At 72.1% G+C, this 55223-nt stretch carries 57 protein-coding genes and 1 riboswitch (2 of these 58 only partly in view); of the genes, 29 read left to right on the top strand and 28 right to left on the bottom strand.

The genetic code is table 11. From position 1 onward, the window contains the following. From ABZ951_RS08670 to ABZ951_RS08655, 4 genes are all read right to left on the bottom strand, one after another. On the bottom strand, positions 1-567 hold the 5' portion of the coding sequence (locus ABZ951_RS08670) for an ABC transporter substrate-binding protein (RefSeq protein ID WP_344086563.1). It extends 462 nt beyond the left edge of the window; the window shows 567 of its 1029 coding nt (coding positions 1-567); its start codon is at positions 565-567; its stop codon lies beyond the left edge, outside the window. Positions 568-576: 9 nt separating this feature from the next. After that, the gene (locus tag ABZ951_RS08665) at positions 577-1350 is read right to left on the bottom strand and encodes an ABC transporter ATP-binding protein (protein ID WP_344086566.1); all 774 of its coding nucleotides are present in this window, start codon (positions 1348-1350) and stop codon (positions 577-579) included. Between the two features lie 2 nt (positions 1351-1352). After that, complete coding sequence (locus tag ABZ951_RS08660; protein ID WP_344086569.1) at positions 1353-2444, bottom strand: iron ABC transporter permease; 1092 nt, start codon at positions 2442-2444, stop codon at positions 1353-1355. A 119-nt stretch (positions 2445-2563) separates the two neighbouring features. Continuing rightward, positions 2564-2700, bottom strand: a riboswitch (cobalamin riboswitch). Continuing rightward, on the bottom strand, positions 2689-3276 hold the full coding sequence (locus tag ABZ951_RS08655) for an FABP family protein (protein WP_344086572.1): 588 nt from the start codon (positions 3274-3276) through the stop codon (positions 2689-2691). It overlaps the preceding riboswitch by 12 nt. A gap of 285 nt (positions 3277-3561) precedes the next feature. Here ABZ951_RS08655 and ABZ951_RS08650 point away from each other — a divergent pair, with 285 nt between their 5' ends. Further along, positions 3562-3930 carry a DsrE family protein gene (locus ABZ951_RS08650; protein WP_344086575.1) on the top strand — a complete coding sequence of 123 codons (369 nt, stop codon included), beginning with the start codon at positions 3562-3564 and terminating at the stop codon, positions 3928-3930. Positions 3931-4033: 103 nt separating this feature from the next. Here the strand turns inward: ABZ951_RS08650 and ABZ951_RS08645 are convergent, their stop codons facing one another. The 7 genes from ABZ951_RS08645 to ABZ951_RS08615 form a co-directional block, all read right to left on the bottom strand. Further along, positions 4034-4291, bottom strand: coding sequence for a DUF3099 domain-containing protein (locus ABZ951_RS08645; RefSeq protein ID WP_344086578.1), 258 nt, complete (start codon positions 4289-4291; stop codon positions 4034-4036). A gap of 144 nt (positions 4292-4435) precedes the next feature. Further along, the gene (locus tag ABZ951_RS08640) at positions 4436-4726 is read right to left on the bottom strand and encodes a DUF1416 domain-containing protein (RefSeq protein WP_344086581.1); all 291 of its coding nucleotides are present in this window, start codon (positions 4724-4726) and stop codon (positions 4436-4438) included. A 32-nt stretch (positions 4727-4758) separates the two neighbouring features. Next, on the bottom strand, positions 4759-5595 hold the full coding sequence (locus ABZ951_RS08635; protein WP_344086584.1) for a sulfurtransferase: 837 nt from the start codon (positions 5593-5595) through the stop codon (positions 4759-4761). A gap of 142 nt (positions 5596-5737) precedes the next feature. Then, positions 5738-5818: a putative leader peptide gene (locus tag ABZ951_RS08630; protein WP_359364022.1), complete on the bottom strand. Its 81-nt coding sequence runs from the start codon at positions 5816-5818 to the stop codon at positions 5738-5740. A gap of 182 nt (positions 5819-6000) precedes the next feature. After that, entirely contained in the window at positions 6001-6711 is a 711-nt protein-coding gene (locus ABZ951_RS08625) for a DUF2993 domain-containing protein (protein ID WP_344086587.1), read from the bottom strand. Positions 6712-6925: 214 nt separating this feature from the next. Next, the gene (locus tag ABZ951_RS08620; protein ID WP_344086590.1) at positions 6926-8239 is read right to left on the bottom strand and encodes a hypothetical protein; all 1314 of its coding nucleotides are present in this window, start codon (positions 8237-8239) and stop codon (positions 6926-6928) included. 10 nt (positions 8240-8249) lie between these two features. Then, the gene (locus ABZ951_RS08615) at positions 8250-8504 is read right to left on the bottom strand and encodes a MoaD/ThiS family protein (RefSeq protein ID WP_361279484.1); all 255 of its coding nucleotides are present in this window, start codon (positions 8502-8504) and stop codon (positions 8250-8252) included. A gap of 221 nt (positions 8505-8725) precedes the next feature. Between ABZ951_RS08615 and ABZ951_RS08610 the strand changes: the two genes are divergently transcribed. From ABZ951_RS08610 to ABZ951_RS08575, 8 genes are all read left to right on the top strand, one after another. Beyond that, positions 8726-10459: an ABC transporter ATP-binding protein gene (locus tag ABZ951_RS08610; RefSeq protein ID WP_344086593.1), complete on the top strand. Its 1734-nt coding sequence runs from the start codon at positions 8726-8728 to the stop codon at positions 10457-10459. A 101-nt stretch (positions 10460-10560) separates the two neighbouring features. Next, positions 10561-12456 carry an ABC transporter ATP-binding protein gene (locus ABZ951_RS08605; RefSeq protein ID WP_344086773.1) on the top strand — a complete coding sequence of 632 codons (1896 nt, stop codon included), beginning with the start codon at positions 10561-10563 and terminating at the stop codon, positions 12454-12456. A 579-nt stretch (positions 12457-13035) separates the two neighbouring features. After that, complete coding sequence (locus ABZ951_RS08600; RefSeq protein WP_344086596.1) at positions 13036-13824, top strand: response regulator transcription factor; 789 nt, start codon at positions 13036-13038, stop codon at positions 13822-13824. A 24-nt stretch (positions 13825-13848) separates the two neighbouring features. Next, positions 13849-14874 (top strand): LacI family DNA-binding transcriptional regulator, encoded by a 1026-nt coding sequence (locus tag ABZ951_RS08595; RefSeq protein WP_344086599.1) that lies wholly within the window; start codon positions 13849-13851, stop codon positions 14872-14874. 100 nt (positions 14875-14974) lie between these two features. Continuing rightward, the gene (locus ABZ951_RS08590; RefSeq protein ID WP_344086602.1) at positions 14975-15511 is read left to right on the top strand and encodes a hypothetical protein; all 537 of its coding nucleotides are present in this window, start codon (positions 14975-14977) and stop codon (positions 15509-15511) included. Between the two features lie 41 nt (positions 15512-15552). Then, positions 15553-16149 carry an HD domain-containing protein gene (locus ABZ951_RS08585; protein ID WP_344086605.1) on the top strand — a complete coding sequence of 199 codons (597 nt, stop codon included), beginning with the start codon at positions 15553-15555 and terminating at the stop codon, positions 16147-16149. Positions 16150-16294: 145 nt separating this feature from the next. Then, a complete protein-coding gene (locus tag ABZ951_RS08580) occupies positions 16295-16729 on the top strand; it encodes a GNAT family N-acetyltransferase (protein ID WP_344086608.1) in 435 nt (144 codons plus the stop codon). A 188-nt stretch (positions 16730-16917) separates the two neighbouring features. Continuing rightward, the gene (locus ABZ951_RS08575) at positions 16918-18216 is read left to right on the top strand and encodes a DUF2993 domain-containing protein (RefSeq protein WP_344086611.1); all 1299 of its coding nucleotides are present in this window, start codon (positions 16918-16920) and stop codon (positions 18214-18216) included. Between the two features lie 64 nt (positions 18217-18280). On the opposite strand, the gene ABZ951_RS08570 is transcribed toward ABZ951_RS08575, so the two are convergent. The 3 genes from ABZ951_RS08570 to ABZ951_RS08560 all read right to left on the bottom strand — a co-directional run bounded on the left by ABZ951_RS08570 (position 18281) and on the right by ABZ951_RS08560 (position 21571). Beyond that, positions 18281-19663, bottom strand: a complete 1383-nt coding sequence (locus tag ABZ951_RS08570; protein WP_344086614.1) for a HAMP domain-containing sensor histidine kinase — start codon at positions 19661-19663, stop codon at positions 18281-18283. Beyond that, positions 19660-20388 carry a response regulator transcription factor gene (locus ABZ951_RS08565; RefSeq protein WP_344086616.1) on the bottom strand — a complete coding sequence of 243 codons (729 nt, stop codon included), beginning with the start codon at positions 20386-20388 and terminating at the stop codon, positions 19660-19662. Before ABZ951_RS08565 ends, ABZ951_RS08570 begins: the two co-directional genes overlap by 4 nt. A gap of 61 nt (positions 20389-20449) precedes the next feature. Next, the gene (locus ABZ951_RS08560; RefSeq protein WP_344086618.1) at positions 20450-21571 is read right to left on the bottom strand and encodes a trypsin-like peptidase domain-containing protein; all 1122 of its coding nucleotides are present in this window, start codon (positions 21569-21571) and stop codon (positions 20450-20452) included. A gap of 125 nt (positions 21572-21696) precedes the next feature. Here ABZ951_RS08560 and ABZ951_RS08555 point away from each other — a divergent pair, with 125 nt between their 5' ends. Beyond that, positions 21697-21945 (top strand): dsRBD fold-containing protein, encoded by a 249-nt coding sequence (locus ABZ951_RS08555; RefSeq protein ID WP_344086621.1) that lies wholly within the window; start codon positions 21697-21699, stop codon positions 21943-21945. Between the two features lie 30 nt (positions 21946-21975). Here ABZ951_RS08555 and ABZ951_RS08550 read toward each other — a convergent pair whose 3' ends face one another. The 3 genes from ABZ951_RS08550 to ABZ951_RS08540 form a co-directional block, all read right to left on the bottom strand. Further along, positions 21976-22296, bottom strand: coding sequence for an RNA-binding protein (locus ABZ951_RS08550; RefSeq protein ID WP_344086624.1), 321 nt, complete (start codon positions 22294-22296; stop codon positions 21976-21978). 148 nt (positions 22297-22444) lie between these two features. Beyond that, complete coding sequence (locus ABZ951_RS08545; protein ID WP_344086627.1) at positions 22445-22654, bottom strand: hypothetical protein; 210 nt, start codon at positions 22652-22654, stop codon at positions 22445-22447. Between the two features lie 172 nt (positions 22655-22826). Then, positions 22827-24641 (bottom strand): bifunctional metallophosphatase/5'-nucleotidase, encoded by a 1815-nt coding sequence (locus tag ABZ951_RS08540; RefSeq protein WP_344086630.1) that lies wholly within the window; start codon positions 24639-24641, stop codon positions 22827-22829. A 172-nt stretch (positions 24642-24813) separates the two neighbouring features. Here ABZ951_RS08540 and mshD point away from each other — a divergent pair, with 172 nt between their 5' ends. The 4 genes from mshD (at position 24814) to ABZ951_RS08520 (ending at position 29943) form a co-directional block, all read left to right on the top strand. Next, positions 24814-25737: a mycothiol synthase gene (gene mshD / locus ABZ951_RS08535; RefSeq protein ID WP_344086633.1), complete on the top strand. Its 924-nt coding sequence runs from the start codon at positions 24814-24816 to the stop codon at positions 25735-25737. 97 nt (positions 25738-25834) lie between these two features. After that, a complete protein-coding gene (locus ABZ951_RS08530; RefSeq protein ID WP_344086635.1) occupies positions 25835-26236 on the top strand; it encodes a GntR family transcriptional regulator in 402 nt (133 codons plus the stop codon). A 337-nt stretch (positions 26237-26573) separates the two neighbouring features. Then, on the top strand, positions 26574-28847 hold the full coding sequence (locus ABZ951_RS08525; RefSeq protein WP_344086638.1) for an RNA degradosome polyphosphate kinase: 2274 nt from the start codon (positions 26574-26576) through the stop codon (positions 28845-28847). Positions 28848-28896: 49 nt separating this feature from the next. Then, entirely contained in the window at positions 28897-29943 is a 1047-nt protein-coding gene (locus tag ABZ951_RS08520) for a CHAD domain-containing protein (RefSeq protein ID WP_344086776.1), read from the top strand. 139 nt (positions 29944-30082) lie between these two features. Here the strand turns inward: ABZ951_RS08520 and ABZ951_RS08515 are convergent, their stop codons facing one another. The 4 genes from ABZ951_RS08515 to ABZ951_RS08500 form a co-directional block, all read right to left on the bottom strand. After that, the gene (locus ABZ951_RS08515) at positions 30083-30811 is read right to left on the bottom strand and encodes a GAF and ANTAR domain-containing protein (RefSeq protein WP_344086641.1); all 729 of its coding nucleotides are present in this window, start codon (positions 30809-30811) and stop codon (positions 30083-30085) included. A gap of 5 nt (positions 30812-30816) precedes the next feature. Continuing rightward, on the bottom strand, positions 30817-31548 hold the full coding sequence (locus tag ABZ951_RS08510) for a GAF and ANTAR domain-containing protein (protein WP_344086644.1): 732 nt from the start codon (positions 31546-31548) through the stop codon (positions 30817-30819). 68 nt (positions 31549-31616) lie between these two features. Next, positions 31617-32000 (bottom strand): STAS domain-containing protein, encoded by a 384-nt coding sequence (locus ABZ951_RS08505; protein ID WP_344086647.1) that lies wholly within the window; start codon positions 31998-32000, stop codon positions 31617-31619. A 467-nt stretch (positions 32001-32467) separates the two neighbouring features. Then, positions 32468-32908: an NUDIX hydrolase gene (locus ABZ951_RS08500; protein WP_344086779.1), complete on the bottom strand. Its 441-nt coding sequence runs from the start codon at positions 32906-32908 to the stop codon at positions 32468-32470. Positions 32909-33067: 159 nt separating this feature from the next. Here ABZ951_RS08500 and ABZ951_RS08495 point away from each other — a divergent pair, with 159 nt between their 5' ends. Further along, the gene (locus ABZ951_RS08495; protein WP_344086650.1) at positions 33068-33490 is read left to right on the top strand and encodes an Hsp20/alpha crystallin family protein; all 423 of its coding nucleotides are present in this window, start codon (positions 33068-33070) and stop codon (positions 33488-33490) included. Between the two features lie 4 nt (positions 33491-33494). Here the strand turns inward: ABZ951_RS08495 and ABZ951_RS08490 are convergent, their stop codons facing one another. Next, positions 33495-34304 carry a class I SAM-dependent methyltransferase gene (locus ABZ951_RS08490; protein WP_344086653.1) on the bottom strand — a complete coding sequence of 270 codons (810 nt, stop codon included), beginning with the start codon at positions 34302-34304 and terminating at the stop codon, positions 33495-33497. Positions 34305-34540: 236 nt separating this feature from the next. Between ABZ951_RS08490 and mshA the strand changes: the two genes are divergently transcribed. Both mshA and ABZ951_RS08480 read left to right on the top strand, forming a co-directional pair. Then, positions 34541-35902 carry a D-inositol-3-phosphate glycosyltransferase gene (gene mshA, locus ABZ951_RS08485; protein WP_344086656.1) on the top strand — a complete coding sequence of 454 codons (1362 nt, stop codon included), beginning with the start codon at positions 34541-34543 and terminating at the stop codon, positions 35900-35902. Then, entirely contained in the window at positions 35895-36386 is a 492-nt protein-coding gene (locus ABZ951_RS08480; RefSeq protein ID WP_344086659.1) for a YbjN domain-containing protein, read from the top strand. The genes mshA and ABZ951_RS08480 overlap by 8 nt, the downstream gene beginning before the upstream one ends. Here ABZ951_RS08480 and ABZ951_RS08475 read toward each other — a convergent pair. Then, positions 36355-37644 carry an MFS transporter gene (locus ABZ951_RS08475; protein WP_344086662.1) on the bottom strand — a complete coding sequence of 430 codons (1290 nt, stop codon included), beginning with the start codon at positions 37642-37644 and terminating at the stop codon, positions 36355-36357. The genes ABZ951_RS08480 and ABZ951_RS08475 overlap by 32 nt on opposite strands. Before the next feature lie 152 nt (positions 37645-37796). Between ABZ951_RS08475 and ABZ951_RS08470 the strand changes: the two genes are divergently transcribed. From ABZ951_RS08470 to ABZ951_RS08460, 3 genes are all read left to right on the top strand, one after another. Further along, a complete protein-coding gene (locus ABZ951_RS08470; RefSeq protein WP_344086665.1) occupies positions 37797-38558 on the top strand; it encodes a phosphoglyceromutase in 762 nt (253 codons plus the stop codon). A 170-nt stretch (positions 38559-38728) separates the two neighbouring features. Then, on the top strand, positions 38729-39532 hold the full coding sequence (locus ABZ951_RS08465) for a hypothetical protein (protein ID WP_344086668.1): 804 nt from the start codon (positions 38729-38731) through the stop codon (positions 39530-39532). A gap of 19 nt (positions 39533-39551) precedes the next feature. After that, a complete protein-coding gene (locus tag ABZ951_RS08460) occupies positions 39552-40361 on the top strand; it encodes a class F sortase (protein ID WP_344086671.1) in 810 nt (269 codons plus the stop codon). A 315-nt stretch (positions 40362-40676) separates the two neighbouring features. Here ABZ951_RS08460 and phoU read toward each other — a convergent pair whose 3' ends face one another. Next, positions 40677-41366 carry a phosphate signaling complex protein PhoU gene (phoU, locus tag ABZ951_RS08455; protein ID WP_344086674.1) on the bottom strand — a complete coding sequence of 230 codons (690 nt, stop codon included), beginning with the start codon at positions 41364-41366 and terminating at the stop codon, positions 40677-40679. A gap of 212 nt (positions 41367-41578) precedes the next feature. On the opposite strand from phoU, the gene ABZ951_RS08450 reads away from it, so the two are divergent. Both ABZ951_RS08450 and ABZ951_RS08445 read left to right on the top strand, forming a co-directional pair. After that, positions 41579-42901: an ATP-binding protein gene (locus tag ABZ951_RS08450; protein ID WP_344086677.1), complete on the top strand. Its 1323-nt coding sequence runs from the start codon at positions 41579-41581 to the stop codon at positions 42899-42901. Positions 42902-42959: 58 nt separating this feature from the next. Continuing rightward, a complete protein-coding gene (locus ABZ951_RS08445) occupies positions 42960-43640 on the top strand; it encodes a response regulator transcription factor (protein WP_030009598.1) in 681 nt (226 codons plus the stop codon). 67 nt (positions 43641-43707) lie between these two features. Here the strand turns inward: ABZ951_RS08445 and ABZ951_RS08440 are convergent, their stop codons facing one another. Then, positions 43708-44421, bottom strand: a complete 714-nt coding sequence (locus ABZ951_RS08440) for a DUF461 domain-containing protein (protein WP_344086682.1) — start codon at positions 44419-44421, stop codon at positions 43708-43710. A 544-nt stretch (positions 44422-44965) separates the two neighbouring features. Here ABZ951_RS08440 and ABZ951_RS08435 point away from each other — a divergent pair. From ABZ951_RS08435 to ABZ951_RS08420, 4 genes are all read left to right on the top strand, one after another. Then, positions 44966-45448 (top strand): CarD family transcriptional regulator, encoded by a 483-nt coding sequence (locus ABZ951_RS08435; protein ID WP_003953493.1) that lies wholly within the window; start codon positions 44966-44968, stop codon positions 45446-45448. A 264-nt stretch (positions 45449-45712) separates the two neighbouring features. Then, entirely contained in the window at positions 45713-46486 is a 774-nt protein-coding gene (gene ispD, locus ABZ951_RS08430; RefSeq protein ID WP_344086684.1) for a 2-C-methyl-D-erythritol 4-phosphate cytidylyltransferase, read from the top strand. Further along, entirely contained in the window at positions 46476-46976 is a 501-nt protein-coding gene (gene ispF / locus ABZ951_RS08425; protein ID WP_344086687.1) for a 2-C-methyl-D-erythritol 2,4-cyclodiphosphate synthase, read from the top strand. Before ispD ends, ispF begins: the two co-directional genes overlap by 11 nt. A 210-nt stretch (positions 46977-47186) precedes the next feature. Next, positions 47187-47591: a PPOX class F420-dependent oxidoreductase gene (locus ABZ951_RS08420; protein ID WP_344086690.1), complete on the top strand. Its 405-nt coding sequence runs from the start codon at positions 47187-47189 to the stop codon at positions 47589-47591. A 15-nt stretch (positions 47592-47606) separates the two neighbouring features. Here the strand turns inward: ABZ951_RS08420 and ABZ951_RS08415 are convergent, their stop codons facing one another. Further along, complete coding sequence (locus tag ABZ951_RS08415; protein ID WP_344086693.1) at positions 47607-48848, bottom strand: acyltransferase; 1242 nt, start codon at positions 48846-48848, stop codon at positions 47607-47609. 249 nt (positions 48849-49097) lie between these two features. Next, a complete protein-coding gene (locus tag ABZ951_RS08410; RefSeq protein WP_344086696.1) occupies positions 49098-50246 on the bottom strand; it encodes an acyltransferase in 1149 nt (382 codons plus the stop codon). Between the two features lie 182 nt (positions 50247-50428). Here ABZ951_RS08410 and cysS point away from each other — a divergent pair, with 182 nt between their 5' ends. The 3 genes from cysS to ABZ951_RS08395 all read left to right on the top strand — a co-directional run bounded on the left by cysS (position 50429) and on the right by ABZ951_RS08395 (position 54637). Further along, positions 50429-51826 (top strand): cysteine--tRNA ligase, encoded by a 1398-nt coding sequence (gene cysS, locus ABZ951_RS08405; protein ID WP_344086699.1) that lies wholly within the window; start codon positions 50429-50431, stop codon positions 51824-51826. A 127-nt stretch (positions 51827-51953) separates the two neighbouring features. Next, positions 51954-52904, top strand: a complete 951-nt coding sequence (gene rlmB / locus ABZ951_RS08400) for a 23S rRNA (guanosine(2251)-2'-O)-methyltransferase RlmB (protein WP_344086702.1) — start codon at positions 51954-51956, stop codon at positions 52902-52904. A gap of 134 nt (positions 52905-53038) precedes the next feature. Next, positions 53039-54637, top strand: coding sequence for a DoxX family membrane protein (locus ABZ951_RS08395; RefSeq protein WP_361279471.1), 1599 nt, complete (start codon positions 53039-53041; stop codon positions 54635-54637). 172 nt (positions 54638-54809) lie between these two features. Here the strand turns inward: ABZ951_RS08395 and ABZ951_RS08390 are convergent, their stop codons facing one another. Continuing rightward, on the bottom strand, positions 54810-55223 hold the 3' portion of the coding sequence (locus ABZ951_RS08390; RefSeq protein ID WP_344086708.1) for a nucleotidyltransferase family protein. It continues 318 nt past the right edge of the window; only the last 414 of its 732 coding nucleotides appear in the window; its start codon lies off the right edge, out of view — the gene reads right to left on this strand; its stop codon occupies positions 54810-54812.

Here is a 55223-nt window from a genome sequence, read left to right as displayed (position 1 = left end):
GAAGACCTTCCCGAGCGTCGCCAGGTCGGTGTAGAGCGCCTCCAGCGGCGGCATCACCCCGCGGGACTTGGCGCTGCCGTTGTTGCGGCACGACTCGGTCAGGAGGTACGAGCCGATGCCGAGCTTCTTGAGGCTGTCGGGGGTGAAGTTGTTGCCCTCGCCGAAGCCGTAGTTCCAGCCCGCGAAGACGAGGTCGGCCTTCGCGTCGAGGACGATCTCCTTGGTGATCTCCTTCTTGGACAGCCACTTCACCTTCTGGTAGCCGTCCTTCCACGGCACCGACTCGCGGTCGCCCTTGTAATCCGGCGCCACGTATCCGGCCATGTGGTCTTCCAGGCCCAGCGCGAACATGATCTCGGCGATGCCGACGTCGTTGGTCACCACCCGCTGCGGGGCCTTGTCGAACGTCGTCTTCACCCCGCAGTTCTCGACGGTCACGGGGTAGTGGCCCGTCGCCTTGGCGTCGGTCTTGTCGGTCTGGTCGGTCTCCGCGACCTTCGCCCCGCAGCCGGCGAGGGCCAGGGCGGTCAGGCAGGCGAGGGCGGTACGGACGGCACGGGCGGCCATGGCGGGTCCTTAGGAAGCGGGGAGGCGGTCGAAGAGCAGGTGCGGGGTGCCGGATTCCGGGTGCGGCACCCGGAAGGCCCGTACGCCGAAGACGTCGGCGAGCAGCCCGGCGGTCAGGACGGTGTCCGGCGGGCCGGACGCCACGATGCGGCCGCCCGAGATGACGTAGAGGACGTCGCAGTGGGTGGCGGCGAGGTTCAGGTCGTGCAGCGCGGCCAGCACCGTGAGGCCCGCGCCGCGCACCAGGGACAGGACCTCCAGCTGCTGGGCGATGTCCAGGTGGTTCGTCGGCTCGTCCAGGACCAGCACCTTCGGCTGCTGCGCCAGGGCGCGGGCGATCAGCACGCGCTGCTTCTCGCCGCCCGACAGGGTCGGGAAGCTCCGGTCGGCGAGGTGGTCCGCGCCCACCTGGGAGAGGGCCCTCGCGCAGACCTCGGTGTCCAGGGCGGTGACCCGGCCGGCCGCGCTCTGGTGCGGCAGCCGCCCCATCGCGACGACCTCGGCCGCCGTGAAGTCGAACTCGCTCGTCGACTCCTGCGGCAGCGCGGCCAGCCTGCGGGCCCCCTCGCGGGCGCCGAGCGCGTGCAGGTCGTCGCCGTCCACCCGCACGGTGCCGGTGGCCGGCCGCAGGGCCCGGTAGACGCAGCGCAGCAAGGTGGACTTGCCGCTGCCGTTGGGTCCGACCAGGCCGACGAAGCGCCCGCTGTCGGCCCGCAGGGCGATGTTCTCCACGAGCCGGGTGCCGGCGACGTCGACCGCCAGGTCCTCGATGTCGACCCGCATGGTCACGCCCCTCCGAAGACATAGCCCCGGCGGCGCATGAGCACCACGAAGCACGGCACGCCGATCAGCGCGGTGATGACGCCGACGGGCAGTTCGACGGGGGCCAGCAGCAGCCGGGAGACGATGTCGACCCAGACCAGCAGCACGGCGCCCAGCAGCGGTGCCACGGCCAGCACCCGGCGGTGGTCGGCGCCGACGAGCATGCGGGTGACGTGCGGGACCATCAGGCCCACGAAGCCGATGGCGCCGCTGACGGCGACGACGGCGCCGGTGACCGCGGCCGCGACGACGAACAGCTTGCGGCGCAGCCGGTCGGCGTCCACCCCCAGGGCCGCGGCCGTCTCGTCGCCCATGGCCAGCGCGTTGAGGCTGCGCGCCGACCACAGCAGGTAACCGAGCCCGGCCGCCACGGCGCCCGCGGCGATGGGCACGGAGGACCAGGTGGCGCCGCCCAGGCTGCCGAGGAGCCACATCATGGCCGAGCGGGCGGACTCGCCCCGGTCGGCGCTGAAGACCATCAGCGTGGTGATCGCCGAGAAGCCGTAGTACATGGCCGAGCCCGTCAGCACGAGCCGCAGCGGCGTCAGGCCGTGCGGGGTGCGGGCGGCCGCGTAGACGAGCAGCATCGCGGCGAGCGCCGAGACGAACGCGGCCCCCGACAGCGCCCAGATGCCCAGCGAGCCGAGCGCGCCGAAGAGCAGCACGGCGTTGGCGCCGACGGCGGCGCCGGAGGAGATCCCGAGGACGAAGGGGTCGGCGAGGGCGTTGCGGACCATGGCCTGCACGGCCACGCCGATCGCGGAGAGGCCCGCGCCGACGACGGCGGCCAGCAGGGCCCGCGGGAAGCGCAGCTCCCAGACGATGGTGTACGCGGCGACCTCGTCGGGCGCCAGCGTCGCCCCGGTCAGGCCCGCCCGCAGGTAGCGCACGGTCGCGCCCCAGCCCACCCCCGCGGCGCCGAGGCCGACCCCGCAGATCACGGAGATCACCAGGGCCGCGGCGAGGGTGATGACGAGGGGCGGCACCGGCAGCCGCCGGGGTGGCGGGGGCCCGCCGGTTCGCCGGGAAACGCCTGCCTGGGAGGTGATCGCCACGGACGGGTACGCCTTCGCCTCGGGCCGTGGCCCGTACGCGTACGTCGTACGTCATACGTCCAAGGAGCGGCCCGCGGAGCGCTTGCGTCCGGGAGTCCCCTCGCAGTCCACGGCGAGTTGTGCGGGGTCTGCGTCACCGTGGGTGATCGGGCTCGCGGAAGAGGTACTTCCGCCTACCGTTGCGGGTCAGCGCCGGATTTCGACCGGACTTCCCCCACGGGACGCTGCGGGTGTGACGGGAGCGTCAGCCGGTGTAGGGCGTGCCGTCCTGGTTGAAGAACGCGACGCCGTCCGGCATGTCGTCGGGCAGGTTGGCGGCCCACTCCTGGAGATCGGCGATCTTCTTCAGGTGTGCCGACATGTACGGGCGCAGCGGCACCTCGGGGGTGGCCTTCTCGCCGACCCACATCAGATCGCCCTTGACGTACCCGTACAGGCGCTTGCCGCCCGAGTAGGGGTCGGCGGCCTCGGTGCGCGCGACGGCGTCCGTGGCCAGGTCGATCTGCGGCTTCTTGTCGGCCAGCTCGCCGTACCAGACCTCGGCGACACCCTGGTCGCGGACCATGACGACGTGGACCTTGCGGTCCTTGTCGATCCGCCAGTAGCCCGTCTCGCTCTCCAGGGGGCGGCCCATCTTGCCCTCGGCGTCGAGCACCCAGCTGTGCGAGGTGTACTCCAGGAAGTCACGGCCGTCGTGGGTGAAGGTGACTTCCTGCCCGAAGTTGCACTTCTCGGCGCCGGGGAAGTCGGCGACGCCCGCGCCCTCCCACTTGCCGAGGAGGAAGACGAGGGGCACGAGGTCCGGGTGGAGGTCGGACGGAATCTCGATCATGAGGGGGCTCAGGCGATCTGTGGGAGGCGGGGGGTTGCGGACGGCGACCGGGTCAGCGCTGGCCCTGGTACAGCTTCTTCCAGGTCAGTGCGGAGAAGGCGAGAACGCCGACGACGACCAGGACCAACAGGGTGGTGAAGACTGCCTCAAGCACGAGCGCGCTCCTCGGTCGGAGTGAGGGTGTTACGGACCGGTCCCGAGTCTAGTCGGAGGTGTCCGGGGCGGCGCTGTGAGGTCGATCGTGCTGCCCGGCCGCGATCCGGGGCCGGGCCCTACAGTGATCGCATGGCGTACAAGAAGCTCGTGATCAAGGTGACGGCGGGGGCGGACGCGCCCGAGCGGTGCTCCCAGGCGTTCACGGTGGCGGCCGTGGCCGTCGCCAGCGGCGTCGAGGTGTCGCTGTGGCTGACGGGGGAGTCGTCGTGGTTCGCGCTGCCGGGCCGGGCGGCGGAGTTCGAGCTGCCGCACGCGGCGCCGCTGCCCGACCTCATCGAGGGCATCCGGCTGGGCGGCGGGATGATCACGGTGTGCACGCAGTGCGCCGCGCGCCGGGAGATCGAGGAGAAGGACCTCATCGAGGGTGCGCGCATCGCCGGGGCACAGGTCTTCGTCAGCGAGATCATGGGCGAGGGCGTGCAGGCGCTGGTGTACTGAGGGCCTTTCCGGTGAGTCCTGGGGGTGCCCCCGGAAACCAGCCCGTCCGGCGCTTGAGGACACCGCCGCGCAGCGGTGGTGCACCCCACCACCCGCCGGAAGGCTAACGGCGCCGCTTGCCGTCCAGTTCGTCCCACCACTCGTCCGACTTCGGGTCCCCGGACGGGTCGTCCCACCAGCGGTCGTCCGGGCCCCGGCGGTTGGCGACGATCGCCGCGACGGGCGGGATCACCATCGCCACCAGGCACATCCCCACCGCGGCCGGGACCGACCACAGGCGCACGACGGCCCACGCCAGGACGAACATGCCGATGCAGACGCCCATCATGGCGAAGTACCGGTGGCGGCGCCGTGTGTACACGCTTCCACGGTACGACGGCGCCGGGCGGGCGGTCACGGCCCGTGCGGCGCGGCCGGGCAGCACGGAAGACCGCACCCCCCAGCAAGGCGTCCAACCCCTGGGTGCGGCCTTCCGGCGTTCGGGTCCGCCCGCCGGGCGGCGGCGTCAGACGGCGATGGCGACCTCGGCCAGGCCGCCCTCCCGGGCGACGACCTTGCGGTCGGCGGTCTTCCCGCCGGGGACGAGCGCCCGCAGCGTCCACTCGCCCTTGGCGGCGTAGAAGCGGAACTGGCCCGTGGCCGAGGTGGGCACCTCGGCGGTGAACTCGCCGGTGCTGTCCAGCAGGCGGACGTAGCCGGCCACGGGGTGGCCGTCCAGGGTCACCGAACCCTGGATGGTGGTCTCACCCGGCTTGGCGGTTGAGGCGTCGGGGCCGCCGGCCTTTGCTCCACACATAAGTGATCCTTGAGGCGTAGGGGAGAGGGAGATCAGTTGGCGCCGAGCGCGATCGGCACGCCGACCAGCGAGCCGTACTCGGTCCACGAGCCGTCGTAGTTGCGGACGTTGGCCTGGCCGAGCAGCTCGTGCAGCACGAACCAGCTGTGCGCGGAGCGCTCGCCGATGCGGCAGTAGGCGATGGTGTCCTTGGCCAGGTCGATCCCGGCGTCCTCGTAGATCGCCTTGAGCTCGTCGTCCGACTTGAAGGTGCCGTCGTCGTTGGCCGCCTTCGACCAGGGGATGTTGCGCGCGGTCGGCACGTGGCCGGGGCGCTGCGACTGCTCCTGCGGCAGGTGCGCCGGGGCGAGCAGCTTGCCGCTGAACTCGTCGGGGGAGCGCACGTCGACGAGGTTGAGCTCGCCGATCGCCGCCACCACGTCGTCGCGGAAGGCGCGGATCGCCGTGTTCTGCGGCTGGGCCTTGTAGTCGGTCCGCGGGCGCTGCGGGACCTCCGTCACCAGGTCGCGGGAGTCCAGCTCCCACTTCTTGCGGCCGCCGTCCAGGAGCTTGACGTCCCTGTGGCCGTAGAGCTTGAAGTACCAATAGGCGTACGAGGCGAACCAGTTGTTGTTGCCGCCGTAGAGGACGACCGTGTCGTCGTTGGCGATGCCCTTCTCCGACAGCAGCTTCTCGAAGCCCGCCTGGTCGACGAAGTCGCGGCGCACCGGGTCCTGGAGGTCGGTCTTCCAGTCGATGCGGACGGCGTTCTTGATGTGGTTCTTGTCGTACGCGGAGGTGTCCTCGTCGACCTCGACGAGGACGGTCTTCGGGTCGTCGATGCGGTCCAGGACCCAGGCGGCGTCCACCAGGACGTCACTGCGGCTCATGCTGTTCTCCTCCGGGGCAGTTGCGGATGTGCGGGAGCACATGCGGTGGCCGCGGCGTCAGAGCGCGCGGTGCCACACAGCGGGGTGTTTCGGGAGGGCCTCGAATGGCCGAGGGGGAGCGGACGGGGTGCGAAGGCGCCCGTCAGGCATGGCGACAGAGCATGGCGGCGACGCGGCACAGGTCGACTGCCCGCCGCTTCGTGAGGTCCGCCTGTCGCTTCATGGGACCGATCGTAGGGACGGACGGGCGGCCCTGTCACCGGTGTGTTGAATAGTGAGACGAGATCTTCCGGAATGCGGGACGCCCGGCCCGGGAGGGGGCCGGGCGGGGCCTCCTCCGGACCGGGCGTGCCCGGGCGTCCTGTGGTGCGGACGTGCGCGTCTCGTCGTACGGACCGGCCGGGGTCAGCCGGCCAGGTTGACGCGGGTGCCGCCGAGGGTGATGTCGACCCCCTCGGGCGTCGTGGTGACCTTGTCCACCGTGATGCCCTTGGGCAGACCGCTGATCTTCCGGTTGAAGTCGATCTTCTCGCGGATCGCCTGCTCCAGGCCGGGGATGCCCTGCGCCGGCACCTCGTCCGCCCGGACCTTGACGGTGTCGCCGCCTTCGACGCTCACCGTGGAGAGCACGCTGCGCTCGACGGGCTGCCCCGCCACCGTCGTCTTCCCGGTGACCTTGACCTGGCTCTTGCCCGCCTCGTCGCGCCCGCCGTAGGCGATGGTCACGCCGGGGTCGGCGGCGGCCTTGGTGAGGTCCGCGTAGGTGATGTGGGCGGTGCCCGAGGCGCGGTCGGCGACGGCGGAGCTGAAGCTGCTGTCGATCTTCACGCTCTTCAGCGTGGCGTCGAAGCCCGACACCCTGATCGAGCGGTCGCCGGCCCCGGCGGTGATGCCGCCGTCCAGCTTGACCTCGACCTCGTCGAGGGTGGAGCTCGCGATCTGGGTGAGGAAGGGGAAGCCCTTGATCGACACCTCGGGGGTGCCGGAGAGGTTCTGGCTGCTGCGGATCTTCTCGGCGGCCTGATCCTCGGCGAAGTACACCGCGATGCGGTCGGCGGCCACGAAGAGGGCCCCCAGTACGACGGCGAGGATCAGGGTTATCCGTATGGCGCGCATGTGTTCTTCTCACTCCCCCGGGTCTGGGTCTCAGGCGGTCTGGGGCCCTTTGTTGGTGCGGTGAGCCTAATTGCTCCCAACGAGCGCCACGGGGCGCGCGTGCCCGCGGTCACGTCACGGGACTGTGACAGCCGCGGGCTGCGGGCCCCGCCCGGAAAACGCGGAAGGCGGCCCGCTCGGTGGAACGGACCGCCTTCCTCCCCAGCCTGCCGGATCAGGTCAGGGCCCTGCCGAGCACGTAGACCGCCGGGGCCGCGGCCGCCAGCGGAAGGGCCACGCCCGCCGTCATGTGCACGAAACGGGAGGGATAGTCGTAGCTCGCCGCGCGCAGGCCCACCAGCGCGCAGACGCCCGCCGCCAGGCCCAGCAGCGCCGCCTGCGCGCCCAGCCCGGTGATCTGGCCGGTCGCCACCCCCGAGCCCGCCGCCGCGATCAGGGCGATCACGGGGGAGAGCAGCGAGGGCAGCGGCAGCGCGCGCGCCAGCGCCGCCACGGCGACACCCGCCGCCCCCACCACGACGGCGTCCGACGCCGCGGCCAGCTGCCCGGCCGCGACGACGGTGAGCGCCGCCGAGGCACCGGCGACCATCAGCCCGTACAGGCGCTCGTCGGCCCCCGCGCGGCTGCGCAGCTGGAGCGCGATCGTCAGCAGGACCCACACCCCGAGCGTGCCGATGAGCACGGTCGGCGCCTGCGCCTCGTCCGTGACCAGCAGCCCGATGTCGGCGACCACACCGCCTAGGAACGCCAGGGCGATGCCCTGCCGGGCCGGCCACATGCCGTTCAGCCGGAACCAGCCGGCCGCGGTCACCGCTTGCAGCAGGACGACGGGCACGGCCAGCGCCGGCTGCCCCAGCGGGGCGGCCACCGCCAGCAGCGCCGAGAGCACCGCCGTCAGCACGGCCGGCCGGAAGCCCGGCGAGAGGATCTGCGGGCGGCCCTCGGCCTTCGCCTTCTCCGCGGCCGTCAGCGGCCGCTCCCCGGCGGCCGGCCCGGGCTCCGGGTCCGGCTCGGGCGCGGCGGGGGCCGCGGGGGCGCCCCGGTGCCGGCCGGCCTGACCCGAAGGCCCGTCCGCCGGCGCGGGGTGCGCGCGGCCCGGCTGCCCGGCCGGCGTCTCCTCCGGCAGCGGGGCACCGTGCCACGGCGAGCCGTGCGAGGGCTCCGCCGGCCGCTGCCAGGTCTGGGTGTCCCACGTCGGGGTCTGCCAGGTCTGCGTCACCGGCTCCTGCTGTGCCGCGTACCCCTGCTGCCCGCCCTGCGTCGTGGGCCACGCATGGGGATCGGGCTGCCGGTTCTGCTGCGCCTGCTGGGCCTGGTGCTGGGCCTGATGCGCCTGGGCGGCGGCCTGCTGGTCGTACGGGGCGTACGGGTTGTAGGCGTCGTAGCCGGTCTGCTGGGGCTGCTGTGCCTGCTGGGGCTGCGGGGCGCTCTGGCCGGGCTGCTGCCCGTAGGGGTCGTAGCCCTCCCGCTGCTCGTACGGGTCGTACGGCTCGCGGGGCTCGTACGCGTGGTGCGGCTGATTGCTCATGGTGCCGGGGTCACCCTCCTGCGAAGGGCGGGAGCACCTCTACGGTGCCGCCCTCGGCCAGTTGGACCGTCGAGTGGTCGCGCGTGCCGACAGGGGCGCCGTCCACGAGGAAGGAACAGCGCAGCAGCACCCGGGCGAACTCCGGGCGCTCCGCGTGCCGCCGCCGGGCCGCGTCGAGCGCCTCGGCGAGCGTCCCCGCCGCGTACGGCTCCTCGGGCGTGCCGGCGGCGGCCTTCGCCGCCGCCCAGTACCGGATCGTGCCCACCGGTCCCGGCTGCGCCGGCAGTCCCCCCGGCAGAGCCGGTTCGACCGGATGTGCCGGTTGTGTCGTCGCCACGGCGACCCCTTCTGGTCCTGATGCTGTTGCTGCTGATTCTTCGGTTGTGTGCTTCGAGCCTCCCATGATGACGGGTGCCCGCCCCGCCCACCGCCCGCCCCCGTAAAACGGGAGGCTGCGCGGCGAGGCGCTCACATAGGCTGCGAAGTGTGTTGGTACGACTGCTGCGGGCCCATCTGAAGCCCTATTCGAGACCGATCGCGATGGCCGTGCTGCTGCAGCTCGTCCAAACGCTGGCCACTCTCTATCTGCCCACCCTCAACGCCGACATCGTCGACAACGGTGTCGTGAAGGGCGACACGGGATACATCCTGGAGCTGGGCGGCTGGATGGTCGTCGTGACGGTCCTCCAGATCGTCTGCGCGATCGGTGCCGTGTACTACGGGGCGCGTACCGCGATGGCCCTGGGCCGGGACGTGCGGGCGGCGGTCTTCGACCGGGTGCAGTCCTTCTCCGCGCGCGAGGTGGGCCGCTTCGGCGCCCCCTCGCTGATCACCCGGACCACCAACGACGTCCAACAGGTCCAGATGCTGGCCCTGATGGCCTTCACCCTGCTGGTCTCCGCGCCGATCATGTGCGTCGGCGGCATAGCCCTGGCCCTGGACCTCGACGTCCCGCTGTCCGCCCTCCTGCTGATCATCGTCCCCGTGCTCGGCGTCATCGTCTCGCTGATCATCTGGCGGATGCGACCGCTGTTCCGCGGCGTCCAGGAGCGCATCGACACCGTCAACCGGATCCTGCGCGAGCAGATCACCGGCATCCGCGTGATCCGCGCCTTCGTCCGCGACACCCACGAGCGCCGCCGCTTCGAGGGCGCCAACACCGACCTCATGGACGTGTCCGTGCGGGCCGGGCGGCTGATGTCGCTGATGTTCCCCTCGGTGATGCTCGTCGTGAACGTCTCCTCCGTCGCCGTCCTGTGGTTCGGCGGCCACCGCATCGAGAGCGGCGACATGGAGATCGGCGCGCTCACCGCGTTCCTCAGCTACCTCATGCAGATCCTGATGGCCGTCATGATGGCCACCTTCATGTTCATGATGCTGCCGCGCGCCGAGGTCTGCGCCGAGCGCATCCAGGAAGTACTGGCCACCGCATCCAGCGTGGTGCCCCCGGCCCGGCCGGTCACCGCGCTGCGCCGCGCCGGGCACCTGGAGCTCACCGGCGTGGAGTTCCGCTACCCCGGCGCCGAGGAGCCCGTCCTGAAGGACGTCTCCCTCATCGCCCGGCCCGGCGAGACCACCGCCGTGATCGGCTCCACCGGCAGCGGCAAGTCCACGCTCCTGAGCCTGGTGCCCCGGCTGATCGACGCGACCGCCGGCACGGTCCGCGTCGACGGCGAGGACGTCCGCGACCTCGACCCCGTCCTGATGTCCGAGATCGTCGGGCTCGTCCCGCAGAAGCCCTACCTCTTCACCGGGACGGTCGCCTCCAACCTGCGCTACGGAAAGCCGGACGCCACCGACGAGGAGCTGTGGCGGGCCCTGGAGACCGCACAGGCCCGCGAGTTCGTCGAGAGCATGGAGCTGGGCCTGGCCGCGCCGATAGCCCAGGGCGGCGCCAACGTCTCGGGCGGGCAGCGCCAGCGCCTGGCCATCGCCCGCGCCCTGGTCCGCCGCCCCGAGATCTACCTCTTCGACGACTCCTTCTCCGCCCTCGACTACGCCACCGACGCCCGCCTGCGCGCCGCCCTGGCCCGGGAGACGGGCGACGCGACCGTCGTCATCGTCGCCCAGCGGGTGTCCACCATCCGCGACGCCGACCGCATCGTCGTCCTCGACGAGGGCCGGGTCGTCGGCACCGGCACCCACACCGACCTCATGGGGTCGAACGAGACCTACCGGGAGATCGTGCTCTCCCAGCTCACCGAGGAGGAGGCGGCGTGACGGCCCCGGACACGTCAAGCGAACCCGAGCAGGCGGACGGCGGCCAGGACGGCACCACCGCGCGCCGGGGCCCCGCCCCCGCCGTCGGCCCCGCCCGCTTCATGGGCGGCCAGCCCACCGAGCGCTCCATGGACTTCGCCGGCTCCGGCAAGCGGCTGCTGGCCACCCTGCGCCCCGAGCGCGCCGTCATCACCGTCGCGCTGGCCCTCGGCGTCGCCAGCGTCGCCCTCGCCGTCATCGGCCCCAAGATCCTCGGCCGGGCCACCGACCTGATCTTCGCCGGTGTCATCGGCGGGCGGTTCCCCGACGGGCGGACCAAGGCCGAGGTCATCGAGGAGATGCGCCGAGGCGGCGACGGCAAGACCGCCGACCTGCTGGCCTCCGTCGACTTCACCCCCGGCCACGGCATCGACTTCGACGCCGTCGGCCAGGTCCTGCTGTGGGTGCTGCTGATCTACATCGGCTCGTCCCTCTTCGCCCTCGTGCAGGCCCGCATCGCCACCAACGTCGTCCAGCGGGCCGTCTTCCGGCTGCGCGAGGCGGTCGAGGAGAAGCTCGGCCGGCTGCCCCTGAGCTACTTCGACAAGCAGCAGCGCGGCGAGGTCCTCTCCCGCGCCACCAACGACATCGACAACATCCAGCAGACCCTCCAGCAGACCCTCAGCCAGATAGCCTTCTCCGTGCTGACCATCGTCGGCGTGCTGGCCATGATGTTCTGGATCTCCTGGCTGCTCGCCCTCGTCGCCCTGGTGACCGTCCCCGTCTCCGTCGTCGTCGCCACCCGCATCGGCAAGCGGGCCCAGCCGCAGTTCGTCGCCCAGTGGAAGTCCACCGGCAAGCTCAACGCCCACATCGAGGAGATGTACACCGGCCACGCCCTGGTGAAGGTCTTCGGGCGGCAGAAGGAGTCCGCCGAGGTCTTCCGCAAGGAGAACGAGGACCTCTACCAGGCCGGCTTCAAGGCCCAGTTCATCTCCGGGATCATCCAGCCCGCGATGATGTTCATCGGCAACCTCAACTACGTCCTCGTCGCCGTCGTCGGCGGGCTGCGCGTCGCCTCCGGCAACCTCTCCATCGGTGACGTCCAGGCGTTCGTCCAGTACTCGCGGCAGTTCAGCCAGCCGCTCACCCAGGTCGCCTCCATGGCCAACCTCGTCCAGTCGGGCGTCGCCTCCGCCGAGCGGGTCTTCGAGCTCCTCGACGCCGACGAGCAGTCCCCGGAGCCGGCCGCGCCGCCCCGGCCCGCCCGGGTCCGCGGCCAGGTGGCCTTCGAGGACGTCTCCTTCCGCTACGTCCCCGACAAGCCCCTCATCGACGGCCTCTCCCTGACCGTGCGCCCCGGCCAGACCGTCGCCATCGTCGGGCCCACCGGCGCGGGCAAGACCACCCTGGTCAACCTGCTGATGCGCTTCTACGAAGTGAACGGCGGCCGCATCACCCTCGACGGCGTCGACATCGCCGCCATGTCCCGCGAGGACCTGCGCTCCCACATCGGCATGGTCCTCCAGGACACCTGGCTCTTCGGCGGCACCATCGCCGACAACATCGCCTACGGGGCCGAGGGCGCCTCCATGGACGCCATCGTCGAGGCGGCGAAGGCCACCCACGTCGACCGGTTCGTCCGCACCCTCCCCGACGGCTACGACACCGTCATCGACGAGGAGGGCGCCAACGTCAGCGTCGGCGAGAAGCAGCTGATCACCATCGCCCGGGCGTTCCTCGCCGAACCGGAGATCCTCGTCCTCGACGAGGCCACCAGCTCCGTCGACACCCGCACCGAGGTCCTGATCCAGCACGCGATGGGCCGCCTCCGCGCGGGCCGCACGAGCTTCGTCATCGCCCACCGGCTCTCCACGATCCGCGACGCGGACGTGATCCTGGTGATGGAGGCGGGCCGCATCGTGGAACAGGGCACGCACGAGGAGCTGCTCGCGGCGGAGGGGGCTTACGCGCGGCTTTACGCCGCCCAGTTCGCCGCGCCCGTGGCCGGGGGCTGAGGGGTCTCGGCGGTGCGTCGTGGCGTGCCGCCGTCGCCGGGTGCGGCGCCGGGGTGCTCCGGGCTTCGCGGGGCTGCTTCGCTCCACGCCCCGCAAAGGGGCCTGCGCACCCCGGCGCCTGCCGTTGACACAGGCAACCGAGCGACACCCCCGTGCCTCCGTGCGCCCCCCGTGCCCCCGCCGCTCCGGCGGGGGCCGGGTGCGCACGTCAGCTGTCAAGAGGGCCACGCGATGACCACCCGAAGTGATCGACGGAACACAAGGTCGTGCAAAAACGTCCGCACTTCCGAAAGCCCGGTGGGCTATCCTGCTGGGCAGAGAGGATCCGGGCAGAGTCGCCCCCGGGTCCTTTTGTGCATTCGGCCGCGTCCTGCGCGGATGAGCGCACACGTGCACGTTGTGCACGACCCTCCACAGGGCGCGGAGAGCCACAACCGTACGAAGCAGTGCCGCATACTCCCCCAGAGTCACACCTGGGTGGTGCCCCCTTCGCAGGGACCGAGGAGGAACCGACGTCATGGGCGAGCGAAGCGTGCAGATCCGCCGGAACCGTACGACGACCGAGGCGGGTGGCAGCCGATGAGCTCCCTCCTGCTCCTGACCAACGCGCTCCAGCCGTCCACCGAGGTGCTCCCCGCCCTCGGCCTGCTGCTGCACAGCGTCCGGGTGGCACCGGCCGAGGGCCCGGCCCTCGTGGACACCCCGGGGGCCGACGTCATACTGATCGACGGCCGCCGCGACCTGCCGCACGTCCGCAGCCTCTGCCAGCTGCTGCGCTCCACCGGCCCCGGCTGTCCGCTGCTCCTGGTCGTCACCGAGGGCGGCCTCGCCGCCGTCACCGCCGACTGGGGCGTGGACGACGTCCTGCTCGACACCGCGGGCCCGGCCGAGGTCGAGGCCCGGCTCCGGCTGGCGATGGGTCGCCAGCAGATCACCATGGACGACAGCCCGATGGAGATCCGCACCGGCGACCTCTCCGTGGACGAGGCGACGTACAGCGCCAAGCTCAAGGGCCGGATACTGGATCTCACCTTCAAGGAGTTCGAGCTCCTGAAGTACCTCGCCCAGCACCCCGGCCGGGTCTTCACCCGGGCCCAGCTGCTCCAGGAGGTCTGGGGCTACGACTACTTCGGCGGCACCCGCACGGTCGACGTCCACGTGCGGCGGCTGCGCGCCAAGCTCGGCCCGGAGCACGAGTCCCTGATCGGCACCGTCCGGAACGTCGGCTACCGGTTCGTGGTCCCGGAGAAGCCCGAGAAGGCGGCCGAGCGAGCGGAGGACGCCCCTCCGCAGGCGTCCGCCGCGACCGCCCGGAAAGAGGCGCCCGAAGTGACGAAATCCCAGGTCGCTCGCCCGGCCGAGCGGTGAGTGGACCCGCGTAGACTGCCCGGCGTGGCCAAGGTGACGCGGGACGATGTGGCGAGACTTGCGGGGACGTCGACCGCGGTCGTCAGCTACGTCATCAACAACGGGCCGAGGCCCGTGGCCCCGGCCACGCGCGAGCGTGTCCTGGCGGCGATCAAGGAGCTGGGGTACCGGCCCGACCGGGTCGCCCAGGCGATGGCGTCCCGGCGGACGGACCTCATAGGACTGATCGTCCCGGACGCGCGCCAGCCGTTCTTCGCCGAGATGGCCCACGCCGTCGAACGGGCGGCGGCCGAGCGCGGCAAGATGGTCCTCGTCGGGAACTCCGACTACCTCGACGAGCGCGAAGTGCACTATTTGCGCGCTTTCTTGGGCATGCGGGTGTCCGGCCTGATTCTGATCAGCCAGGGCCCCAGCGAGCACGCCGCGGCGGAGATCGACGCGTGGGACGCCCGCGTGGTGCTGATGCACCGCCGCCCCGACGCGATAGACGACGTCGCCGTGGTCACGGACGACGTCGGCGGCGCCCAGCTCGCCACCCGCCACCTCCTGGAGCACGGCCACCCGTACGTGGCCTGCCTCGGCGGCACCGAGGAGACCCCCACCGTCGGCGACCCCGTCACCGACCACGTCGAGGGCTGGCGCCGGGCCATGCGGGAGGCCGGGAAGTCCCTGGAGGGCCGGCTCTTCCAGGCCCCCTACAACCGCTATGACGCCTACCAGGTCGCCCTCCAGCTCCTCGCCGGCCCCGACCGCCCCCCGGCCCTCATCTGCGCCACCGACGACCAGGCCATCGGCGTCCTGCGCGCGGCCCGTGAGCTGCGCATCGACGTCCCCGGCGAGCTCGCCGTCGCCGGCTTCGACGACGTCAAGGAGGCGGCCCTGACGGACCCGCCCCTGACCACCGTCGCCTCGGACCGGCAGGCCATGGCCCGTTCCGCCGTGGACCTCGTCCTCGACGACGGGCTGCGCTTCACCGGCTCCCGGCGCGAGCGCCTGAAGCAGTTCCCCTCCGCGCTGGTCATCCGCCGCTCCTGCGGCTGCGGCGGCTGAGGGCTCGTCCCTCCGGCCGACCCGCCGCTCATCCCCGCGGCGGGCCGGGCACCTCCCCGAGGCTGACGATCACCTCGCGCCGACCGGCGAGGCTGAGGGCGTGACCAGGACCCGTAACCAGAGCTCCGGCGCCACCGAGCGCCCCGTCCAGCGGTGGGCGGAGCTCACCGCCCACGCCATCCCCCTCGTGCTGCTGCCCCAGTGCCTGTGGCGGCTCCCCTTCGCCGTCCACTTCGAGATGGGCATGCGGGACCAGGGCGGCATGCCGAGCCCGTGGATCAGCGTCCCCTACGTGCTCGGCCTGAGCGTGATCACCGAACTGCTGGCCCTGCTCTCCTTCGCGCTCGTGCGCGGCTGGGGCGAGGTCGTGCCCGCACGGGTCCCCGGCATCGGAGGCCGGCGGGTGCCCCCGAAGGCCGCGGTCGCCTGCGCGGTCGTCGGCGGCCTGGCCGCCACCGCGTTCTGGGCGCCGACGGTGCTGTCGTGGTTCCACGTCATCCCCGAGGGACCCGGCTACGTCAACGGCTGGTGGGAGGCGCTCGCCAAGGTGTGCATCGCCCCCGGGACCCTGTGGGGCCCCATGGTGCTGGCCCTCGCCTGCGCCTACGCCGCGCGGCGGCGCGGCACCACGCGCTGACACGGCTTCGGGCGGGCCCCGGCTGAGCGACAATCGCGATCATGAAGATCGACGACCTCGCCATACCCGCGTCCCCCGCCTGCACCGCCGCGCTGGAGGTGGCCACCGCCTACTGCTCGCCCGCGCTGCTCAACCACTGCGCGCGCTCGTACCTGTGGGCGGCCGCCCACGCGGCGGCGGAGGGCATCACCTTCGACCCTGAGCTCCTCTACGTCGCCGCCCTGCTGCACGACCTCGGGCTGGTCGCGGAGTTCGACAGCCACACCGTCCCGTTCGAGACGGCCGGCGGGCATGTGGCGTGGGTCTTCGCGGCCGCCGCCGGGTGGCCCGCCGAGCGCCGGACGCGGGTCTCCGAGGTGATCGTCCGGCACATGTGGGACCGCGTCGACGTGACGGAGGACCCCGAAGGGCACCTGCTGGAGTTCGCCACCAGCGTGGACATCTCCGGCCGGGGCGCCGACCGCTTCCCCGCCGGCTTCCGCGCCGAGGTGCTGGAGCGCCACCCGCGGCTCGGTCTCGCGGACGAGTTCGTCGCCTGCTTCGAGGACCAGGCCGCCCGCAAGCCGGGCAGCTCCGCCGCCGGCGCTGTGCGGAACGGCATCGCTGTTCGGGTGGCTGCGAATCCCTTGGACGCGTAGTCCTGCCCGGCGGGTCTGTGGGTGCGCCACCGCTGCGCGGTGGTGTCCTCAAGCGCCGGACGGGCTGATTCGGCCGAGCTCAGCTGATACCAGTGGGCAGAAATCCGGTGGCCGTCCCCGCCTGGTCCCTGCGCATACTGCGGTCATGACTACTGCGCGGAGGCCGGTCCTGAGCGTCGGCGAAGAGGACACCGAGCTGTACGACCGGCTGGACAAGGAGCTCACCGCGTTCAACGACGCGGCCACGCCCGGCGCCGCGCGCGCCGAGCTGTCGGTGAAGGTGACGGACGCCCACGGGGAGCTGATCGGCGGCCTGTCGGGATGGACGTGGGGCCGGCTCTGCGGGGTCGAGCTGCTGTGGGTGCGCGAGGACAGCCGCAAGGACGGCTGGGGGACGAAGCTGCTCCAGGCCGCCGAGGCCGAGGCCGTACGCCGCGGCTGCGACGCCGCGGTGCTCTCCTCGTACACCTTCCAGGCGCCGGACTTCTACCGGCGCCACGGCTACGTCGAGGCGGGCCGGCTGCCGGATGTGCCCGGCGGGCACGAGGACGTATACCTGCACAAGCGGTTGACGGCTTAGGGCTTGTCGTTACCGCCTGCGGCGGCGGGCGCCCTGCGGGCGCGTCGTGGCTGGTCGCGCAGTTCCCCGCGCCCCTTCGGGGCCGCGTCAGTCCGCTTCAACGCCCAACGGCCGGAAACCGTTCACAAATCGCGCGTACCGGAGGTAGGGCTTGCGGACGAGGGGCGCGTGCGTGGTGGGATGTGCTGATGCGAACCCCCACACGCATACCCACGCTGCCACCCAACCCCTATGACGAACTCGCCACCCTGGCCGACCCGATCCGCCCCGCGGACCCCGCGGACCCCATGTACGCCGGGGGCGACGACGCCTCCGCGTATGAGTTCACCTACGTCAGCCCCGACAGCGATCTGCACCCGCTCGACTCCCCGCTGACCTACATCAGCTCCGACGACGCGCCCCCGCCCGGCCACCGCCGCCACCGCGCCAAACGCCCCGGCCGCCGCCGCAGGCGCAAGACGGCCGCCGCCCCCCGCGGCAGGCCCCGCGCCACCCGGCTGCTCTTCACCACCGTCTCCTGCGCCGCCTTCCTCGTCCTCGCCGACCGGTGCGCGGTCCTCTACGCGGAGAAGAAGGCCGAACAGCGGCTCCAGGAAGACCTCCACCTGGAGGCCGCTCCCCAGGTGGACATCCACGGCTTCCCGTTCCTCACCCAGGTGGCGGCCAAGCACCTCCAGCGGGTCGACGTCACCGTCCCCCACGTCGACGCCGGCCGCGTCACTCTCGCGAAGGTTCAAGCGGGCGCCCGCGACATCCGCATCGACGGGGACCTGCCCGCCTCCGTGCGCGGCGCCGTCGTCGGCCGGCTCGACGGCGACGTGCTCCTGAAGTTCGCGGACATGAACCGCGAACTCGGCGCCTCCCAGGTGCGCTTCAGCCCCCTCGGCGACCACTCGATACGCGCCGAGGGCCGCCTCGACCTCGCCGGGCAGCAGCTGCGGCTGCGCGCCGAGGCCCACCTCCGGCGCGTCGGCGCCCGCGGCCTGTCCACCGACATCGACGGCATGAGCGTCGACGTGCCCCGCGTCGCCACCTACCGGCCCGGCAAGGACAAGGGCCTGACCCTGCACCGCGAGTTCGCCGAGCGCATCAGCCGCGACGCCGCCCGGGCCAAGGCCCTGCTGTCCGTGCCCGCCCTGGCCGACCGGCTGGGGCTGACCGCCGACGACGTGGCGGTCGCCCTGCGCGACGAACAGCGGTTGCGCGAGATCACCGGTCAGCCCGCGTTCGTCGAGAAGCTGACCCGCGCCAACCTCCTCGACGTGATCGCCGAGCACCCCTGGCTGCTGGAGAAGATCGGCATCGACCCCGGCCTGATCACGGCCCTCACGCAGCTCAGACTCCCCGAGCTGACCGACCGGCTCTCCTTCTCCGCCGAGCTCCCCGAGCAAGCCGCGGACGTGCGCCTGCGGAGCATCACCGTCGAGCGCGACGGCATCCGGGCGGAGCTGTCCGGCACCGAGCTGCCGGTCGGCAAGCCGCGGTAGGGGGTGCCCTGTGCCGGGCCCTCAGCGCCCCGCTGGAAGCCGGGCCGACACGCTCGGGTCGGCCCTACAGCGGCGGTGGCGCCGTCGCCGCCCCCGGCAGCCGGACGGACGCCACCGTCCCGCCGCCCTCCGCCGGGCGCAGCACCACCTGGCCGCCCGCCTGCTGCACCGTCCGGGCGACGATCGACAGCCCCAGCCCGCTGCCCGGCAGGCTCCGTGCCGTGGGGGAGCGCCAGAACCGGTCGAAGACGTGCGGGAGCTCCTCGGCCGGGACGCCGGGGCCGTGGTCCCGCACCGTCAGCTCGCCACCGGACAGGGCGACCTCGACCGCACCGCCCGGCGGGCTGAACTTCACCGCGTTGTCCAGCAGATTGACCACCGCCCGCTCCAGGGCGGCCGGCTCGGCCCGGACGAACCACGGGTCGAGCCGCACGGAGAACGTCAGCCCGGAGCCGCGCAGCCGGGCCCGCTCCACCGCCCGGTGCACCGCCTCGTGCAGCGCGATCACCGGCACCGGGCCGCTGCCCGGGCCGGCCTCCGGGCGGGACAGCTCCTGGAGGTCGCCGATCAGCACCGCCAGCTCCGTCATCTGGGCCTTGACGCTCGCCAGCAGCTCCTTGCGGTCCTCCGGGGGGATCGCCCGGCCGGTCTCCTCGCTGCGCACGAGCAGGTCGATGTTGGTGCGCAGCGACGTCAGCGGGGTGCGCAGCTCGTGCCCGGCGTCCGCGATGAGCTGCTGCTGCCGGTCGCGCGAGAGGGCCAGGGAGGCGGTCATGGAGTTGAACGAGCGCGACAGGCGGGCGATCTCGTCCTCCCCGTCGACGGGGATGCGGACGGCCAGGTCCTCCGTGCGCGCGATGTGCTCGACCGCGTCGGTCAGCCGGTCCACCGGCCGCAGCCCGGTGCGGGCGATCGCCAGCCCCGCGGCGCCGGCGCCGAACACGCCCACGCCCGCGGTGAGCGCCAGGACCAGGGCGAGCTTGTTGAGCGGCTTGTCGATGTCGCCGGTGGGCTGGGCGATGGTGACCGCGTAGACGCCCGGGACGCCGTCGCTCGCCGAGGTGGCGACCCGCATCTCCCGGCCGTCCTTGGCCCGCGCGTCGTGCAGCACCGGCTCCCCGTCGCGCACGACCCGCAGGTCCTCGGGGCCGACGGTGACCGGCGACTTCCCCGCCGAGGTGCACACCGCGCCCGTCGTGGTGATGATCTGGACAGTGTAAGGGCTGGGGAAGGGGTGCTGCCCGGTGCCGCAGGTGCGCAGGAGTTCCAGGACGGTCTCCTTCGTCGGGCTCACATTGGTCAGCGTGGTGTCCCGCTGCTCCTCCAGTTGCTCCTTGAGCACCACCCAGGACACGCCCGCGACGATCGCCACGGCCACGGCCACGGCCGCCGCCGTCAGCAGCGCGAGTCTCGACCGCAGCGGCAGCCCGCGGAACCGGCCGGTCATTCGGGGCTGCCGTCCGTCCGCAGCACGTAGCCCACCCCGCGCACGGTGTGGACGAGCCGGGGCTCGCCCGCCGCCTCGGTCTTGCGGCGCAGGTACATCACGTACACGTCCAGCGAGTTGGACGAGGGCTCGAACTCGAAGCCCCACACCGCCTTCAGGATCTGCTCCCGGGTGAGGACCTGCCGCGGGTGGGCCAGGAAGAGCTCCAGCAGCGTGAACTCGGTGCGGGTCAGCTCCACCGCCCGGCCGCCGCGGACCACCTCGCGGGTGGCGAGGTCCATGCGCAGGTCGGCGAAGGACAGGGTCTGCGTCTCCGCGGGCGCGGCGGCCGCGTAGGAGCTGCGGCGCAGCAGGGCCCGGATGCGGGCCAGCAGCTCGTCCAGCTCGAAGGGCTTGACCAGGTAGTCGTCGGCCCCCGCGTCGAGGCCGGTGACCCGGTCGCCGACGGTGTCGCGGGCGGTCAGCATGAGGATGGGCACGGTGACCCCGGAGGCCCGCAGCCGGCGGGCGGCGGTCAGGCCGTCCATGCGCGGCATGAGGACGTCGAGGACGATCAGTTCGGGGTCGTAGGCGGCGACCTTCGCTACCGCGTCGAGCCCGTCGACGGCCAGTTCGGTGCCGTACCCCTCGAAGGCGAGGCTGCGGCGCAGCGCCTCGCGGACGGCGGGTTCGTCGTCCACGATCAGGATCCGGGCGGGGTGATCGCCGTGGTCGGCGGGGCTCATCGGTGCTACCTCGCGGTTCATCTCATGGTCAGGTCGCTCTCAGCGTCGCACGACGGCGGTCTCAGCCGCTGGTGCCGCCCGCCCGGAGCTTCGCGAGGTCGGCCTTGACGGTGTTGACCGGGATGGCGAAGCCGAGCCCCGCGCTGTTGCCGGAGCCGCCGCCGCTGGCGGAACTGGAGTCGTACATCGCGGAGTTGATGCCGATGATCTCCCCGCTCATGTTGATCAGGGCGCCGCCGGAGTTGCCGGGGTTGAGGGAGGCGTCGGTCTGGATGGCCTTGTAGGTGGTCTTGGACGAGCCCGTGTCGCCGTTGTACTCCTGGCCGCCGTACTCGAACGGCCACTGCGGCAGGCCCCGGCCCCGCTGCCCCTGCTGCTGCTTGCCTTTCTCCTTGGAGACGGTGACGTCGCGGTTGAGGGCGGAGACGATGCCGCTGGTGACCGTGCCGGTCAGGCCCTCGGGCGAGCCGATGGCGACGACCTGGTCGCCGACGGCCACCTTGCCGGAGTCGCCGAGCGAGGCGGCCTTGAGGCCCTTGGCGCCCTGCACCTTGATCAGGGCCAGGTCCTTGTCCGGGTCGGTGCCCACGACCTTCGCCGTCTTGGTGCTGCCGTCGCTGAAGTTCACCTGCACGGTGTCCGCGCCCGCGACCACGTGGTTGTTGGTGACGATCTCGCCGTCGCCGGTGATGACCACACCGGAACCCGTGGACTGGCCGGAAGTGGTGGCCGCCTTGATCTCCACGATGCTGGGGCTGACGGCCTTGGCGACGGCCGAGACACCGCTGCTCTTCGACGACACGTTCTGGACGGGCGTCGCGTGGCTGCTGCCCGCCGAGCCGCCGGACAGCTCGTTGACGAGGGCCGCGGAGCCCCCGCCGACGACGGCCGCGAGGATCGCGCAGGCGGCGAGCAGGGCGACCGGGCGGCGGGCGCGGGGCGCCGCGTGCGCGCCGGGCGCGTCACCGGGCGCCGGGGCGGCGAAGGCGGCGTAACCGCCGTCGCCGGGGCCGTTGCCGCCGGAGCCGCCGGGCCCGTGCCCGTCACCGGGCCAGGTGGTGACCCCGGTCGCCGTGGTGACCGGCCGCGGGGGCGCGTAGGGCGGCGGGGACGGAAAGGCGGAGGACTGCTGCGGGTGCTGCTCGGGATCCTGGGCGCCGTCGCGGCGGTGGTTGTCCGTCATGGCTATGACTGTGCTCCGGCTGGATGAGAACAGTCTGAGTGTGCGCTGAGAAGCCCGGCAGAAGTATGTATGTCCGGTATAAGGACCGGTAGGGGGAGCACCGGGAACGAGCGAGAGGACGCACCATGCAGGTGGCCGGCTGGCACGTGGAAGTCGAGTTCGACGAGGACGACACGCACACCCGGGCGGCGGCCCTGCTGCGCCTGCGCGACGGTGTGGAGCTCAAGGCCCGGGGCCAGGCCACCCGCGACCCCCGGGACCCGGACGAGCGGCGGATCGGCGAGGAGCTCGCCGGCGGCCGGGCGCTCGCGGACATCGCCCAGCAACTGATGGCCAAGGCCGGTGCCGAGGTGCGGAGCCTGGGGACGCCCTGAGGTCCGGCCCCGGGCCCGCGCACCGGGGCGTCAGCGGCGCCCGCCTCCGCCGTAACCGCCCCCGCGCCCACCGCCGTAACCCCCGCGCCCGCCACCGGAGCGGTCCTCGCGGGGGCGGGCCTCGTTGACGGCGAGGTTGCGGCCGTCGATCTCCCTGTTGTTGAGCTGGGCGACGGCCTGCGCGGCGTCGGCGTCGTCCATCTCGACGAACGCGAAGCCCTTGGAGCGGCCGGTGTCGCGATCGGTGATGACGTTGACGCTCCGGACCGCGCCGATCTCCCCGAACAGAGTGGAGAGGTCACCCTCCGTCGTCTGATAGCTCAGATTGCCCACATACAGCTTCTTCGTCACGGTCGACTCTCCCTGGCTGCGCGATGGCCGGCTCGGTCGAGCCGAGCCGACCGTCGCAGCAGCGGGAGGGGCGGGCAAGGGGTCATGAGTCGTTTCCGGCCATCGTCACCTCACCCCCGTGCCCGCCCCGGATTCACCGCGGCCCTGGTCAGGCGACGTCGGGAAGGGGGTTCGGGATCGTCAGGATGCTCCCGACCACGGGGCCGGTCAGCTCGATGACGCCGCTCATCTCCGCGCCGACGACGCCCAGTAGGTGCGCGTGAACGTCGGCATGGGCCGGTGCCGCCAGCGCGGCGCCGCCGGCGGTCAGCAGAACGGTGGTGGCGAGGGTGGTCAGGACGCGTCGCGCGGACTTCATCGCTCTCCCTGTTGATCACGAAGGGTGGTGGCCGAGTTCTTTCCGGCGGCTTGTCCGACAAACGGCGGTTGTCCGCGACGTGGTGGCACGCGCCGGTACTCCGGAACGCCGAAGCGCCCGGCGCGCGTTACCGCGTGCCGGGCGCTCTGGTCGGGGCTATGCGCCCCTGGGGTTACTTCACGACCGTGATGCGGTCCGCCTTCGGCGGAGCCAGCGGGGCCGTCTTCGACGAGTGCGCCGTGAGGTACGCGGTGAAGGCGTCCAGGTCGGAGGCGCCGATGCGCTTGTTCTTGCCCTCCTTGAAGGCGGGGAAGTTGTCACCGCCGCCCACGAGGAACTCGTTCGCCGCGACCCGGTAGGTCTTGGCCGGATCGAGCGCGGTGCCGTTCAGCTTCACCGAGGCGGCGTCGACGCGCGCCGCGCCGGTCTTGGTGAGGTCGAGCGTGTACGTCAGGCCCCGGCTCACCTGGAGGATCTTGGGCTCGGCCTGGTTGGCGCCGCTGACCTGCTGCTGGAGCAGGGCGAGCACCTGGGCGCCGGTCAGGTCGACCGTGGCCGTCATGTTGGTGAACGGCTGGACGGTGAACGCCTCGCCGTAGGTCACCACGCCGTCGCCCTCGCTGCCCGACGCCTTGTGGGCGAGGTCGGAGCGGATGCCGCCGGGGTTCATGAAGGCGATCTGGGCGCCGCCCTTGTCGGCCGGGGCCAGGGCCTCCAGCTGCGCGTCGGCGAGGACGTCACCGAGCGGCTTCTCGTACGCCTCCGAGCCGCGGCCGTTGATGTCGGCGGAGATGTAGCCGACCGGCTTGTTCGCCACCGGGGCCGCCAGCTTGTTCCAGCGGTTGATCAGGGCGGTCATGTCGGCCGCCTTGGGCTGCGTGCGGTCGACGACGTGGTTGGCGGCGCGCGGGCTCGCAACGCTCGTGCGGACGATGTCCTTCGTCCGGCGGTCGTACGTCAGCGTGGTGTCGGTGTACAGCCGGCCGAAGGAGGCGGCCGAGGTCACCGTGCGGGGCGTGCCCGACGGGTCGGGGATGGTGCAGGCGTACGCCTGGTGGGTGTGACCGGTGACGAGGGCGTCGACCTGCGGGGTGACCTTCTTGGCGATGTCGACGATCGCGCCGGAGATGCCGTCGCCCGGGCCGGGGCTGTCGCAGTCGTAGTTGTACGAGCCGGACGCCGGCTGGCCGCCCTCGTGGACGAGGGCGACGATCGACTTCACGCCCTGGCGCTCCAGTTCCTTGGCGTACTTGTTGATCGTCTCGACCTCGTCGCCGAACTTCAGACCCTTGACGCCCTCGGCCGTGACGACGCCCGGGGTTTTCTCCAGGGTGACGCCGATGAAGCCGATCTTCACCCCGTTGCGCTTCCACACGGTGTACGGCTTGAGGATCGGCCGGCCGGTCTTCTCGTCGGTGACGTTGGCCGCGAGGTAGGGGAAGTCCGCGCCGCGGAACTTCCTGCCCTTCTCGAAGCAGCCCTCCTTGGGGTGGCAGCCGCCCTTCTGCATCCGCGTCAGCTCCGCGCGGCCCTCGTCGAACTCGTGGTTGCCCACGGAGGTGACGTCCAGGCCCAGCTTGTTCATCGCCTCGATGGTGGGCTCGTCGTGGAAGAGCCCGGTCATCAGCGGGCTGGCGCCGATGAGGTCGCCGGCCGCGGCGGTCACGGAGTAGGGGTGGCCCTTGCGGGCCGAGCGCAGCGAGCTCGCCAGGTACTCGACGCCACCGGCCGGAACGGCCTTCTTCGTGCCGTCGGCCTGCGTCTCGGTGACGGTGCCGGAGGAGCCCTGCGGCGGCTCCAGGTTGCCGTGCAGGTCGTTGAAGGAGAGCAGCTGGACGTCGACGGTCCGCTTGTGGTGCCCGAGGTCCCGGGCGCTGTCGGCGCCGGCCGGGGTGGCGGCGGAGAGGACACCGGCGGTGGCCGCGAGTACGGCGGTGGTGGCTGTCAGCCGTCTTGCGAGACGCTTCCGTGGCGGCGTCGCGTGCATTTGTTCCCCTTTGTGCATCTGGCAGGTCGTTCAGTCGCTCGGCAGCCTAGGTCAACGCGTGTAGAACGTCAGGAGGGTTGAGATGACGAATTGATAGCGTCCGGCCGCCCGCTCACCCTGGCACGGGCCCCGGAACCACTGCTCCGCGGCCCCCGGGTCGTAGGCTCGCCCCATGACTGACGTGGTGAACGACGTAGGCGGACAGCGGTCGACCGAGGTGACCGGGGAGCTGGCTCCCGAACAGGTGCGGGACGTCCTGAGCCTGGTGGAGGAGGCCGCGGCCGAGGACGGGCAGCCGGCCGTCTCCGAGCAGGGGCGGCTCCAGCTCAAGGGGCGGCGCGAGGGCGTCCGGCACGTGCTGCTGCGCAACGCGGAAGGGCTGCTCGTCGGGTACGGGCAGCTGGAGGACAGCGACCCCGTCGAGGCCCCGGCCGGCGAGCTCGTCGTGCGCCCGGCCCACCGGGGGCGCGGGCACGGCCGGGCCCTGGGCAACGCCCTGTTGGCGGAGTCCGGCAAGCGGCTGCGGGTGTGGGCGCACGGCGGGCACCCGGCCGCCCGGCACCTCGCGCAGGTGCTCGGCCTGAGCCTCTTCCGCGAGCTGCGGCAGATGCGCCGCCCGCTGGCCGGCCTGGACCTCGCCGCACCCGCCCTGCCCGAGGGCGTCTCCGTGCGCACCTTCCGGCCCGGTGAGGACGACGCCGCGTGGCTGGCCGTCAACGCCGCCGCCTTCGCGCACCACCCGGAGCAGGGGTCGCTGACCCAGCGGGACCTCGACGACCGCAAGGCCGCCGACTGGTTCGACCCCGCGGGCTTCTTCCTCGCCGAGAAGGACGGCGCCCTCGTCGGCTTCCACTGGACGAAGGTGCACGCCGCGGAGTCGCTCGGCGAGGTGTACGTGGTGGGCGTGCGGCCCGGGGCACAGGGCGGCGGGCTCGGCAAGGCGCTGACCACCATCGGGCTGCGGCACCTGGCGGAGCGGGGCCTGCCGACTGCCATGCTGTACGTCGACGCCGACAACGCCGCCGCGGTCGCCGTCTACGAGGGGCTCGGCTTCGTGGTGCACGAGACGGACCTGATGTACCGGACCGAGAGCTGAGGGACCGCCCGGCGCCCCGTTTGACAGGAATTACTGATATAAATCACCCTTTCGCTAGTGAACTAGTGAAAGTCGGCAGGGAAAGGAAGGGACACGCGTGGTCGAGTTCCGCATCGACCGGCGCAGTGGTCTCGCCACCTATCTCCAGATCGTCCAGCAGGTCAAGCAGGCCCTCCGGCTCGGCCTGCTCGTCCCCGGCGACAAGCTGCCCACCGCCAAGGAAGTCGTCGCGGCCACGGCCATCAACCCCAACACCGTCCTGAAGGCGTACCGCGAGCTCGACCGCGAGGGCCTGGTCGAGGCCCGCCCCGGGCGCGGGACGTTCGTGCGGCGGTCGCTGGCCCGGCCGCAGGCGGGCTCCGACTCGCCCCTGCGGGCCGAGCTGGCCGACTGGGCGGCCCGCGCCCGCGCGGCGGGGCTGGAGCGGGAGGACGTGGCCGCACTGGTCGCGTCCGTCCTGGACGACAGCTTCGAGAGCCCCGAGCCGGACGGCCGGTAAGGGACGGGCCGGCGGCTCACGGGCTGTCTATTCAGCCCGTCCGGCGTTTGAGGACACCGCCGCGCAGCGGAGGTGCACCCGACACGACCCGCGCAGGGGCAAGCACACCCCCGCGAAAGACCGGCCTGCAAGGCCCGCGGCGGCGCCGCGGGGTGGGGTGCCGCTTCCCTGTGCGCCATGTGGGCGTTACCCGTGATTCAACAGGGGTTGCGAGTCTGACGGAATGCAGCCCGCCGCCCCCCGCGTGCCCGACCGGAGGCTACGCGTCGCCCCCGAACCCGTCACCACCTCGGCTTTCGGCGCGCCCGCCCCGCCCCGCGCGCGGGAGACTGGAAGCATGACCCAGTCCTCGCGCGCCCCAGCGGACGGCAACCCGCAGCCCTCGGTCGGGTCCATCGCCGCGCACCGGCCCCGGACGGTCGCGGGGCCCGCCTCGCCGGGCCTGGCCCCGGACCTGGACGCCTCCGACCTGGGCACTTACGGGCCCGCCTACCCGGCCGGCTTCGCGGGCCGCTACGAGGACGGCCCGGAGGCCGGGGAGGCACTGCCGCAGGGCCGGTTCCTGGACCGGGAGCGCAGCTGGCTGGCCTTCAACGAACGGGTGCTGGAGCTGGCCGAGGACCCCGCCACCCCCCTGCTCGAACGGGCGAACTTCCTGGCGATCTTCGCGAGCAACCTGGACGAGTTCTTCATGGTCCGCGTCGCCGGCCTCAAGCGGCGCATCGCCACCGGCGTGGCCACCCGCTCCGCCTCCGGGCTCCAGCCCCGGGAGGTCCTGGAGCTGATCTGGACCCGCTCCCGCGAGCTCATGGCCCGGCACGCCGCCTGCTACCAGCAGGACGTCGCCCCCGAGCTCGCCGAGCGCGGCATTCACCTCATCCGCTGGCACGAGCTGACCGAGAAGGAGCAGGGCCGGCTCTTCACCCTCTTCCGGCAGCAGATCTTCCCCGTCCTGACGCCCCTCGCCGTCGACCCCGCGCACCCCTTCCCGTACATCTCCGGGCTCTCCCTCAACCTCGCCGTCGTCGTCCGCAACCCCGTCAGCGGCCACGACCACTTCGCCCGGGTGAAGGTCCCGCCGATCCTCTCCCGCTTCCTGGAGGCGTCCCCGCAGCGGTACGTCCCCCTGGAGGACGTGATCGCCGCCCACCTGGAGGAGCTGTTCCCCGGCATGGAGGTGCTCGCGCACCACATGTTCCGGGTGACCCGCAACGAAGACCTGGAGGTCGAGGAGGACGACGCGGAGAACCTCCTCCAGGCGCTGGAGAAGGAGCTCATGCGGCGGCGCTTCGGCCCGCCCGTGCGGCTGGAGGTCGAGGAGACCATCGACCCCTACGTCCTGGACCTGCTGGTCCGCGAGCTGAACGTCTCCGACGCCGAGGTCTACCCGCTGCCCGGCCCGCTCGACCTCACCGCCCTCTTCCGCATCGCGGAGCTGGACCGGCCCGAGCTCAAGTACCCCAAGTTCGTCGCCGGCACCCACCGCGACCTCGCCGAGGTCGAATCCGCCTCCGCGCCCGACGTCTTCGCCGCCCTGCGCGAGCGGGACGTGCTGCTGCACCACCCCTACGACTCCTTCTCCACCTCCGTGCAGGCGTTCCTGGAGCAGGCCGCGAGCGACCCCGACGTCCTCGCCATCAAGCAGACGCTCTACCGCACCTCGGGCGACTCACCCATCGTCGACGCCCTCATAGACGCCGCCGAATCGGGCAAACAGGTCCTCGTCCTCGTCGAGATCAAGGCCCGCTTCGACGAGCAGGCCAACATCAAATGGGCGCGGAAACTGGAGGAGGCCGGCTGCCACGTCGTCTACGGCCTCGTCGGCCTCAAGACGCACTGCAAGCTTTCGCTGGTCGTCCGCCAGGAGGGCGAGACCCTGCGCCGTTACTCCCACGTCGGCACCGGCAACTACCACCCCAAGACCGCCCGGCTCTACGAGGACCTCGGCCTGCTCACCGCCGACGCCCAGGTCGGCGCCGACCTCTCCGACCTCTTCAACCGGCTGTCCGGCTACTCCCGCCGCGAGACCTACCGAAGACTCCTCGTCGCCCCCACGTCCCTGCGCGACGGGCTGGTGGCCAGGATCGGCCGGGAGAGCGAGCACCACGCGTCCGGACGGCCCGCGTACATCCGCGTCAAGGTCAACTCGATGGTCGACGAAGCCGTCATCGACGCCCTCTACCGCGCCGCGCGGGCCGGGGTGCCGGTCGATGTGTGGGTGCGCGGCATCTGCGCCCTGCGGCCCGGGGTGGCGGGGCTCTCCGAGAACATCCGGGTGCGCAGCGTCCTGGGGCGGTTCCTCGAACACTCCCGGGTCTTCGTGTTCGGCAACGGCGGGGAGCCGGAGGTCTGGCTCGGCAGCGCCGACATGATGCACCGCAACCTCGACCGGCGCATAGAGGCCCTCGTCAAGGTCACCGACCCCGGACACCGGGCCTCGCTCACCCGGCTCCTGGAGACCGGGATGTCGGACGGCACCGCCTCCTGGCACCTCAGCCCGGACGGCGGATGGACACGGCACGCGACGGACGCCGAAGGGCAGCCGCTGCGGAACGTACAGGAGACGCTCATAGACGCCCGGAGGCGCCGGCGTGGCTCAGCGACCCCATGACCCGCCGCTTACGGACACCGCGGCCGGCGGGCAGGAAACGACGATGACGATGACGAAGCGGCACCACGCCGCCCCCGTGCCCCGCACCGCACCGGACCGGGCCACGGCCGCGGAGGTGCTGTCGGCCTACCTCCACACCCAGGCCGCCGAGTTCCTGCGCAGCCTGCGGCTGCACGGCGAGAGCGGCCGGGGCACCGACGACGCGCACGAGGCCGCCCGCCTGCTGCGCCGGTCCGCCCGCCGGATCGCCGGCGCCCTGCACGTCTACCGGCCGCTGACGGACGTGACGCACACGGACGAGCTCCGCTCCGAGCTGGTGTGGCTCTCCGACACGCTCCGCCGCGAGCACGCCCACGCGGCCCGGCTGGCCAGGCTGCGCGGTGCCCTGCACCGGCTGTCGGGGGCGGAGGAAGGGGGCACGGCCGGCGGCGGGCTGACCGTCGGGGCGGCGCGGGCCGGGGCCCTGCTGGAGCGGCAGCTGACGCTCGCCCGGACGCGCGCCCACTCCGCGGCCCTGGTCTCGCTGGGCTCCTCGCGCTTCCACGCCGTCGCCGACGCGGTGGCCGTGCTCGCCTCCGAGGTGCCGCTGGACCCTGCCGCGCGCGACCTCCTCGCCCGCGAGGCGCTGCCCACGCTCGCGGAGCAGGCCCACCGGCACCTGACGGAGGCCGCCGAGGCGCTGCCGCTGGCCGTGGCCGGCCACCCGTACAACGCCGAGGCCCTCGCCCACGGCCTCGCCGCCGGCCCGGCGCCCGACGCGCCGCCCGCCGAGGGGCGGCAGGACGCGCCCTGGCACCACGTGCGCCGCCTGGTACGGCTGCGGAGGTACGCGCAGGAGGTGCTCGACGAGCACGGCGGGACGGAGGTGGAACCCCCGCTGTCCGTCCGCCTGCTGAGCGCCAATCAGGTCCTGGACCGGCACCGGGACGCCGCCGAGGCCGCGGCCGCCGCGGCCGCCGCCGCCCGCACCCCCCGCATCGCCCCCGCCACGGCCTACGCGCTCGGCGTCCTGCACGCCGACCAGCGCCACGAGGTCGAGGCGGCCCGCTTCGCGTTCGGCCGGATCTGGCAGCGGGCGGGGGTGAGCGGCCCGTGACGGGCGGCGTGGCCGACGGGGTGTGCGATGCCCTCATCCGGGCGGTGGCCGGACTTCGTGACGCCGGCCGGCCCGGACCGCCCGGGAGCGGGCCGGGGCGCGGACGCAGGAGCACCCGCCCGGCGCGGCGCCCCGCCGGTCAGTGGCGTCCGAGCTCGGTCAGGTCCAGCGTGCCCCGCACCACCTGCTGGGCGAGATCGGCCATCCGCATCTGCCGCGGCCGGGCGTAGCCCCGCAGGACGTTGAACGCCTCGTCCAGGCCCACCTGCCAGCGCTCGGCCAGCACGCCCTTGGCCTGCTCGATCACCACTCGGCTGTGGAGCGCGGCCTGCAACTGCGCCTTGTCGACATTGACCTGCTCGATCGTCCGCTGCTGGAGGATCGCGATCGTGGCCACGTCCGCCAGCGCCTGGGCCAGCTGGGTGTCGGACTCGGAGATCCGCTCGGAGCGGGAGTGGAAGAGGTTCAGCGCGCCGATGATCTGATGGCGCAGCCGCATGGGAATGGCGTGGGTGACGCGGAAACCCGCCTGCCGCGCGTGCGCGGCGAAGGGCCCGAAGGTCTCTGTGACCCGGGCCGACTCCAGGTCGATGTTCAGCTGTGCCTGCCCGGTGTGGTAGCACTCCACGCACGGCCCCTGCTCGTGCTGGAGGGCGAACAGCTCCAGCAGCCGGGTGTGCTCATCGGAGGCCGCGATGACCTGCAACTCACCGTTCGGGTCGACGAGCATCACGCCGACGGCGTCGATGTCGAGCAGTTCGACACAGCGGGTGGCGAGCCGGTGCAGGAAGTCGATCAGGTCGAAGTCGTCGATGAGCGAATCGACGGCCTCGACCAGGATCTCCAGCGTGCGTTGCTGGCTAGCCATGGCCATCATCCCCTTTTCCCAAAAGACGGGTCCGACCCGTCATCAATGTGTCGGAAGCTCAGACGCCGGGCAACGACGTCCTCCGCGACCTCGAGCAGCGGCTGTTCATGGCGGTAGGCGTGGGCACGCAGCAGGACCAGGGCCTGGGCGACCGACACACCCGCCTGGACGCTGATCATCCCGCTGGCCTGGTGGACCGCCGCCCGGTGCAGCGAGGTCCCGGCCTCGGCGGTGGCGAATCGCTTCGTCCGCTCCCCGCCGTCCAGCAGCACCGCGGTCACCGCCGCGCTGAGGATCAGGGCGTCGTCCATCGCGACCGCCGTCAGCGGTCCCACCGTGCCGCGCTGCGCGGTCAGCACGCCCAGGCACACGCCGCCGATGCGCAGCGGGAAGCAGAAGAGGGCACCCACCCCGAGCCCGGTGAGCGTCGGCAGCAGCACCGGCCACCGATCCGGGCGCACCCGTGCCACGTCCGGCTCGATGACGACCGCGCAGGAGCCCACGGCGTCCGGCCCGGGCCCCTCGCCGAGCGTGAACTGCTCGTCCTCCAGGCGTTCACTGACCCCGGGGGACGACCACACCAGCTCGCTCAGGGTGCCGTCGGTGGCGAGGGAGACCGCGACCCCGTCCACGCCCAGGATCCGGGCGCACTCCAGCGGGTCCCCACTGATCAATCCGGGGCCCGAACGTGCGGACAGCTCGCGCAGCACCCGGGCCATGCCCGTGCTGGTAGCCACTGCCGCCACCTGCTTTCGGCTCCTACGCGTCGCGTGTCGCCCCGAACGGACGACCCGTCGCTCTCACCCTACGCCCTGGAACCCCGGTGCGGACTGCCGTCGAGGGAGTCAAGATCCGCCACATCCGTCAGCGAGGCCACGGGCCGGAAGACGTCCAGAAGCCCGGCCATGGACATGACCTTCAACGCCCAGGGGCGGGTGCACAGCACCTCGAAGCCGCCGCCGTTCGCCAGCAGCCCGGCGCGGGCCCGGTACATCGCACCGAGCACGGCGCAGTCGAAGAAGGTCACCCGGCGCAGGTCGACCACGACGACGGGCTTGCCCAGCGCTATCAGCTGCAACAACAGCGACTCGATCCGGGGCACGGCCGCTACGTCGACCTCACCGGCCAGCTCCAGCACACCCCACCGGCCCACCGTATGAATGCGAGCCTCGCCCTGCCACTCCGTCACGACCGTTCCCCCAGCTTGGACCGGATAGGACGGCACCGGGGCTCACTCGCCCGCGCACACCGTCGCCACCAGGGTCCGGGGCGGCTGCCGCAACGTTATGCCCTCCAGTGGCCGCACCGGAGGACGCGCGCATTCAAGCCCACGAAGGTATGAAAATCGCCAGAAGTGCCCCCCAAACTCGACGATCCATGCTTCGGCCCGACGACATATGCCGGGTGGCCGAGACCCTCACCCGCTCCTCCGGGCCGCCTTCCGGAGTGCTCACCCCCGCTCTATGGTGAGGTCCGTGGCCCCGGCCCCCGGCCGCATCCTCCCGTGGACGCGCCGGATGCCTCCCGCCCTGCCGGTTCCTCCGTGGTCGAGGAGCGACCGGCCGGTGTCCCCGCCAGGGGAGGGCGGTGCACCGGCCGGTCCATCAAGCGCCGGCCACGCAAGGGCGCCGCTACGGCGGCTCGCCCTCAGTGGCCTCAGCCCTCCTCGCCGGTCCCGCCGGCCTCGCGAAGGACGGAGCACAGAGCCGCGACCAGCTCTCTGTCCCGGTCGTGCGTGAGCGTCTCGTGTGCCTCGTCGGGCGCGAGCCAGGCCATGCGGCTCACTTCGCGACTGGGCACAAATGTGCCGCCCGTAGCCTGCGCGGCCCAGTAGTGAACCTCTTTCGGACGGCCCCGGGGGTCGATGTACCGAGCGGTCGGCAGGCCCGCTCCGAGGGTGCACGTCATGCCGGTCTCCTCCAGCACTTCCCGGACGGCGGCCTCGCGAGCCCGCTCGCCCCGCTTGAGCTTGCCTTTCGGGTGGGACCAGTCCGCCCACTTCGGTCGGTAGACCAAGGCGAGCTCGATGCCCTCACCACCGGGGGAGCGGCGCCACAGGACGCAGCCCGCAGCCTGAACTATCGGCAGCTCTTCCATGGCTCCCATGCTGCCTGATCCACGGCGGCGGGCCCTGCCGGGTCTGCCCGCGCTCCGTGTACTTTTCTTGAGTCCGGGCTTGTCAACTTTCCGGATGGCGCGCTATATACATGTGCAGAGGGCATCGCCGCACAACAGCGATGGAAGGAGTGACCAGTGATGCTCATGCGTACCGACCCGTTCCGCGACCTCGACCGCCTCACCCAGCAGGTGTTCGGCACAGCGGCCCGCCCGACGGCGATGGCGATGGACGCCTACCGCGCGGGTGACGAGTTCGTGGTGAAGTTCGATCTCCCCGGCGTCGACCCCGAGACGGTCGACCTCGACGTCGAACGCAACGTCGTCACCGTCCGCGCCGAGCGCGTCTCCCCGGCCCCCGAGGGCGCCGAGATGATCGCGAACGAGCGCCCCACCGGCACCTTCAGCCGGCAGATCTTCCTGGGCGACACCCTGGACACGGACCGTATCGACGCTTCCTACGACGCGGGCGTCCTCACGCTCCGCATCCCGCTGGCCGATCGCGCCAAGCCGCGGAAGATCCAGATCACCGGCGGCGACGCCAAGCAGCAGATCACCGGCTGAGCCGTCAGCGGCCGAGGGGCGCCAGCGCCTCCCAGCGGACGGTCACCTCGCCCTGGCGCCAGCGCCGGGGCGAGTCCGTCAGCGGCCAGTCGCCCTTCAGCGCGCTCACCGCCCGCATCCACCGCTGCCGGGCCCCGAGCGAGGCGAAGGGCGCCGCGGCCGCCCACGCCCGGTCGAAGTCCCGGAGGAACGCGTGCACCGGCTCGCCCGGCACATTGCGGTGGATGAGCGCCTTCGGCAGCCGCTCCGCCAGGTCCGAAGGGGCCGCCAGGGACCCCAGCCGGGTCGCGAAAGTGACCGTCCGCGGCCCCTCCGGGCCCAGCGCCACCCATACGTGGCGGCGCCCGATCTCGTCGCACGTCCCCTCGACGAGCAGCCCGTCCGGCGCCAGCCGCGCGCACAGCCGGGTCCACACGGCGGCCACCTCGGCCTCGTCGTACTGGCGCAGCACGTTCGCGGCCCGGATCAGCGCGGGCCTGCGGCCGGCGCCCAGCGGCACCTCGAACCCGCCGTGCGCGAAGGACAGCCCCTCCCGCTCGTACGGCTTCGCGGCGGCGACCCGCGCCGGATCGATCTCCACCCCCACGACCTGCGCACCCGGGCAGGCGGTCCGCAGCCGCCCCAGCAGCTCCACGGCGGTCCAGGGCGCGGCCCCGTACCCGAGATCGACGGCGACGGGGTCGGCGCTGCGCCGCAGGGCGGCGCCGTGGGCGTCGGCGATCCAGCGGTCCATGCGGCGGAGGCGATTGGGATTGGTCGTCCCGCGGGTCGCCGAACCGACGGGACGGCCGGGCGGGGCGGAACGGGGGGCCATGCGGCCGAGCTTAACGGGACCACCGCACTCAGCCGCCGACGGCGATCGGCCCCGACCAGTGACGGTGCCCTTCCAGGTGCGAGCAACGGGTGGGCGGGTGGGAAAAAGAACCCACCCGCGTCGCGAGACATCACGCTTTGGCAAAGTGGAAATGGAGACCGCCTCCGCGGTGTTGCACGGCTGGACAGACGGCGCCCGCCCCCAGGGCGGATCGAGGCGGACGGAGGACACGCACGGTGAGCCAGTACGCATCCAGGCTCGGCGCCCGCCGCGGCCGGGCGCTCGGTTCCCTCGCCGGAACCCCGCTCCGGCGCCTCGGCGGGGCCCGCCGACCCCGCCGCATCGCGATGCTGAGTGTCCACACCTCCCCGCTGCACCAGCCCGGCACGGGCGACGCGGGCGGGATGAACGTCTACATCGTCGAGCTCGCCAAGCGGCTGGCCGCGATCAACATCGAAGTCGAGATCTTCACCCGCGCCACCACCGGCACCCTCCCGCCCGCCGTGGAGCTGGCCCCCGGCGTGCTCGTCCGGCACATCGACGCGGGCCCGTACGAGGGACTGGCCAAGGAGGAGCTGCCCGCCCAGCTCTGCGCCTTCACCCACGGGGTGATGCAGGCGTGGGCCGGCCACCGGCCCGGCCACTACGACCTCGTCCACTCCCACTACTGGCTCTCCGGCCACGTCGGCTGGCTGGCCGCCGAGCGCTGGGGCGTCCCCCTCGTCCACGCCATGCACACCATGGCCAAGGTCAAGAACGCCGCGCTCGCCGCGGGCGACACCCCCGAGCCCGCCGCCCGGGTGATCGGCGAGACCCAGATCGTCCGGGCCGCCGACCGGCTCATCGCCAACACCGACGGCGAGGCCGGCGAGCTCGTCCGCCACTACGAGGCCGAGCCCGAGAAGGTCGCCGTCGTGCACCCCGGCGTGAACCTCGACCGCTTCACGCCCGCCGACGGCCGGGCCGCCGCCCGGCAGCGCCTCGGCCTGCCGGCCGACGCCCTGATCCCGCTGTTCGCCGGCCGCATCCAGCCGCTGAAGGCGCCCGACATTCTGCTGCGCGCCGTCGCCCACCTCCTCGACGAGCAGCCGGCGCTGCGCTCGCGCGTGGTCGTGCCCGTCGTCGGCGGGCCCTCCGGCAGCGGCCTCGCCAAGCCGGAGGGGCTGCAGAAGCTGGCCGCGCGCCTGGGCATCGCCGATGTCGTCCGCTTCCGCCCGCCGGTCGGCCAGGAGCAGCTCGCCGACTGGTACCGGGCCGCGTCGGTGCTGGTCATGCCGTCCTACAGCGAGTCCTTCGGCCTGGTGGCCGCCGAGGCCCAGGCGTGCGGCACGCCGGTCCTGGCCGCCGCGGTGGGCGGTCTGCCCGTGGCCGTCCGGGACGGGGTCAGCGGCTTCCTCGTCGACGGCCACGACCCCGCCGACTACGGGCGCGCCCTGGGCCGCTTCGCGGCGGAGCCGGCGCTCGCGGACCGAATGGGCGCGGCGGCGGCCCGCCACGCGCGGTCCTTCGGCTGGGACACCGCGGCCGCCGCCACGGCCGATGTGTACACCGCGGCGATCCAGGAGCGGCGCCGTCGCCTACGCTCGTCGCATGTCTGACGCGAAATCCGTCATCGAGCAGACGTTCCACGAAGCCGGGCTCGAATGGGAGAGCCCGGCCGACGGCACGTATGTGGTGAAGCTCCCCGGCACGCGCAAGCTGTCCACGACGGTCTCGCTGATCGTCGGCAAGCACTCGCTGTCGGTCAACGCCTTCGTCGTCCGCTGCCCCGACGAGAACCACGAGGCGGTGCACCGCTGGCTGCTGGAGCGCAACACCCGCCTGTACGGGGTGGCCTACGCGATCGACCACCTGGGTGACATCTACCTCGTGGGCCGCCTGCCGCTGGCGTCGGTGACCCCGGACGAGATCGACCGGATCCTGGGCACGGTGCTGGAGAGCGCGGACGGCAGCTTCAACACCCTCCTGGAGATGGGTTTCGCCACCGCCATCCGCAAGGAGTACGCGTGGCGCACGGCACGCGGGGAGTCCACCCGCAATCTGGACGCCTTCACGAACCTGACGCGGCCCGAGGCCGGTTGACGGAAGGCTCGGCCTCCACCGCCTCCCCCCGGGCTACCGGCGCGGCCGGCTCCGCGCCGGGCAACTGCCGCATCAGGAGCCAGTAACCGGCCGCGGCCACCGTGCCCACCACCGCGCACCCGGCCCACAGGGCGTCCGCGCCGAAGCGGTCGATGACCACGCCGCCCGACAGCGGGGCGATCAGCCCGGCCGCGGACCAGGACAGGGTGTAGACGCCCTGGTAGCGGCCGCGGCCGTGGACGGGGGAGAGCCGGACGACCAGGCCCATCTGGGTGGGGGAGTTGATGATCTCGCCCAGCGTCCACACGCAGACCGTCAGCATCAGCAGGCCCAGCGACGACCCGGCGAAGGCGGTGAGGCCGAAGCCGTACCCCGCGAGCAGGGCGGAGAGCACCAGCAGCCGCTGCGGGTCGCGGTGTTCGATGAAGCGGGTCACCGGGATCTGCACGGCGACGATCAGGACGCCGTTGACGGCCATGGCCACGCCGTAGTCGCTGGTGGAGAAGCCGTTCGCGCCCATCGCCACGGGCAGGGCCACCGAGGACTGCTGGAAGATGAGGGCGATCAGGAAGGACAGCCCGACGACGCCCATGAACCGCCCGTCGCGCAGCACCGTGCCCATGCCGACGCCGCTCTCCTGTGGGCTCTCGCCCGCCACGGCCGCCGGCCGGGACTCGGGAAGCTTGACGAAGACGAGGATCGCGCAGGCCAGGGTCATGACCGCCTCGCCGAGGAAGCCGATCAGGTAGCTGTACCGGGCGATGAACCCGGCGGCGACCGAGGAGAGCGCGAAGCCCAGGTTGATGGCCCAGTAGTTCAGGGCGAACGCCCGCACCCGGTCCGCGGGCGCCACGATGTCCGCCATCATCGCCTGCACGGCCGGCCGGGAGGCGTTGCTCGCCATGCCCACCACGAACGCGACGGCCGCGATGGCCACCGGGCTCTGCACGAAGCCCAGCACCGCGACGGACAGCGCGGTCGCGACCTGGGCGACCAACAGGGTGGGGCGCCGGCCCAGCCGGTCGGTCATCACCCCGGCGCCGATCGAGGAGACGACGCTGCCGAGCCCGTGGAGGGCGGCCACCAGCCCCGCGTACGAGGCCGAGTAGCCCCGCTCGACCGTCAGATAGAGGGCCAGGAATACGGAGACGAACGCCCCCAGCCGGTTGACCAGCGTGGAGGCCCACAGCCACCAGAAGGCCCGGGGAAGCCCCGAAACAGTCTCCTTCGCGGCCCGTCTGACGCTCGCCACCGACATCCTGCAACCCCCCATGTGTAAGTGCCCCTATCGGGTTCCGCAACTTACACACGGCGACGTCCCGCCCGCCATTCAATTGACGATCTCCGTCAACCGTCCATAGCGCGGTACGCGCGCGCGGCGCAACCCCCACCGTCGATTACGCTCATGGCATGGCCGACGCACCGTACAAGCTGATCCTCCTCCGCCACGGCGAGAGCGAGTGGAACGCCAAGAACCTGTTCACCGGCTGGGTGGACGTCAACCTGAACGACAAGGGTGAGAAGGAGGCAGTCCGGGGCGGTGAGCTGCTCAAGGACGCCGGCCTGCTCCCCGACGTGGTCCACACCTCCCTCCAGAAGCGCGCCATCCGCACCGCGCAGCTGGCCCTGGAGGCCGCCGACCGCCACTGGATCCCCGTGCACCGCTCCTGGCGGCTGAACGAGCGCCACTACGGCGCTCTCCAGGGCAAGGACAAGGCGCAGACCCTCGCCGAGTTCGGCGAGGAGCAGTTCATGCTCTGGCGCCGGTCCTACGACACCCCGCCGCCGGCGCTCCAGGACGGTGCCGAGTTCTCGCAGAGCGACGACCCGCGCTACGCCGCCATCCCGCCGGAGCTGCGCCCGCGCACCGAGTGCCTCAAGGACGTCGTCGTCCGCATGCTGCCGTACTGGTACGACGGCATCGTCCCGGACCTGCTGGCCGGCCGTACGGTCCTGGTCGCGGCGCACGGCAACAGCCTCCGCGGCCTGGTCAAGCACCTCGACGGCATCTCCGACGAGGACATCTCGGGCCTGAACATCCCGACCGGCATCCCGCTCGCCTACGAGCTCGACGCCGACTTCCGCCCGGTCAAGCCGGGCGGTACGTACCTCGACCCGGAGGCCGCCAAGGCCGCCATCGAGGCCGTGAAGAACCAGGGCAAGAAGAAGTAACGCGCACGACCAGCACCAACAAGCCCCCCGCCTGCGGTTTTCCGCCCGGCGGGGGGCTTTGTGCTGCCGGGCGGAGCCCCGCGCCCGGTCACCGAATGGAGCAAGGCGGATACGGAGCGGATGCGGGCGGCGGTCACCGGGGTCAGCCTCTGAGGTAAGGAGGTAACACCATGGACTCGATCCGTTCCGCGATATGCGGCGCCGCCACCGTCGTCGCCGTATGCGCTGCCCCCGTCGTACCCGCCTTCGCCCTCGACAGCCCGAACACCGCCACGTCGGCGGACGTGACGGCCGACGCCGGATCCGTTCCCCGGACCGACGGCCCGGACGAGCGTGACCACGACGGGCGTCAGGACTATGACGGCCGCAAGGACAACGACGGCGGCCGTCACGACCACGACGGCAAGAAGGACGACGACGGCCGCAAGGATCACGACGGCAAGAAGGACGACGACGGCCGTAAGGATCACGAGGGCAAGAAGGACAACAAGGACGACGGCTGGGACGACCAGGACGGCCGCAAGGACCACGACGGCAAGAAGGACAACAAGGACGACGACTGGGACGACCAGGACGGCCGCAAGGACCACGACGGCAAGAAGGACCGCGACGACTGGAACGACGACGACGGCAAGAAGGACTTCGACGGCAAGAAGGACCACGACGACTGGATCGACTACGACGGTCGCAAGGACCACGACGGCCGCAAGGACCACCACGAGGGTCGCGGCGACCACCACGGGTGGCACGACCACGGCGGCAAGAAGGACCACCACGACGGTCGCAAGGACCACCACGACGACCACGGCAAGCCCCACGCGCCCTCCCACGCGGGTGGTGGCGCGGCAGCGCTCGCGGCCTCTTCCGGGTCCTCCGTCGACACCCCCGTACTCATCCTCGGCGCCAGTGCCACGGCCGGCCTTCTCGGCGGAATGATCTGGTACCGCCGTCGCACCAACGCCGCCAAGTCGTGACAGAAAGCGAACCGGCGTCATGTCAGAACCGCGCACGGGCGGCTTCCGCCGCCTGCTGACAAGGGTGGGCCTGGCAGTACTGCTGCTGGTCCTGTGCCTGTGCACCACCGGTGCCATCCAGGAGCTGGGGCCCCGAGCCCCGGCGACCGGCGGCGTCGCCGCCACCGCCCACCCCCCTGCGCACGGCCTGCCCCCGGCACATGAACCGCTGCCGGGGGCGGGCCCCCAGAGTCTCCTCATCAAGGCCATCGGCCTCGAAGCCCCGGTCGAGGCCCACGGCCTGGACCCCCTCGGCGGAGTCGAACCGCCCCCGTACGACCGCCCCGGCTCCGTGGCCTGGTTCAACGGCGGGCCCCCGCCCGGCAGCGCCGGCGCCGCCGTCATCGTCGGCCACGTCGACACCGAACGGGCCCCCGCCGTCTTCGCCGGCCTCAGCGTCCTCAAGCCCGGCCAGAAGATCGGCGTCCTGCGCACCGACGGCTCCACCGCCGAGTTCACCGTCGAGGACATCTCCGTCGTCGACAACGACCACTTCGACGCGGACAAGGTCTACGGGCCGCGCGACGCGAACCGCGCCGAGCTCCGCGTCATCACCTGCGGCGGCCCCTACGACCGCGTGCGGCGCGCCTACACCGCCAACGTCGTCGTCTCCGCGTATCTGACCGGGGCGACGGACCCGACCGAGCAGCCGCAGGTCAGGGAAGAGGAAGCGCCGGACCCGGGCGACGACGACCCGGACCACGCACCGGGCGACGACGGCCCGGACCACGACGGCCCGGACCACGACGAGCCCGACCACGACGAGCCGGAGCCGGACGAGGACGAGTGATTCACGCGTGCGAAAGGGCCCCCGGCCGGTGCGCCCGGCCGGGGGCCCTCCCCGTGAGTGACATGCGTCGACGTGACGGTCAGCCGCAGCCGCCGCCGCACTGGCACGAGCCGCCGGACTGGCAGCCGCACGAGCAACCCGGGCCGCACGTACATGCCGCCTGGGCCGGTGCCGGAGGGGTCTGGGTCATATGCGGTACCTCCTCGAAGGGTGGTCTGCCTGACCCCCAGTCAAGGGCCGCCCGCATCGCCCGTCAATGCCCCTCACGCACGCCTGTGCGGGCGCACGGGGGGCGCGTCGAAGCATGCCTGCGGCCTACGCGCCCTCGACCGCGCCACCCCGCCCCTCGGCCTGGACGAGTTCGTCCGCGTGCTCGCCGGTGACCAGGTAGACGACCCGCTTGGCGACGGAGACGGCGTGGTCGGCGAAGCGCTCGTAGTAGCGGCCCAGCAGGGTGACGTCCACGGCCGTCTCGATGCCGTGCTTCCAGCGGTCGTCCATCAGGTGCTGGAAGAGCGCGCGGTGCAGCAGGTCCATCGCGTCGTCGTCCTGCTCCAGCTGGAGCGCGAGGTCGACGTCCTTGGTGATGATCACCTCGCCGGCCTTGGCCATCAGCCGCTGGGCCAGCTGGCCCATCTCCAGGATGGTGGCGTGCAGGTCGCGCGGCACCGCCGTCTGCGGGAACCGCAGCCGGGCCAGCTTCGCCACGTGCTGGGCGAGGTCGCCCGAGCGCTCCAGATCGGCGCTCATCCGCAGCGAGGTGACCACGATCCGCAGATCCGTGGCGACCGGCTGCTGCCGCGCCAGCAGCGCGATGGCCCGGGCCTCCAGATCCCGCTGGAGGTCGTCGACCTTGGCGTCCCCCGCGATCACGGACTCCGCCAGCTTCAGGTCCGCGTCCAGGATCGCCGTGGTGGCGCGCCCGATCGCGGAGCCCACGAGCCGGGCCATCTCGACGAGACCCTCGCCGATCGAATCCAGCTCCTCGTGGTACGCGTCCCGCATGTGCTGACCCTCTCTCTCCGGAATCACTCCGGGTAACCATGGGTGGTCGGGTGCTCCGCCCGCCCACGGTCCCACGGTGCGACCGGAACGCGACGGCCCGCAGCCTCCGGAGTGAACCGGTTCCGACCTCAAGGTGAACTCTCGGCAACGTATGTTCGAGGCGGCACCCATTTGGCTGTGGATGTGTCGGCGCACCCGCATAACCTGGAGTCATGAACGTGGACGCGGCCGTCGCCGCAGCGGCAGCGATCGCCGGGCTCTGCACCGGAGTGATCGCCATGCTGGCGTTCCGCTGGAGCGAGCGCGACCAGACCCGGCCCACCCGCAGTTCCCTGCACACCGACGCCGTGCTCCCGCCCGGCGTGGACACCGTGCTCTCCGTGCTGCGCTCCTCCGCGGTCGTGCTCGACGAGGGCGACGCCGTGGTCAAGGCCAGCTCGGCCGCCTACGCCCTCGGCCTGGTCCGCGGCGGCAAGCTCGCCGTCGAGCCGATGATCCAGATGGCCCGCGACACCCGCCGCGACGGCGAGATACGCCAGGTCGAGCTCGACCTCCCCCGCCGCGGCACCGGCCGCGGCGACGCCCTCGCCGTCTCGGCCCGGGTCGCCCCGCTCGGCTCCCGGCTCGTCCTGCTGCTGGTGGAGGACCTCACCGAGGCCCGCCGCATCGAGGCCGTCCGCCGGGATTTCGTGGCCAACGTCAGCCATGAGCTCAAGACGCCCGTCGGCGCGCTCTCCCTGCTCTCCGAAGCCGTCATGGACGCCGCCGACGACCCCGAGGCCGTCCACCGCTTCGCCGGCCGGATGCAGATCGAGGCCACCCGGCTCACCAATCTCGTCCAGGAGCTCATCGACCTCTCCCGGGTGCAGAACGACGACCCGCTGGAGGACTCCGAGCCCGTCCGGGTCGACGAGCTCGTCGCCGAGGCCATCGACCGCTGCCGCCACCAGGCCGGTACCAAGCAGATCACCATGGCCGTCGGGGGCACCTCCCAGCGTCCGGGCGGGGGCGGCGGCGCCGACCTCCACGTCTGGGGCAACCGCGGCCAGCTCGCCGCTGCCCTCGGCAACCTCGTGGAGAACGCCGTCAACTACAGCCCCGCCCGCACCCGGGTGGGCATCGCCGCCCGCCACATCACCGCCCCCGGGGGCGACCTCATCGAGATAGCCGTCACCGACCAGGGCATCGGCATCTCCGAGAAGGACCGCGAGCGGATCTTCGAGCGCTTCTACCGCGTGGACCCGGCGCGCTCCCGCGCCACCGGAGGCACCGGCCTCGGCCTCGCCATCGTCAAGCACGTGGCCGCCTCGCACGGCGGGGAGGTCACGGTCTGGAGCGCCGAGGGCCAGGGCTCCACCTTCACCCTGCGCCTCCCCGAGGCGGGCGCGGTCCGCGACCGCGACCTCTACCCCAACCGCACCCTCATCGAGCCGCACGGGCGCACCCTCACCGACCTCGAAGAGGACGGCCGGGCCGACCGCACCGACGAGCCGCTGACCGACCACCACCTTCCCGCCCGGGAAGTCCAGCCGTGACCCGTGTCCGGGGAACGACCCACCGCACCCCCACACAGACCCGACCGGAGGTCCATCCGTGACCCGTGTGCTCGTCGTAGAGGACGAGGAATCCTTCAGCGACGCGTTGTCCTACATGCTCCGCAAGGAAGGCTTCGAGGTCGCCATCGCGGCCACCGGGCCCGACGGGCTGGACGAGTTCGAGCGCAACGGCGCCGACCTGGTCCTGCTCGACCTGATGCTGCCGGGCCTGCCCGGCACCGAGGTCTGCCGGCAGCTGCGGGGTCGCTCCAACGTGCCCGTCATCATGGTCACCGCCAAGGACAGCGAGATCGACAAGGTCGTCGGCCTGGAAATAGGAGCCGACGACTACGTGACCAAGCCCTTCTCCTCCCGTGAGCTGGTGGCCCGCATCAGAGCCGTCCTGCGCCGCCGGGGGGAGCCGGAGGAGGTCACCCCCGCCGCCCTGGAGGCGGGGCCCGTGCGGATGGACGTCGACCGCCACGTCGTCACCGTCTCCGGCGGCAAGGTCGACCTCCCCCTGAAGGAGTTCGACCTCCTGGAGATGCTGCTGCGCAACGCCGGCCGGGTGCTCACCCGGATGCAGCTCATCGACCGGGTCTGGGGCGCCGACTACGTGGGGGACACCAAGACCCTCGACGTCCACGTCAAGCGCCTGCGCGCCAAGATCGAGCCCGACCCGGGCGCGCCCCGCTACCTGGTCACGGTCCGCGGCCTGGGCTACAAGTTCGAGCCGTAGACCGCCCCGGCGCGACATGCCGAGGGGCCCGGAAGATTCACTCTTCCGGGCCCCTCGGCTGTGCCGGTCAGTGACCGGCGACGTGCTGCTGTCCGCCCTGCTGCTGCTCGCCCGCGGCGGCGCCCGCCGGGCGCTCACCGCCCTGCTGGGTGCCCGGGGCACCGGCGGAGCCCGACGGCGTCGCGGAGGCGGCGGCACCCGGCTTGGCGGGCTTCTCGCCCGGCTTGTTCGCCGGCGGAGTGGCGTCGCCCGGCTTGGCGGCCGGGGGAGCCTCGGGGCCCCACTCCTTGAAGTAGTGCTTCGCCGGGTTGACGAACGCGCCGATGTTCACCTGGCCGGCCTCGCTGAAGTCGAAGCTGAGCTTCTGCTGCCCGCCGTCCTTCAGGGCCTCGCGGCCGTCGGGCAGGACGGCGGAGGCGTTGCCCTTGCCGCCCAGGACGACCGTGCTGCCGGCGGGCACGACGAGCTCGCGGGCACCGCCGACCGGGGTGATCTTCACGGCGGCGTTCTTGCCGGGCAGCGTGATGCCGCGCAGCGTCTGGTCCTTGGTGCCGTTGTTGAAGAGGGTGCCGGTGATCACGGCGGGACCCTTGGCGGCCAGGTCCGGCTGGGTGATCACGTTGACGTTCTGGATCTTGATGTCGCCGACCGAGGTGGCGGCGTTGTCCGGCTTGACTTCGAGCGTCTCCGCGCTGTTGCCCGCCGCGCAGGCGGTGAGCGAGGCGATCGAGAGCACGAGGGCGGAAGCGGCAAGGGTGCCGCGTCGAAGGCTGCTGCTCACGGCGGCGGCATCTCCTTGGACGAAGTAAGAGGTGTGTCAGCGGGGTCAGGTTACCGACCCCCTTCCGGGCCCCCGCACCCGACCCGCCCCCATGGTCAACTAGCCCCCCGTCGGGTGCACGGCCGAATATCGGCCATGAACGCCGGACAGGAACGGCCCAAGGGCGCCGCGGGGGATTATCCGCGGGAATGCGCGGGGGCCCCGGAAGGCGTTCCCGAATTTGATCAAGTACGGAGTGATCAATTCGGATTCCGGACGAGGAAGCCCGGTCCGCCCCGAACGGAGTAGCGGAAGTCCGCCGACCGGACCCCGGCAAAACGGGACGTTCGGTCGCTCGCGGGTGACTCCCGGCGCGTGTAACGTGCCGGTTTCACCCTGCCCGGAGAACGGCTCCGACCTGCGAATACCCGCTTCCGGAAGCCTCCCGCAGCACGTCCCGGTTGCTGTTGTCAAGCCCCGAGATATGCCCTGACCTGCGAAAACGCCATTCAGAACGCACAGTTCCCGTGTTAGACTGGATAGCCACGGAAGGGGTACCTGTCACATGACGTTCAAGGTTGGCGACACCGTGGTCTATCCCCATCACGGGGCCGCGCTGATCGAGGCCATCGAAACTCGCCAGATCAAAGGCGTGGACAAGACCTACTTGGTGCTGAAGGTCGCCCAGGGTGACCTGACGGTTCGGGTGCCGGCGGACAATGCAGAGTTCGTCGGTGTGCGCGATGTGGTCGGCCAGGATGGGCTGGACCGGGTCTTCGAGGTGCTCCGCGCACCGTATGCGGAAGAGCCGACGAACTGGTCCCGCCGCTACAAGGCAAATCTCGAGAAGCTCGCGTCGGGTGACGTGATCAAGGTCGCCGAGGTCGTGCGCGACCTGTGGCGCCGTGAGCGCGAGCGCGGCCTCTCCGCCGGTGAGAAGCGCATGCTCGCCAAGGCGCGCCAGATCCTGGTGAGCGAGCTGGCTCTCGCGGAGAACACCAACGAAGACAAGGCCGAGGCCCTGCTCGACGAGGTTCTCGCGTCCTGACGCACAGGTGCTGGATGTAAAGAGCTGTAAAGAAGTGCCGCGGTGCCCGCGCGATGACGACAGTCATCCGACGGGCGCTGCGGCATCTCTGCTCCGGTGGCGCCTCGGGCGCCGATGGCGCCGACGTCCACGCCGTACTTGGTGTGCCGGGCCCGGGCAGCCGACCCGACCAGTCGTCACGGAAGGGGCTGGTCGGGGCGTCGTGCCCGGCACGCTGAGGCCATACCCAATTCGGCCGAGGAAGCAAACCTGAACGCCAACGCAATGTCTGATCGAGCCCCCGCCGTCACCCGTTCGCGCACCGCCGCGGTCATCCCCGCGGCCGGCCGCGGGGTCCGGCTCGGACCGGGCGCCCCCAAGGCCCTGCGCGCCCTGAGCGGCACCCCGATGCTCGTCCACGCCGTCCGGGCGATGGCCGCCTCCCGCGCCGTCCGTCTCGTCGTCGTGGTCGCCCCGCCGGACGGGGCCGAAGAGGTCCGTACCCTCCTCGACGCCTACCCGCTCACCGGCCACGACCGGGCCGAGCTGCTGGTCGTCCCCGGTGGCGAGACCCGGCAGGAGTCCGTGCGCCTGGGCCTCGCGGCCCTCCCCGGCGACATCACCACCGTCCTCGTCCACGACGCCGCGCGCCCCCTGGTGCCCGTCGACACCGTGGACGCCGTCATCGCCGCCGTCCACGACGGCGCACCCGCCGTGGTGCCGGCGCTGCCCCTGACGGACACCGTCAAGCAGGTCGCACCGCGCACCGGCGCGGCCGCGGGCGAGCCCGAGCCGGTCGTCGGCACGCCCGAGCGGGCGCTGCTGCGCGCCGTGCAGACCCCCCAGGGCTTCGACCGGCGCACCCTCGACGCCGCCCACGCGAAGTTCGCCGCCGCGGAGGGCGAGGGCGCCACCGACGACGCCGGGCTCGTCGAGCGCCTCGGCAGCCCCGTGGTCCTGGTGCCCGGCCACGAGGAGGCGTTCAAGGTCACCCGGCCGCTGGACCTCGTCCTGGCCGAGGCCGTACTCGCCCGCAGGAGGGCCAACGATGGCTTCTGATCACCCGGTCGCGCTGCCCCTGGTGGGGATCGGCACGGATGTGCACGCCTTCGAGGAAGGCCGCGAGCTGTGGTGCGCCGGCCTGCTCTGGGAAGGTGCCACCCACGGCCTCGCGGGCCACTCCGACGGCGACGTCGCCGCGCACGCCGCCTGTGACGCGCTGTTCTCCGCCGCCGGCGTCGGCGACCTCGGCGCGCACTTCGGTACGGACCGCCCCGAGTGGTCCGGCGCCGCGGGCGTCACGCTGCTGGCCGAGGCCGCGCGGATCGTCCGGGCCGCGGGCTTCGAGATCGGCAACGTCGCCATCCAGGTGATCGGCGTCCGCCCCAAGATCGGCAAGCGGCGCGAGGAGGCCCAGAAGGCCCTCACGGCCGCCGTCGGCGCCCCGGTGTCGGTCTCCGGCACCACGACCGACGGCCTCGGCCTGACGGGCCGGGCCGAGGGCCTGGCGGCCGTCGCCACGGCGCTGGTGTATCCCGCAGGCCGCTGACCGGACCCGCTCACAGCCCGGCGAGGCGGCCCCGGAGGCCGCCGAGCCGGGCTGTCGCCGTATGACGGGCCTCCAACGCCCTGGAGGCCGCCGTGGGGCACCAGGAGGTCTCCAGGGGCCCCGGCGGCGGTCCCGGCGCCCGTTTCCCGGCTCCGGCGGCATACGGTGAGGCGACGCCTCGTCAGCCGCCACCCGAGGGAAGGACCCCTTGTGTCTGCCGAACTCTCCGACGACCTGAAGAAGCTCATCGACGACGCCCCCGTCTTCGCCGCCGTGGCCACGCTCCAGCCCGACGGCAGCCCTCAGATGTCGGTCACGTGGATCACCCACGACGGGAACGACCTGCTGATCGCCACGGGCGCCGAGAGCCGCAAGGCGAAGAACCTCCGGCGTGACCCGCGCGTCACCGTCATGATCAACCCGCCGAACGCGCCTTACACCTACGTCGAGGTCCGTGGCACGGCCACCGTGTCCGCCGAGGGCGGCCGGGAGCTCCTCGACGAACTGTCGCGGAAGTACACCGGCCTGGCCTACGCGGACTTCGACCCGGCCCAGGGCGACATGGAGCTCGTCGCCGTGCGCGTCACCCCGGTCAAGGTCGTCGGCTCGCTCTGACCGCCCGGGCGGGCGTCAGACGCCGTCCGCCCGGCCCGCGGCCACGCGCTCGCCGGGCCGGCCGTGCTCCCCGCGGACGGCGCCCGCCTGCTCGTACACCGGCACCCGCTTCGTCAGCGTCATGCCGTCGCGCACGCCGTCGTGGCGCCCGTTCTCGTGCTGGGCGCTCTCGTGCTGCGCGCTCGCCCGGGCGCGGGCGGGCGGCGCCGAGTGGCGGCGCACCTCTTCCATGCTCTTCTTCAGCGCGTCGCGCACCAGCTTGCCCAGCGGGCGTTCGACGTAGCGGTGCATCAGCCAGGCCGCGCCCAGCATCACCACCATCAGCCCGATGACGAGCAGCGGCGCGGGGACCGCCTCTCGCAGGGCGTAGATGACCGTCATGCCGATGTACTGGTGGACCAGGTACAGCGGGTAGGTGAGCGCGCCGGCCGTGGACAGCCAGCGCCACTGCACCCGGTTGAACGCGCCTACCGAGATCAGCGCCATGAGCACGAAGGCGATGAAGATGATGAGGTTGGCGGGCCAGGTCGGTGTTGTCGCATCGCCGTTGTCCAGGACCCGCCGCGCCACATGGTGCTGGGCGATCAGGAGCTGCAGGACGACGATGCCCCACAGGAGTGCCGTCGGCTTGTAGCGGTGCATCAGGTAGAACGCGATTCCGGCGATGAAGTATGGCGCGAACAGCGGCATCGCCCACATCTTGAGCATGTCGTTGTCCACGCTGGTGGCGGTCATCGCGAAGACCGTCCAGAGCGCGCAGAACAGGACGCACTTGCGGTAGGTGACACCCGTGGCCACGACGATCGCGAAGAGTACGTAGAACTTCAGCTCGATGAAGAGCGTCCAGTAGACGCCGTCGACGTCCCAGACCCCCACGCTCTGCTGGAGCATGGTCAGGTTGGTGAGGACCGTGTCCCAGTTGTGCACCTGACGGGTCTGCGGCCACAGGGTGACCACCGCCGCCGTCAGGAAGATCGCGACCCAGTAGGCCGGGTAGATCCGCGAGACCCGGGAGACCACGAAGTCGCCCAGCGTGCGGCCCCAGGTGCTCATGCAGATCACGAAACCGCTGATCAGAAAGAAGACCTCGACGCCTGTCCAGCCGTATCGGGCAACCAGGCGGAAATCGGGAAATACTTCGCTGTGGTTCTTGCCCCACCCGCCCTCCAGGGCGACGTAGTGGAACGTCACGACCATCAGGGCCGCGAGAATGCGGAGGCCGTCCAGGACGTAGAGCCTCGGTGCGGACTGCTGCACGGCTACCCGGCCGCCATCGAGTTGACCTCGGCTGCCGAAACGCATGTCGTCCTCTCCCATTGGCTTTGGTCGGCCATCCTACGCAGGCCCATTCACCCGCATGCTGACACAGGAAGCCTCCGAACCGCCGTGACAGTTATCTCCTGTCCTTTCCGTAATTCCAACCCCCTCCGCTTGTCGATCTTGTGAAGGGGTTGTGCCCGGTGGTCACAACCGCCCCTTGGGGGTGCCCGGGCATATCCGGGCAGGTCAGCCCGCTTTGATCTCCGTCATCGCCCGCCGCAGGCCCCGTCCGAGCGCCCTGGCCAGCGGGCGCTCCACATAGCGGTGGACCAGCCAGGCGGCCAGCAGCATCGTCAGGACCAGCAGAGGCAGCAGGACGAAGCGCGGGACGAAGTCGGCGGTGTGCTTGATGACCAGCCAGCCCATGCGCTCGTGGAGCAGGTAGAGGGGGTAGGTCAGCACCCCGGCCGTGGTCAGCCAGCGCCACTGCAGGCGCCGGGTCCAGCCGAGCGCGATCGCCATGAGGGCGAGGAAGAACAGCGCCACGATCACCGCCGTGGGCCACTGCGGCACCTGGTGGCCCATGTGCCCCTCCGCCCGGCTCTGGGCGGCCTGCAGATCCTTCTGGGCGATCACGAAAGAGCCCGCGACGATCAGCCAGAGCACGGCGTTCGGGCGGAAGCGGTACATCAGGTAGAAGGCGATGCCGGCGATGAAGTACCAGCAGTCATCGGGCAGCAGGATCTGGTCGAGCACGGGCTCGTTCACGGCCCTCGCGATCGCCGCGGCGAAGGCCCAGATCACACAGAAGCCCACCGCCCGCTGGTACGTCAGCCCCTTCCAGACGACGAGGGCGAACAGCAGGTAGAACCGCATCTCGATCCACAGCGTCCAGTACACGCCGTCGACCGGGTCCACCCCCAGGGGGGATTGGAGCATGGTCAGGTTGACGGCGGCGTCCCGCAGCCGCGGCGCCTCGTTGACCGTCGGCCAGACGTAGACGACGAGGGTGACGGCCAGCACCGCGAACCAGTACGCGGGGAACAGCCGGGTGACCCGGGACACGGCGAACTGCCCGACGCCCTTCCCCCAGCAGCTCATGCAGATCACGAAGCCGCTGATCAGGAAGAACAGCTGCACGCCCAGCCAGCCGTACGAGGCCGGCACATGGGCCGAGGGGAAGGCTTCCGCGGATGGCCTGCCCCAGACACCGCTGCCGAACGCCATGTAGTGGTACGCCACGACCATCAGTGCCGCGAAGAGCCGGAGCCCGTCGAGGGCGGCCAGCCTGCTGCGCCCGGCGCCCTCGGGCCGGGCCTCCGTGGCGGAAGGGGCCGGAGACGGACCCGACTGCTTCGGATCCTCCTGCTGTACCGGCAGAGTGGAGTGCAACACCCCTCCAGGGTCCCGCGGGTCGTTCGCCGAGAACCTCACCGAGGAAAGGAGAGGCCTGCCGGAAGCTATCACGGGCGATCGTATTTTTGCCGCATAAGCCAAATAAGGTGCAAAGCGTGCCAGGCGACGGATGAAGCGACCGTTTGCCCGGGGCACTCCCTGACGCCCACTACCCTGGTTCCGTGACCATTCGCCTGTACGACACCAGCGCCCGGCAGATCCGTGACTTCTCCCCGCTTGTCCCGGGCTGTGTCTCGATCTACCTCTGCGGTGCGACTGTGCAGGCCGCACCGCACATCGGGCACATCCGTTCGGGTCTCAACTTCGACATCATGCGTCGTTGGTTCACCTATCGCGGCTACGAAGTGACCTTTGTGCGCAACGTCACGGACATCGACGACAAGATCATCCGCAAGGCCGCCGAGCAGGGCCGCCCCTGGTGGTCGATCGGCTATGCGAACGAGCGGGCCTTCAACAGCGGCTACGACGGCCTCGGCTGCCTGCCGGCCACCTACGAACCGCGCGCGACCGGCCATGTCACCGAGATGGTCGAGATGATGCGCGGCCTGATCGAGCGCGGCCACGCCTACGAGGCCGACGGCAACGTCTACTTCGACGTGCGCTCCTTCCCCGGCTATCTGGAGCTCTCCAACCAGGAGCTGGACAACCTCCTCCAGCCCTCCGGCGAGGGCGAGACCGGCAAGCGCGATCCCCGCGACTTCGCGATGTGGAAGGCCGCCAAGCCCGGCGAGCCCTCCTGGGAGACGCCCTGGGGCCGCGGCCGCCCGGGCTGGCACCTGGAGTGCTCGGCGATGGCCCACAAGTACCTGGGCAGCGCCTTCGACATCCACGGCGGCGGCCTCGACCTGATCTTCCCGCACCACGAGAACGAGATCGCCCAGGCCAAGGCCTTCGGTGACGACTTCGCCTCCTACTGGGTGCACAACGCCTGGGTCACCATGAGCGGCGAGAAGATGTCGAAGTCACTGGGCAACTCGGTGCTCGTCTCGGAGATGCTCAAGCAGTGGCGCCCCATCGTGCTGCGCTACTACCTCGGCACCCCGCACTACCGCTCGATGATCGAGTACAGCCCGGAGGCGCTGCGCGAGGCCGAGTCCGCCTTCGCGCGGATCGAGGGCTTCATCCAGCGCGTCGTGGAGAAGGCCGGCCCGGTCGAGCCGGCCGCCGAGGTCCCGCCCGCGTTCGCCGAGGCCATGGACGACGACCTGGGCGTCCCGCAGGCCCTCGCGATCGTCCACACCACCGTCCGCCAGGGCAACTCCGCCCTGACCGCCGACGACAAGGAATCGGCCGTCGCCCGGCTGGCCGAGGTCCGCGCCATGCTCGGCGTCCTGGGCCTCGACCCGCTGGACGAGACCTGGGCCGGCGGCGACGGCGGCGGCCGCGGCGAGGACCTGCACGGCGTCGTCGACTCCCTGGTCCGGCTGGTCCTGGAGCAGCGCCAGGCGGCCCGGGAGCGGAAGGACTACGCCACCGCGGACGCCATCCGCGACCAGCTCCAGCAGTCCGGCCTCGCCATCGAGGACACCCCGTCCGGCCCCCGCTGGTCCCTGTCCTAGACCCGTTCCCGGGACGGGCCCGCGCGGCCGGTCCCGGGCGGCGCCGCCCGTCCTGAGAGACACTTTTCGTACGTACGTTTACTGAGTCGTTCCCCTCGGCTCTAGCAGTGAAGAAACAGGTGCACCCATGGCCGGCAACAGCCAGCGCAGGAACCGCCGCACGTCCAACAAGAAGGGCGCGCAGGTCGGCAGCGGCGGCAAGCGGCGCCGGGCCCTGGAGGGCAAGGGTCCGACCCCGCCCGCATCGGAGCGTAAGGGGCACAAGAAGAACCGCCTCGCCAACGCCAAGGTCCGGCACGAGTCCAAGCGCCCGGCCCCCCGCCGCGGCGGCCCCAAGGGCACCAACGAGCTCGTCGTCGGCCGTAACTCCGTCGTCGAGGCGCTGCGCGAGGGCGTCCCCGCCACCACGCTCTACGTCCAGCAGTACCTGGACAACGACGAGCGCGTCCGCGAGGCCCTCCAGCTCGCCGCCGACAAGGGGCTGAACCTCATGGAGGCCCCCCGCCCCGAGCTCGACCGGATGACGAACGGCCTCAACCACCAGGGCCTCGTCCTGTCGGTGCCGCCGTACGACTACGCCCACCCCGAGGACCTCGTCGCCGCCGCCTTCGACGGAGCCGAGGACCCGCTGATCGTCGCCCTCGACGGCATCACCGACCCGCGCAACCTCGGCGCCGTCGTCCGCTCCGTCTCCGCCTTCGGCGGCCACGGCGTCGTCGTCCCCGAGCGCCGCGCGGCCGGCATGACCGCCAGCGCCTGGAAGACCTCCGCCGGCACCGCCGCCCGCACCCCCGTGGCGCGCTGCACCAACATGACGCGGACGCTGGAGTCCTACCAGAAGGCCGGGCTCGTGGTCGTCGGCCTCGCCGCCGACGGCGACGTCGAGCTCCACGAGCTGGAGGCCCTCTCCGGCCCCGTCGTCATCGTCGTCGGCAGCGAGGGCAAGGGCCTGTCCCGCCTCGTCGGCGAGACCTGCGACTTCCGGGTGCGCATCCCGATGCCGGGCGGCGCCGAGTCGCTCAACGCCGGTGTCGCCGCGGGCGTCGTGCTCTACGAGGCGTCGCGCCGCCGCGCCTGATCCCGCCGGATCCTCACCGAAACGCCGGACGGGCGAATTCCCCCCGTCCGGCGATCGGCGTTCCGCGACCTTGACGCGTCTCGGACAGTTCGAACCGGTCAAGGCAGTGTCCTAATCAGAAGTCACTCGGTTAGATGAGTGTGGACACCAGAACACCCCGCACACCCACGGGGGGAAGCTCTTCCGGGTACGACGACCAGCCCGCGCTGAGTACGGTGAAAGTGCCGTCCGACCCGGCGCAGATCGTCGTCAACCATGCGAGTTTCCGGGTGCAGCTCGCCCGGCCGCCGCGCGTCACCCGGCAGTTCGCCGGGATCGCCGACACCGCGCAGCTGCCCACCGTCAAGAGCCCGGCCAAGCGCCGTGCTCCCGTGGTGTGGAGCGGTCGCACCGCCCCCGGCGACTCGGCGCCCACCGAACTCCTGCAGGCCGTAAGGGACTCCGCGGCCCCCGGCGGCGACACCGGATCCACCCAGGTGCTGCCCCGCGTCCGCGTCGACGGCGCCACCGTCGTCGGCCCCCGCGGCCCCGCCGCCTCCGGGGAGCTCGTCGACCCCGTGGGCCCCGAGACCCAACTGCTGCGCGGCGTACGCCCCACCGGCAGCGCCTACGACGAAGACCAGTACGACTACCAGGCGTTCGACGGACCGGACGGCCCCGAGGACGACGACCGGGCCCGCTCCCGCCAGGGCGACTCCGTCCGCCACGCCTACTACCCCGGGCGCCGGATGAACCTGGGCGTCGTCCTCCTGCCCCTGCGCATCTTCCTCGGCTTCATCTCCATCTACGCCGGCATGGGCAAGCTGTGCGACCCCGTCTACTTCGACGGCGGCCGCCGCGGCTCCATGGTCACCTGGCTCACCTCGCTGCACCCCTGGCCCGTCGCCTCCCCGCTGCGCGACCTCGCCCTCAGCCACCCCGTGGGCGCCGGCCTCACCATCGCCTTCCTCCAGGTCGTCGTCGGCGTCCTCACCATCTTCGGCCTCTGGCAGCGGGTCGCCGCCTCCATCGGCGTCCTGCTCTCCGCGACCCTCCTGGTCACGGTCAGCTGGCGCACGGTCCCCGCCTACGACGCGCCCGACATCATCTACCTCGCCGCCTGGAGCCCCCTCGTCATCGCGGGCGCCCCCTTCTACTCCGTCGACGGGCGGCTCGCCGGCGAAGCCTGGCGGCGCCTCGGCCCCCGCGCCGAACTGTGGGAGCTGCGCCGCCGCGTGCTCCGCCGGGGCACGATCATGGCGACCGTCCTCGTCGGCATGTCCCTGCTGATCGGCTCGACGCTCGGCGGCGCCGTCCGCTCCTCGGAGGTCGCCCAGGCCCCCGGCCCCGTCGCCCCGCCCGCGAACAACCTCCCCGGTTCGCCGCTCCCGCAGCGCCCCGGCACCGGCTCCACCCCCCGCGGCATCCAGGGCTCCGCCGTCCCCGGCACCCCCAAGCCGACCCCGCCCGCGAAGTCCCCCAGCCCGAGCGCCACCGCCCCCGCCGCACCCGGCACCCGGGCCCCGGCGAGCACGGCCGGCACCGCGGGGAAGCCCGGCGCCAGCCAGGGCGTCCGCCCGGCCCCGCAGACCCCCCAGCGGCCCGCGGCCCCCGCGGCACCGCGCAGCCCCACCGGCTCGTCCGCCACGAGCGGCTCCGGCGGCAGCACGACGGGCGGCTCCGGCACCTCCACCGGCGGCTCGACCGGGGGCGGTTCCCGCACGGGAGGGGCCCTCGGAGGGCTTCTCGGCTGACTCCGGGCCTTCCCGGGACCGCGGCGACGCCCCCGCACCCTCTCCAGGGGTGCGGGGGCGTTTCGTGTGCGCGGGCGGTGCTCATGAGGGCCGGCCGGCGGGGCGCCGGCTGCTCCAGAAGGGGCCGGCGGGCGGTTCCCACGCGGCGGCCACGTGGGGCGGGCGGTGGCCCTCAGGCGGTCTCGCCGCGCAGCTCCCTGGCCGCCTCCGTGAGGTCCTTGGCCGTGTCGATCGCCCGCCAGTACGCCCCCTGCGGCAGCGGGAAGCCCGCGAGGCGGCGGTCGCGGGCGAGGCGCGGGAAGGTGGTGCGCTCGTGGTCGCCCCGCTCGGGCAGCAGCGCGGTGAAGGCGGCGGAGAAGACGTACACCCCCGCGTTGATCAGGTAGGGGGAGGGCGGCGACTCGATGAAGTCGAGGACGTGCCCGAACTCGTCCGTCTCGACGGCCCCCCAGGGGATCCGGGGCCGGGCCAGCGCCAGGGTGGCCACCGCGTCACGCTCGTGGTGGAAGGCGGCCATCTCGCGGAGCGAGAAGCGGGTCCAGATGTCGCCGTTCGTGGCGTACCAGGGCCGGTCGGGGTGCGGCAG

The sequence above is a fragment of the Streptomyces sp. NPDC046215 genome (assembly GCF_040646215.1).
GTDB lineage: Bacteria > Actinomycetota > Actinomycetes > Streptomycetales > Streptomycetaceae > Streptomyces > Streptomyces stramineus.
This window is presented reverse-complemented; position numbering and strand designations above follow the sequence as displayed.

Coding starts and splice junctions, on each gene's coding strand:
- ABZ951_RS08665 (WP_344086566.1), bottom strand. CDS start 1,350: ATGCGGGTCGACATCGAGGACCTGGCGGTCGACGTCGCCGGCACCCGG.
- ABZ951_RS08655 (WP_344086572.1), bottom strand. CDS start 3,276: ATGATCGAGATTCCGTCCGACCTCCACCCGGACCTCGTGCCCCTCGTC.
- ABZ951_RS08650 (WP_344086575.1), top strand. CDS start 3,562: ATGGCGTACAAGAAGCTCGTGATCAAGGTGACGGCGGGGGCGGACGCG.
- ABZ951_RS08640 (WP_344086581.1), bottom strand. CDS start 4,726: ATGTGTGGAGCAAAGGCCGGCGGCCCCGACGCCTCAACCGCCAAGCCG.
- ABZ951_RS08635 (WP_344086584.1), bottom strand. CDS start 5,595: ATGAGCCGCAGTGACGTCCTGGTGGACGCCGCCTGGGTCCTGGACCGC.
- ABZ951_RS08630 (WP_359364022.1), bottom strand. CDS start 5,818: ATGAAGCGACAGGCGGACCTCACGAAGCGGCGGGCAGTCGACCTGTGC.
- ABZ951_RS08625 (WP_344086587.1), bottom strand. CDS start 6,711: ATGCGCGCCATACGGATAACCCTGATCCTCGCCGTCGTACTGGGGGCC.
- ABZ951_RS08620 (WP_344086590.1), bottom strand. CDS start 8,239: ATGAGCAATCAGCCGCACCACGCGTACGAGCCCCGCGAGCCGTACGAC.
- ABZ951_RS08605 (WP_344086773.1), top strand. CDS start 10,561: ATGGGCGGCCAGCCCACCGAGCGCTCCATGGACTTCGCCGGCTCCGGC.
- ABZ951_RS08600 (WP_344086596.1), top strand. CDS start 13,036: ATGAGCTCCCTCCTGCTCCTGACCAACGCGCTCCAGCCGTCCACCGAG.
- ABZ951_RS08585 (WP_344086605.1), top strand. CDS start 15,553: ATGAAGATCGACGACCTCGCCATACCCGCGTCCCCCGCCTGCACCGCC.
- ABZ951_RS08580 (WP_344086608.1), top strand. CDS start 16,295: ATGACTACTGCGCGGAGGCCGGTCCTGAGCGTCGGCGAAGAGGACACC.
- ABZ951_RS08575 (WP_344086611.1), top strand. CDS start 16,918: ATGCGAACCCCCACACGCATACCCACGCTGCCACCCAACCCCTATGAC.
- ABZ951_RS08570 (WP_344086614.1), bottom strand. CDS start 19,663: ATGACCGGCCGGTTCCGCGGGCTGCCGCTGCGGTCGAGACTCGCGCTG.
- ABZ951_RS08565 (WP_344086616.1), bottom strand. CDS start 20,388: ATGAGCCCCGCCGACCACGGCGATCACCCCGCCCGGATCCTGATCGTG.
- ABZ951_RS08560 (WP_344086618.1), bottom strand. CDS start 21,571: ATGACGGACAACCACCGCCGCGACGGCGCCCAGGATCCCGAGCAGCAC.
- ABZ951_RS08555 (WP_344086621.1), top strand. CDS start 21,697: ATGCAGGTGGCCGGCTGGCACGTGGAAGTCGAGTTCGACGAGGACGAC.
- ABZ951_RS08545 (WP_344086627.1), bottom strand. CDS start 22,654: ATGAAGTCCGCGCGACGCGTCCTGACCACCCTCGCCACCACCGTTCTG.
- ABZ951_RS08540 (WP_344086630.1), bottom strand. CDS start 24,641: ATGCACGCGACGCCGCCACGGAAGCGTCTCGCAAGACGGCTGACAGCC.
- mshD (WP_344086633.1), top strand. CDS start 24,814: ATGACTGACGTGGTGAACGACGTAGGCGGACAGCGGTCGACCGAGGTG.
- ABZ951_RS08525 (WP_344086638.1), top strand. CDS start 26,574: ATGACCCAGTCCTCGCGCGCCCCAGCGGACGGCAACCCGCAGCCCTCG.
- ABZ951_RS08520 (WP_344086776.1), top strand. CDS start 28,897: ATGACGAAGCGGCACCACGCCGCCCCCGTGCCCCGCACCGCACCGGAC.
- ABZ951_RS08515 (WP_344086641.1), bottom strand. CDS start 30,811: ATGGCTAGCCAGCAACGCACGCTGGAGATCCTGGTCGAGGCCGTCGAT.
- ABZ951_RS08500 (WP_344086779.1), bottom strand. CDS start 32,908: ATGGAAGAGCTGCCGATAGTTCAGGCTGCGGGCTGCGTCCTGTGGCGC.
- ABZ951_RS08495 (WP_344086650.1), top strand. CDS start 33,068: ATGCTCATGCGTACCGACCCGTTCCGCGACCTCGACCGCCTCACCCAG.
- ABZ951_RS08490 (WP_344086653.1), bottom strand. CDS start 34,304: ATGGCCCCCCGTTCCGCCCCGCCCGGCCGTCCCGTCGGTTCGGCGACC.
- ABZ951_RS08480 (WP_344086659.1), top strand. CDS start 35,895: ATGTCTGACGCGAAATCCGTCATCGAGCAGACGTTCCACGAAGCCGGG.
- ABZ951_RS08475 (WP_344086662.1), bottom strand. CDS start 37,644: ATGTCGGTGGCGAGCGTCAGACGGGCCGCGAAGGAGACTGTTTCGGGG.
- ABZ951_RS08470 (WP_344086665.1), top strand. CDS start 37,797: ATGGCCGACGCACCGTACAAGCTGATCCTCCTCCGCCACGGCGAGAGC.
- ABZ951_RS08465 (WP_344086668.1), top strand. CDS start 38,729: ATGGACTCGATCCGTTCCGCGATATGCGGCGCCGCCACCGTCGTCGCC.
- ABZ951_RS08460 (WP_344086671.1), top strand. CDS start 39,552: ATGTCAGAACCGCGCACGGGCGGCTTCCGCCGCCTGCTGACAAGGGTG.
- phoU (WP_344086674.1), bottom strand. CDS start 41,366: ATGCGGGACGCGTACCACGAGGAGCTGGATTCGATCGGCGAGGGTCTC.
- ABZ951_RS08450 (WP_344086677.1), top strand. CDS start 41,579: ATGAACGTGGACGCGGCCGTCGCCGCAGCGGCAGCGATCGCCGGGCTC.
- ABZ951_RS08435 (WP_003953493.1), top strand. CDS start 44,966: ATGACGTTCAAGGTTGGCGACACCGTGGTCTATCCCCATCACGGGGCC.
- ispD (WP_344086684.1), top strand. CDS start 45,713: ATGTCTGATCGAGCCCCCGCCGTCACCCGTTCGCGCACCGCCGCGGTC.
- ispF (WP_344086687.1), top strand. CDS start 46,476: ATGGCTTCTGATCACCCGGTCGCGCTGCCCCTGGTGGGGATCGGCACG.
- rlmB (WP_344086702.1), top strand. CDS start 51,954: ATGGCCGGCAACAGCCAGCGCAGGAACCGCCGCACGTCCAACAAGAAG.
- ABZ951_RS08395 (WP_361279471.1), top strand. CDS start 53,039: ATGAGTGTGGACACCAGAACACCCCGCACACCCACGGGGGGAAGCTCT.